The sequence below is a fragment of the Paenibacillus castaneae genome, assembly GCF_002884445.1.
In the GTDB taxonomy this organism is placed as follows: Bacteria; Bacillota; Bacilli; order Paenibacillales; family Paenibacillaceae; genus Pristimantibacillus; species Pristimantibacillus castaneae.
Genome location: NZ_KZ614144.1, coordinates 1 through 57,671, shown reverse-complemented (window position 1 = coordinate 57,671; position 57,671 = coordinate 1). Strand labels below are relative to the sequence as shown.

The following is a 57,671-nucleotide window of genomic DNA, read 5'->3' as shown; positions in this document are numbered from 1 at the left end:
TCTAGAACGCTTTGTACAATTTTGGCCATGATATTATTGCCTCCTTATTCCGACTAATTCAGTTGGTTTTTGACTAACTCCATCTTATCAATGTCTTGCATCCATTGTCAATAGTCTCTTTTTCGCTCGATATCTACAGAAAGCTTTCATTTTACTATGACAGCTTCATATTTATCCAATAGATTATCTTCCACATCTGTCAATGAGCCAGCATGCTCCAGTGCAAGCTGCTTGCGTACGGAATCATGCAGTTTCCTGCCGGTCATACCCGTTGTCGTCTGACGCTCAACGACGCGAATAATGGCATAATTGCCGTCAACTTCTATGGGGCCCGCTGTTTCAGCAACCTGCAGATGGCTTGCCGCATCCAGCATATTGCGGTTATAGAATGGATCATCCGCATCAATTAAGCCTATGTCGCCTCCAGCATCAGCAGTGAAGGCGTCGATGGAATAGGTTTTTGCAAGCATAGCGAAGTCCTCGCCGCTAGCAAGCAGTCCCAGTACCGAGCTTGCTTCCTTCTCCGATTCCGTCACAATCCATTGCAAATGCAGCTGCAGCCTTGCGGTAAACTCATCCGGGTTGTTCGTAATGTATCGATCGACTTCTTCGTCCGACACATGAATGCCGCGTATTGCTATCTTCTCAAGCAGCAGCTTATATCGCAGGTCTTCAAGCACCTGCTCCTTGGTCATCCCAACTTGCTCCAGCATCACATCATAGAAGCGCTTCTCACCATCGTATGCTTCATATGATTTCTCAAGCTCACTCTCCATTTCCTCGGAAGAAACGGTCAGCTTGGATGCCTTCGCTTCCAAATCAATGACTTTGTGTACCATTATTGTCCGTAGGACCGTATCTCCATACTGCTGGTAGAGCTGTTCAATGAGCTCAGCAGCCGAAATGCTCTCTGTTCCAATCCTAGCAACCGCTTGCTCCGCAGCATCTACGAGTGGCGTACTGCCATGCTTGGAGGAATCAGTTGATTCTTCTCCGCTGCCAACATTCGTCTGCGGACGAAGCCTATCGTTCCCCGGCCACACCTTAACGACTACAACTACTGTTAAAACGACCATACATACGGCTTGAAGGATGACAACGGCCCTCAGCACCTCGTATTTCTTCATCGCCCCATTGCCTCCAATTTATTGGATTGGCTTCGGTTTCGCTTGATCAAGCAAAAGCTTAAGCTGTGCCTGCTCAAAAACATACGCTTCGTTGCAAAATTGGCAAACGACTTCCGCTTTTCCGTCTTCTTCAATTATTTGTGTCAGCTCATCTTCACCTAAGCTAAGCAGTGTCTGCTCTACCCGTTCTGCTGAGCAAAAGCACTGGAATTTCAATTCCATTGTATCGTGAATCTGAAGATCGTCGCCAACAATCCGTCGCAGAATTCCCTCTGGCGTTTCTCCTTGATCAAGTAAAGCCGTTACAGGCGGTATGGAGCCAACCGCTTGCTCGAGCTTCGTAATCTCTGCGTCCGTAAGTCCCGGCATAAGCTGAACAATGAAGCCTCCAGCATGCAGCACGGAATTGTCGGTATCCACCAACACTCCTAGTCCTACTGCAGAAGGCGTTTGCTCAGAAATAGCGAAATAATAGGTGAAATCCTCGCCAAGTTCGCCCGAAACAATCGGAACACTGCCGCGATAAGGCTCTTTCATACCAAGATCCTTGCTAATATGAAGATATCCGCTTCGTCCTACCGCACCTGCCACATCGAGCTTGCCCTGCGCATTGCTTGCAAGATGAACCTCGGGATGATCGACATATCCGCGTACTTCGCCGTCAGCATTAGCATCGACAACAATTTGGCCAATCGGGCCATCGCCCTTTACTTGAATCGTAAGCTTCTCTTTCCCTTTAAGCATTGCACCCATAATAGCACCAGCAGTCAACGTGCGTCCAAGTGCAGCCGTTGCCGTTGGATAGGTGCCGTGCCGCTGGCGAAGTTCCTCAACGAGCTGAGTCGTGCGAGCCGCGAACACTCGTATTTTGCCATTCCATGCCGTCCCTCGCACTAGCACGTCCTTCAGCTGATTGTCCATCAAAATCCCTCCTGGTTGCGTTCATATATAATGCGTAAGCCTTCAAGCGTAAGAAGCGGATCAACCTCTTCTATCGTTTCCGATTCTGAAGCGATTAACTCCGCTAAGCCCCCCGTAGCAATGACGCGCGGCGAGACATTAAATTCATTCCGAATACGTTTCACGATTCCGTCTACTTGTCCAGCATAGCCAAAAATAATGCCTGCCTGCATAGAGGTTACCGGATTTCGTCCAATAACGCTCTTCGGCTTCACCAGTTCAATGCGCGGCAATTTAGCCGCCCGCTGATATAGCGCTTCCGTGGATATGCCGATACCAGGCACAATCGCTCCGCCCAGGTAGTTGCCGCCTTCATCTATGTAATCAAATGTAGTGGCTGTACCGAAATCAACGACAATGAGTGGAGAGCCGTATTTCACAATGCCCGCAACAGAATTGACAATGCGATCGGCGCCTACCTCACGCGGATTTTCATAGCGGATGTTGAGGCCCGTTTTCACCCCTGGACCGACAACTAACGGCGTCTTGCGTAAATATTTCAAGCTCAGCTGCTCCAATGTACGCATCAGCGGGGGCACTACCGAAGAAATAATAACGCCATCCATCTGCTCAAGCTTAACACCTGCGTAATGGAAGAGATTGTGTATATTGATACCATATTCATCGACTGTTGCCGAACGATTTGTGCTTAGCCGCCAATGATGCATTAAATCTTTTCCCTTGTATATGCCAAGGACGATATTCGTATTACCGACATCAATAACGAGAATCAAGACGGGCCGCCACCCTTCTTGGCGTTCAGATCCAGGCTGATATCAAGTGCTTGGAAGGAATACGTTAAGCCTCCAACCGAGATAACATCAACGCCGCAGGACGCAATAGCATGAACCGTTTCTAGCGATACGCCGCCAGAAGCTTCCACAATAACATGAGGTGCTCTTGCTTTAATTTGTGCTACTGCTTCCTTCATCATCGAAGCTGTCATGTTATCCAGCATAATAATATCGGCACCGCAAGCGATGGCCTCGTCCACTTGCTGAAGCGATTCGGTTTCCACCTCGATCTTCATCGTGTGTGGAATGATCCGCCGTGATGCTTCAACAGCCGCTGTAATTCCGCCGGCACCCTTAATATGATTGTCTTTGATCATGACTGCATCATATAGTCCGAAGCGGTGATTGGCTCCGCCGCCGACACGTACAGCATACTTTTCCAGCATTCGATGGCCTGGTGTTGTTTTGCGAGTATCTACCAGGCGAACCGGAAGTCCTTCAAGCGCGTCAACAAATGAACGTGTCTTCGTCGCAATGCCTGAAAGCCGCTGCATCAAATTAAGAGCAAGCCGCTCGCCGATTAACAAACTATGCGTGCTGCCTTCTACAACAGCAATAATCGTGCCCTTGTCCACCTTATCACCGTCTTGTACCTTCGCTTCAAACACAAGTGACGGGTCTACTACCTCGAAAACAAGCTTTGCGATAGGGAGACCGGCAATATAACCGCTCTCCTTCACATGTATAACCGCTTTCGAGCGTGATTCCTTCGGTATTGTCGTCTCCGTCGTTACATCGCCGCTGCCTACATCCTCTGCGAGCCAGCCGCGAATCTGTTCGCGTACGGCAACATCATATCCGCCTGTTGTCCATTCATACATCTTCAATTCGCTCCTCCGTCAATCCATATAGACGGTGCAATACCGTATGCTTTCTCCACATCAAATCGTCACGCACCGGGAAGTCCTCTCGATAATGGGCACCGCGGCTTTCCTCCCGCTGCAGAGCCGCTTCTGTCGTCAGCAATGCGCAGGTTAACAGATTAGCAAATTCATATTCTTCCCGCTCCGTCAACATCGATTGGAATATGGGCAGCTGCCGCTTCAATTCCTCAAGGCCCTTCGCAAGGCCCTTCCCGTCTCGGCGAAGACCGACATATCTCACCATAATCTTCTGCAGCTTAAGCCTTCTCTCCACGACAGCTTGCATGGAGGCGCTGCTCCGTTCGATTTCATTATGAATGACCGGAACGGTCTCGCACTCTGACAGCTCATTGATTCGTTTAACGATTCGTCTTCCGAATACGATCGCTTCCGAAAGGGAATTGCTTGCGAGTCGATTAGCGCCATGCACGCCAGTTGAGGAAACTTCGCCGCATGCGAATAAACGCTTAATGTTTGTTTCCCCATTTATGTCCGTTTTCACTCCACCCATCATATAATGCATGGCTGGTGCGACCGGAATCCAGTCGGTCGTTAAATCAAGACCATATTTCAAACAATACTCATATATAGTCGGAAAACGATGCTTCACCATTTCTGCTGATTCATGCGTAATATCAATATAGACAAATGTGGATTTCGTTTCTTCCATTTCACTTACGATTGCCCTTGCCACTACATCTCTTGGCGCCAGCTCCAGCTGCTCATGATAGCGATCCATGAACCGCTCCCCTTTAATATTGCGAAGAACAGCTCCCTCACCACGAACCGCCTCAGAAATAAGAAAACGCGGTGCTCCTGGATAACAAAGCGATGTAGGATGGAATTGTATAAACTCCGCATCTTGAATGAACGCGCCTGCCCGGTATGCCATAGCGATCCCATCGCCTGTGGCTACCTCAGGATTGGTCGTATAGCGATACAGCTGCCCTGCTCCGCCCGAGCTGAGAATAACGGCTTTGCCCTTCACAAACAAGCGCTGTCCGTTCGGCTTCTGTACGATAACGCCGCAGCATTCATTGTCTTGAGTCACCAAATCGATTACGAAATGGTCATCCCACACTTCAATTTTCGGATTGGCTACCGCATTCTCCGACAAAGCGCGAACGATCTCATAACCAGTCGCATCGCCATTTGCATGCAAAATACGACGCTGACTATGGGCTCCCTCTTGCGTAAGCGCGAACTCGCCATTCTCCAAGTCAAACTGTGTACCCATCTTAATCAAGCTGCGTACGCCCTTAGGGCCTTCATGCACCAGCACATCAACAGCCTCATGCGAGCATAGGCCTGCGCCAGCAATAAGAGTATCCTGTCTATGATAAGCAGGTGAATCATCTTCGGAAATAACAGCTGCGATACCGCCTTGAGCATAACGCGTATTGCTGTCGAGCAATGATTTCTTCGTAATCATGAGCACGGAATTGTGTTCACTTGACCGTATAGCGGTAAAAAGACCGGCAATGCCGGCCCCGATTACGATAACGTCCTTTTCAATAACTGGAAGCTCATTTAAATTCACATCGACTAGATATCTAGGAATCATCGCGGCTCCTCCAAGCATAGGAGTAGCGCATGCTACTTCACCAGCAGCATACGCTCTAAGGATAGACGGGCTTGGTCAGCGACATGCGGCGGTACATAAATTTGCGGCTGCATCGTCTCAAGCGCTTTAACGAGCTTCTTCAAATTATTTACCTTCATGTTCGGACAAACCAAATATTTGGATGCAAAGTGGAACGTCTTGCCCGGACTATCTAACCGCAGCTGATATCCTGTACCATCTTCGGTTCCAACGATAAATTCCTGGCTCTTCGAATCCTTGCAATATTGTAAAATCGCAGTTGTACTGCCTACGAAATCGCCAAGCTCCACGACCTCTGGACGGCATTCAGGATGAACAACAAACTCCGCATTCGGATACTTGGCTTTCATCTCCTCAACATCCTTGACTGTAAGCATGTCATGGGTGTTGCAGTAACCTTCCCAAATGATCATTTTCTTGTCGGTGTTCTGCTGTACATAATGACCTAGGTTTTTGTCTGGTACCCAAATGACCTCGTCGCCTTCCACCGAGTTAACAACCTTAACTGCATTCGCTGATGTACAGCAAATGTCGGTTTCTGCTTTAATTTCAGCAGATGAGTTGATATAAGTTACAACTTTGGCATTTGGATGCTGTGCCTTCAGCTTGCGCAAGCCATCCACGCTAACCATGTCGGCCATCGGACAGCCCGCACGTTCATCAGGAATAATGACCGTCTTGTTCGGCGCTAGAATCTTCGCGCTTTCACCCATAAAGTGAACACCGCAAAATACAATAACCTCAGCGTCTGTTTGAGCCGCCTTCTGCGCGAGCAGAAAGGAATCACCACGGAAATCAGCTACCTCTTGAATTTCATCACGCTGATAATAATGCGCGAGTATGATAGCGTTCCGCTCTTTCTTCAACTGTAACAACCGTTCACGCAGCTCACGGTTTTGTTCCGCTTTGCGTTCCAGTGCCAGTGCTTCCACAGTAGATCCTCTCCTCTTATGAGCGATGGGAAAACCCATTTCGTTATAGGCAAGTGTGACTTTGTGAATTGATGCACAAACTTAGAAAGTCGCTCGCCTGTCATATAAACCAAAGGGATAAATTCATTTGATTAAATTTAATTTACACGTGGCAGAAGATGCTGTCAATGTATTAAAGGCCTTTTTAAGGCGCCAATTAGAAAATAATTTTTGTTGAGCGTATTGTTCGGGAATAGCTTGCCCGGTTTAAGCTTGTTCAACTGAGTAGATATATGATTTGGAGCAGGCAATTGCATTCAAAAAAAGACCCCGTCCCAAAAAAAGAACGAGGTCTTGTCTTCCATAAATTAGCGCTTAGCTGGGTCGTAAGGTTGACCAAGCGCAGCGGGTGCATTCGATCGGCCTACTGCTCCTGCAAGTACAACAAGCGTTAGCACATAAGGCAGCATATAGAAAAATTCTGCCGGGATTTGCTTAGCAAAGTCGAATTGCTGGGCAAAGCTGCGAAGTGCTTGAGCAAGTCCGAAGAACATCGCTGCTCCAACAACGCCAAGCGGATTCCATTTGCCGAAAATAAGAGCAGCCAGGGCGATAAAGCCTTGTCCTGAAATCGTGTTATGCGCAAAGCTGCTTGTCGTCGTCAATGTAATGGTAGCACCGCCAAGGCCTCCTAGCGCACCACTGAGCAAAACACCGATATAACGATATTTTGTTACACTGATTCCAACTGTGTCGGCAGAGCTTGGATGCTCCCCTACAGCGCGCAGACGCAAACCGAAAGGTGTACGGAATAGAACGAAATAGCTTATGACCGCTAATATGATAACAATATAAGTGGTCGGATACGCTGTAAATATTCCTTTGCCTAGCAGAGGAATATCCGATAGGTAAGGTATTTTTATTTTGTGAAATACATATTCCAGCTGCGGCGTTTGGCCTGAGCCGTTGAATAGGCTCTTCGTTAAGTACAGAGCCAAGCCGAGCGAGAAAATATTAATAACAACACCTACTACCGTCTGATCGGCGCGGAATGTTATCGTGGAAACGGCATGCAGGAGAGAAATCAGGACACCATAGATGGCTGCCGCTAGAAACCCTATCCAAGGCGCTGAGCTTCCCATTCCAGCTTGTATCGCATATTCGGTTGCAACTGCCGCTGCGAATGCTCCCGATACCATCAAGCCCTCTAATCCAATATTGACGACACCTGAACGCTCTGAATACATTCCGCCAAGCGCAGTAAAGATAAGCGCGGTAGAAAATACAAGTGTCGTATTAATAAGCTGTCCAATAATATCCATTACGTTCATCTTATGCCGCCTCCTTCCGCTTACTCGCACGTTTATTTAGGAAAGGTTTCAGGAACCATCTAACAAGTCCATGCGAAGCAACGAAGAAAATAACGGATCCGATAACGATACGGACTACCTCTGGCGGCACGCCGGCGCCAAAGCTCATACCAGCTGAGCCGTAGCTGAGTCCTCCAAATAAAACAGCACCGAGCACAACACCGATTGGCGTATTGCCGCCAAGCAGCGCTACGGCAATACCGTCGAAGCCATATCCAGGCGATGCAGCCATAACGGTCTGATTGCCGAATACGCCCAAAATTTCGAATACTCCACCTAGACCAGCGAATATTCCGCTTATAAACATGGATTTAACCATCGTTGTTTTTACGTTCATGCCCGCATACAGGGCTGCATCCGGATTATGCCCGACTGCACGCAGCTCATAGCCTTGCTTCGTCCGCCATAACACAATATAAAATATAATGACGCACAAAATCGCCACGATCGTACCCCAGTGCATCCGCGCATTGTCCGTTAATTTAATAAGCCAATCGATCTTCACCATTGCCGATTCGTGAACCGGCATGGACTTCTGTTGACCCTTCTGAACAAGAAACTTTGTCACAATAAAGTTAGACAAGAACAAAGCTATCCAGTTCAGCATAATAGATGAAATAACCTCATTCACACCGCGCTTCGCCTTCAAATATCCGGCAATTGCCGCCCATAAGCCCCCGAATACCGCCCCTGTAATGATAGCTAGCGGAGCATGGATATACCAAGGCAGATCCAGCAGTACGCCAATAATTGTCGCACCTGTCATGCCCATTACAAATTGCCCTTCTACACCGATATTGAACAGCCCGGTACGGAATGCGAATGAAACAGCAAGGCCTGTGAAAATAAGCGGCGTTATTGCGCGAATCGCTTCACCAATATTGTAAGGCGAGCTGAACAGCTTGTTAAGCAGAGAGGAATAAGCAAGTATAGGATCATACCCGCCAGCAACCATCGCAATTGCTCCCACCAATAAACCGAGTATAATTGCCACACAAGGAATAAGGAGGGAAGATTTATTAAATATTTTTTTAAACATTTCCATTTGTTGCTAGCTCCTCTCTGCTGATTTGTTGTTAACCGGTTTATTGCCTGCCATCAACAAGCCAAGCTGCTGATCATCCCTCTGATCAGCGTCTGCTTCGCCTATCAGCTTCCCTTCGTACATGACCGCAATTCGATCTGACAATGCATAAAGCTCGTCCAGTTCAAAGGAAACGAGCAGAATCGCTTTCCCTTCATTCCTAGCTTGAACCAATCGACTATGCACGAACTCTATGGCTCCGATATCAAGCCCGCGTGTTGGTTGTACTGCAATCAACAGATCAGGATCTTTATGCAGCTCACGTGCAATGATCGCTTTCTGCTGATTACCGCCTGACAATGCTCTTGCATGAGTTTCTATACCAGAGGTACGAACATCGAACTCGTCTACAAGCTTCACTGCAAGCTTGTCCATCGCTTTGTAGTCAATCAACCCATAACGACCAAACTCGGGCTCGAAATAGCTGCCCAATATCATATTTTCGCTTAATGAAAAGTCTAGAACTAGGCCATGCTTATGGCGGTCCTCCGGAATATGGCCAACGCCGGCAACTGAAATATGGCGAGGCGTCTTATTCGTCACGTCATTTCCGTTCAGCTTTACACTGCCCCCGTCAACTTTGCGCATACCGGTAATCGCATAAATGAGCTCACTTTGCCCATTGCCGTCAACCCCAGCAATACCAAGGATCTCTCCAGCCCTTACCTCAATGCTCATTCCATCTAGCGCATTCTTGCCCTGATCACCCTTCATTTGCAGGGAATCGACCGACAATATGACTTTGCCCGGAACACTCTTAGACTTGGTAACTTCAAAGGAGACATCTCGACCTACCATCAGCTCAGCAAGCTGCTGTTCATTGGTCTCTTTCGTCGTTACCGTCTTGATGACTTTGCCGCGTCTAATAACGGTTACAGAATCAGCAAGCGCCATAACTTCCTTCAGCTTATGCGTAATAATAATAATCGATTTACCCTCGGCAGCCAGATTGCGAATAATCTCAATCAGCTCTTCGATTTCCTGTACAGTTAGAACAGCGGTCGGCTCATCAAAAATAACGATTTCCGCGCCTCGATACAACGTTTTCAGAATTTCCACCCGTTGCTGCATGCCTACTGTAATATCTTTAATCCGCGCCTGCGGATTTACTTTCAACCCATAGCGTTCAGAGATTGCCCGAACTTTATCATTCGCAAGCTTATAATCAATACTTACTCCTTTAACCGGCTCATTGCCAAGCACAATATTCTCAGCAACAGTAAACGGCTGCACGAGCTTGAAATGCTGATGCACCATCCCAATGCCAAGGTCAATGGCTTTAGAGGCACCTTCAATTACGGTCTGCTTGCCATTAATCCAAATCTCGCCTTCATCAGGCTGGTATAGCCCGAACAATATATTCATCAGCGTTGACTTGCCGGCTCCGTTCTCTCCGAGCAGCGCATGTATTTCTCCCTTTTTCAACTCCAAGTTAATGGAATCATTTGCTACGAATCCAGCAAAACGTTTTGTAATGCCTTTTAAATGTACTGCTGACGTGCTCCGGTCCATTCTTCATCATCTCCCCGGGTTTCAACCTTGATATAAGCACAATCTTCCCTTTATAAAAGGACAAAGACCGGCCGAAGCCGGTCTTGTCCGATACATCGACAAGTGATTCTCAAACAAAGGTTACCTGTTTATGGTCTATATTATTCTGTCGGTACCTTAATTTCGCCGCTAATAATTTTTTCTTTATATTCTTCTACCTTCTTCAGAACGTCAGCAGGTACATTTTTCGAAGACGTTTCAGGCAATCCTACTGCATTGTCCTTCAAGCCAAGAACCTGTGTTGTACCGCCAGCCCAATTGCCGGCAATTAGATCTTTAGAAACCTTTTGAACAGCAGCATCTACGCCCTTAACCATGGACGTCAATGTAATTTCATCACCATATTCGAGTGATTGGTCTTTATCAACACCAATAACCCATACATTCTCGCCTGAATCCTTACGTGTCTTCGCTTCATTGAATACGCCGTTACCCGTTCCGCCAGCAGCGTGGAAAATAATATCAACGCCAGCGTCGTACATTGTGGACGCTGCAAGCTTGCCTAGATCCGGTTTACCGAAATCACCTGCGTACTCAATCGTAATTTTAGCATCCGGATTAACCGCTGCCACTCCAGCTTTAAAGCCCGCTTCGAATCTTGTGATTACTGGAATCTTCATGCCGCCTACAAAACCAATTTTGTTCGTTTTTGTCATCAAGCCTGCAACAACGCCAACAAGGTATGAGCCCTCGTTCTCAGCAAATGTAACAGAAGCAATGTTTGGCGCTTCAATCTCACTGTCAATAACAGCAAGCTTAGCATTTGGGTTCTCAGCAGCCACTTTAGTCATTGCGTCGAAGAATAGGAACCCGATTCCCCAAGTAAGGTCATAGCCTTCTTTAACAAAGCTATTCAGGTTCGGCTCCATATCTGCTTCACCTTTACTTTCCAAAAACTTTGTTTGAGCGCTTGTTTCAGCTGTAACCGTTTGTAGAGCTTCCCATGCGCTTTGGTTAAAGGATTTGTCATGAACGCCGCCCACATCCGTAACCATGCCGATCTTAAAGTCTTTACCTGTGTTATCAGAAACGACCTTATTAGGCTCGTTTCCTGTTGAACCACCCTCATTATTCTTCTTCGCGCCGCATGCAGAAAGCACAAGCGTTAATGCTACAACCAAAACGAGCATCAAACTAAATGTCTTTTTCATTTCTATTCATTCCCCCTGCTAAAATTTTTAAATTCTCTTTGTAAATATGCCGCCTTCTTATTCTTCCTATTGCTGGCTGCTACTCATTCATTATAGTTACAAAAAACTAAACGTCAATCATTTAAAATAGGTATTATTAAACACTTTAAGCGATTCCATTTACATTAATAGACACTGGTGTATTACATTTTACAATTAGAATCCCCCTGTCGATTAATTCTGGTCTACTTCGCTAATGGATTCAATCGTATTATAGGATAAATTCAAATATTAATAAAGAAAAAAGTCGCCTCACTACTTGAATAAAGTAGTAAGACGACTAATTGCAAATTTATCCCTTTAAAAGACCATTAACTCTTATCTGAATCCGGGTCTTCCGGGTTATCGCGCTTCTCAAGAGAAGGAGCTTTAATTTCATCCGGCTCACGAGTCTGGATACGAACCTTAACATCTCCAACCGTTTCTACGATTGGTTCAGTCGTTGATTCAGAACCATTAGTGGTGGCTACAGCTTCCTCAGAAGGGCTTGGAAGCGTGCCAGACTCGATTAAGCTCTTGATTTGCTCAAGCTCGAGTGTTTCTTCACTAAGCAATGTTTGAGCGATCAAGTGCATTTCCTTGCTCTTCTCATTCAATAGCTTCTTGGCACGATCATAGCAGCCTGTAATGATGCTTTGCATCTCTTGGTCAATTTCGTATGCAATCGCATCAGAATAGTTTTGTTCGTGACCGATATCACGTCCAAGGAATACTTGGCCTTGCGAGTTGCCGAACTGCATCGGACCAAGCTTGTCACTCATACCATACTCCATAATCATGCTGCGTACGATGCCAGTAGCTTGTTTAAAGTCACTGTAAGCGCCGGTTCCGATTTCACCGATAAACAACTCTTCCGCCACACGGCCTGCCAGCAAGCCTGTAACTTTATCCAAAAGCTCTTGTTTCGTTACAAGCATACGGTCTTCCTTCGGAAGCATAATGACGTATCCGCCAGCACGGCCACGCGGAATGATCGTAACCTTATGAACCATGTCAGCATGCTCCAAGAAGAAGCCTGCGATTGTATGTCCCGCTTCATGGTAAGCAACAATACGCTTCTCACGGTCACTAACGACACGGCTTTTCTTCTCCGTACCGACAATAATCCGATCAATCGCATCATCAACCTCAACCATTGCGATATCTTTCTTATTACGGCGAGCAGCAAGAAGCGCTGCTTCGTTTAGCAAGTTCTCAAGATCTGCGCCGCTAAAGCCAGTAGTACGTCTAGCAATAACCTCTAGCTTAACGTCTTTATTGAGCGGCTTATTGCGGGCATGTACTTTCAGTACCGCTTCGCGGCCCTTAACATCTGGACGGTCAACCGTAATTTGACGGTCGAAACGGCCCGGGCGAAGAAGCGCCGGATCCAGAATATCTGGACGGTTTGTTGCAGCAATGATAATAATGCCTTCGTTAGCGCCAAAGCCGTCCATTTCAACGAGCAATTGGTTGAGCGTTTGCTCACGCTCGTCATGTCCGCCGCCCAGTCCGGCACCACGCTGACGTCCGACAGCATCAATCTCATCAATAAAAATAATACAAGGAGCGTTTTTCTTCGCATTCTCGAACAAATCACGCACACGTGACGCACCGACACCAACAAACATCTCCACGAAATCCGAACCGGAGATACTAAAGAACGGTACGCCGGCTTCCCCTGCTACCGCACGGGCAAGCAACGTTTTACCTGTACCCGGAGGACCAACAAGCAATACGCCCTTCGGTATGCGAGCACCAACGAGATTGAACTTACGAGGATCCTTCAAGAAATCAACAACCTCGACAAGCTCTTGCTTCTCCTCATCGGCTCCAGCCACGTCTTCAAATGTAATCCGCTTCTTCTCATTGTCGTAAAGGCGCGCTTTGCTCTTGCCAAAGTTCATAACTTTGCCGCCGCCACCCTGTGCTTGATTCATCAAGAAGAAGAACAGGACGAAAATGATGATAAACGGAATAATGGAAGTAAGGAATGTAAGCCAAATGCTCGGCTGGTCCATCTCCTTATTTGCTAGTTCAAATCCAAACTGTTCCTGCCAAGCGAGAATTTTCTCGTCCGCTTTGACGCTGACCCTCGATACAAATTGGTCACTATCTGCGTCTGCAGGCTTCACTTTATATTTACCTGAAACAAAATACGTTTGATTCTCATACTTAACAGTCAGTTCCTTAACATTGCCTGATTCAACTGCAGCGCGAAGCTGGTCGTATCGCAATCCAACCGTTGTGTCATTCTGCTTGCTGATAAAAGTAAAGATCCCAACGGTCACCAAAAATATAATTAAATAAAAACCAGTATTACGGATGATCCGATTCATCCCCAACCTCCTCTCAGACGCTTCAAATATTTTACCATAGCATGACTTTCCATAACAATAGAGGGTACGGAGAAGGGCATGTACGGGTGAATCGCTACTATTTTTCGTAAATCTTCGGTTTTAGAACACCAACAAAAGGAAGATTACGGTACTTCTCAGCATAATCAAGCCCATAGCCTACAACAAACTCGTCCGGCAACGTAAATCCTGTATAGTCAGCTTCAAGCTCGACTGTACGGCGAGCTGGCTTGTCGAACAACGTAACAACCGTAACCGACTTCGAATTACGACGCTCAAGAACGTCGATTAAGTAGCTAAGCGTAAGTCCGCTGTCGATGATATCTTCTACAATAAGAACATCGCGGCCCTCAACAGATACATCGAGGTCTTTAATGATCTTGACGACTCCGGATGATTTCGTTGATTGACCGTAGCTGGATACCGCCATAAAATCAATTTCAAGCGGTACTGTAATTTCTTTAACCAAATCTGCCATAAAGATAAACGCGCCTTTTAGAACGCAAATAACGAGTGGATTGCGTCCGCTAAAATCCTTGCTCAGCGTTGCCCCAAGCTCCTTAACCTTCTCACCAATCTGCTGTGCATCGTGCAATACTTCTTGAATATCGTTCTGCAATGTATAAATCCCCCTACGCCTTAACTATGTTTATGAGTGTACCAGTGCTTCTTATTCGTTGCTGGCGCGAATGAACAACACGTCTTTCGTATGTAGTTCAGTCAACGCATGACTAGATCTACGGATGCCTGGAATCCAGAGCAATCGCCCTGCTGCATCGAACAAGAGCGGATATAAATCTCGCTCTGATGGTGCGATCTTCTCATCAACGAACATATCTTGCACTTTTTTTGAACCATTTAATCCTAAAACCTGAATTCTGTCACCCGGCTGTCGATTTCGAACAACGAGCGGATAAGTGAGCACCGATGCATCGAAGCAAGCTTCATAGCGCGAAGCAGGCTTGCAATTCTCTTCCACTGAGACATGAGAAAGCTCGAACTTCCAACCGCTTGGCTCAACTGCCAAGCTGTCTGTATGCCTTCCAATCACATGCGAATAGTCATACGAATCGTTCACGGAGTGCGGCGATACTCGCAGCCAGCGCATGAAATCATACTCGCGCGCGCAGCGAATGCCTGCACCAGCATCGATTCGCCATGTACCAGGTGCTTGAGCTGAAGCGGCATGCCGCATCGTCTCAATCTGCTCGAAGGATATCTTTTCCGTTTCCTTAGAAAGATAACTTAATATTAGTTTAATCAATCTCCTTTGTAAAGCGACATGGAGCCCGCACAAATCGGTACAGTTCACCGCGCATTCATCTGGGGATAAGGTTACGAGCTGCGCGAATAATGCTTCGGTCTGTGTCTCCATCCACTCATCTTCCGCTCCCGCCACCTCAGCTAACCGCATTAGCGACTGGGATAACTGCGGATTATATTGAGACAAATAAGGCAAAATATCTAACCGAACAATGTTTCGGAAATAATAACGCTCCGTGTTACTGCTGTCCATGCAGTAAGGCACTTGGTGCTCTTCGCAATAACGCAGAAGGTCTGACTTGTTCATACGAAGCAGCGGGCGAATAAGTTCCACGTTTTTTTCGCGTCTTTTGCTAACAATTCCGGCTATGCCTGTTAAGCCCGTTCCGCGAATGAGGCGCATAAGCACGGTTTCCGCTTGATCATCCCCATGATGAGCGAGCGCTATACTCGAAGCTCCATAACGCTGCGCAATCTCGTGGAGGAAAGCATACCGCTTCTCACGTGATGCAGCTTGTCCGTTCATCTTCGTTTCTTTTATATACGCGGGCATGTCGAAAGTCACGGTCTCGCATATGATTCCTAGCTCCTGCGCATAAGCCTGAACCATTGCCAGCTCATGCGCAGATTCCTGTTTCCGAAAGCCATGGTTAACATGGGCCGCTATAATCGAAACCTTGTCTTCCTTCGCCAGCAAAGACAGCATATGCAGCATAGCCATGGAATCGGGGCCTCCAGAAACGGCTGCTATAATGCGGTCTCCCGTCTTCCAAAGCTGGCGCTCCGCTGCTGCTTTCTCAAGCTCATTTCGCAGATTCATATGTATCCTCACCTTCAATTCTGTGCCTGACTCTGATGTCATAACATGTTGCGAACTAACCAGTACACCGATGTTCCCAAGAGAACCGCAGACACGGCCACTAAACCCTTCAGCCAACCAGGTATGCCTGATGTCCTATGCGTATCACTGCGATGCATGAGCAGCCTCCATGCCGCAGACGCATCCCCTGCATCATGAAATTCGCCCCCAAACGCTTTGCGCAGCCAACCGGCAATCGGCCTTAAGCCCTGGCTCGATTCAGCAACCTGCATAAGCTCCTCTACTGATCGATTTTGCGGCAATAGCTCTGTCGTCAGCCCATGAAGACGCTTCGGCTCATGCAGCTGTATGCAAAGCACGCCAAAGGAAAATAAATCATACTTGGCATCAGCAGACCTTGAGCCTCCGTTCCAGTAGCCTCGATCATAAATTTCGGTAAATTGGCGTATCCCTTTGCCTACTGCTGTAACACCGCCATAATCGACAAGCTCGACATGACCGTAATCTGCAACAAGAACATTCTCTACCTTGAGGTCACCGAACACCCAGCCCGCATGATGGAGCTTCGCCAGCTTGCCGAGTAGATTAAGACCGACCAGCGGAAACCATTCCGCTCCCTGTTGCTTCAAATAATCTGCAAGCGTCGTTCCCAGCACATAACGCATAATATAAAATGGATATTCCTTTCCATCCGGTCCGTACAAGTCATCTACGTCAAAGAGAAAGGTCTCCTGGCCCTGCTTCTTCTGCTTGGCTATCGATTGCAGCACGTTGATCTCCGATTGCAGATCAACAGCATCCGAGCCGACCTTCAGAGCAAACCAGTTGCGATCTCTCTGTACTAGATATACTTTACCGTTTGCGCCTTCCCCTAGCAACTTTTCGATCCGGTAGCGCCCTTGCTTCCACTTGCCGGTCACCACCATTCCTCGGCGAAGGTCAATCTTAAACGACGTAGCCACTCATCATCCCATCCGTTTCATCTCTGCTCTGTCTACCATATACGCCCTGCCTGTAAAAATCAATCACATGCATAATCGCAGGCCCGGTAGGCGTTGTTCCGCCCATTTGGAGCTTTGGAAAGATCGCCTGTACGCCGTTCAGATGATCTGTCCAATTCAAATCCATCACACAATCGTCACCATTTCGCGAGCCGGGAAAGTGGAAGACGGAAATTTCGCTTTTTCCTTGTCTGGCCTGGAGACTTAGCATCAAATCCCGGATAGCCTCCTCTACTGCAGCAAGCTTTGGCTTCATACTAGCGCTGGCATCAATAATAAGCGCCACTTGGAGACCAGATGTCTCCCCCAGCTCATCGATAACCCGCACCACCTCGGCGCGTTTATCCGGCGGCAGCGCCTCTATCGACCCATTGCCAAGCACCTGCTTCAGTTCCTTCTGCACCGCGATCTGAATCGTCTGCACGACCGTCTTACGCGTCATCATCTGAACCGTTTGCGATAGCTGCCGCATATTGACCATCCGGCTTAAGCCGCCGCCTGCGCGCGCAATCTCTTCAATCTCCGATGCGCCAAGCTCTCCTACATCCCCATGGTCCAGCACGCCGACCACGTTAACCGAAATACCCTCTGAATTGGCATGCGCCGCCGCAACAATTGGGCTCAGACCCACGTTCGAACAGCCATCGGTGATTAATAATATTTGTTTCATAATTGTTTACCCTCCTCAAGTGTTTGCGAAGCAAACATCGCTTCGAAAGCATATGCTTAATGTTTGTGAAGCAAACTTCGCTTCGAAAGCAAACGCTTAATGTGTGCGAAGCAATAAATGCGATGCAAGCACTAGAAAGACTTAGCGTAAGCCTTCCTACTAGCTTTTCCTTTTTTGAGAGGGATAAACAACTAGACTATTAAAAAATAGATAAACTCACATTGCTTTCGGCTGCAAGGGGTTCTACCTCCCATTTTGCTGCCATTCCAAGTCTGCTGTCATCTGATATTATGCTAACATCAATAAATAAACGGTATATATACCCTGTTTATCGGCATATCGGATATTTGTTTTGAATCGTTTCAAACACAAACAAACGGGGTAAGTACAAGCATCTCTCTATCACATAATTGTTTAGTATCCTATTTTGAAACTAAACCTGAGAATAAGCTGCAACCTTAGTCAAGTAACATCATAGTTTGAAACTAACCAGCTGCTTAGGCCATTAAAACAAAATAAATACCCCATTAATTTCAAATTATGATATTAAAACAGTCTATCCATCCCATCTATAGCATTTAACTTCAAATATTGAAATTAATAAGTTTTCGAAAAAAATGAGCACGCAGCTTTACGCAACGCCCCTGCAAACAGCTCCTATTCCAGCAAAAAGAAGCCCATTTAATGCCGCCGGTTACAACCCAGCCGACATACAAAAGGCTTCTGCATCAGCCATGCGTAATGTTCCATGCCGTATCAGCATTCCTAATCGAATGTATGACCCCCTATCGTTTTTGGTATTTTTCTAAAGCAGGCATTTCTTCACTCCCATCGGTTGATGTTAAATTAGTTTCCACACAAATGCAGAATTAATCCTCCTTTCGAGTTCTCGCAACTATTAACCATTATGGATCAGTCTGTTGACGTGTCCTATTCATCCAGCAGCATCGCCCGTCCTTTCGCTCCTAGTCATCATGGCACCGGCTGTAACAGCTCCTTAGCTCACCGTCCTTGGACGCTCCATACGGGAAACGCCAGGAAAGCGGAAGGAGGCCCACTCGGGCAAATGCTTATCGATACGAGCTACTAGCACGGTCATATCGTCTACAATATCGCCGTCATGATAGCGAACAACCTTCTCCAGCAAAGCATCAGCCATCTCCTGCGGGTCGTCTGTCGCCAGCTCGCTAATCATTCGCTTCATCCAAAGCTCCTTATTCACCGCATGGCCGGGCGCATCATAAATTCCGTCACTCATCATAACGAGCGTATCGCCTGAGTGCATTTGCATAGATATGAAATCAACATCAATATCCTGTAGAATACCGATAGGCAAATTATTAGCTGTCACGGGAATGACCTCATTTCCTCTTTTAATAAAGCTAGGAGTTGAACCGATTTTCATAAATGTCGTTTGCGCCGTGTACAGATCAATGATCGCTAAATCCACGGTAGCAAACATCTCATCAGAGGATCGCAGCAGCAGCACCGAATTAACAGATTTAACCGCAAGCTTCTCATCCATTCCTGACTGCAGAAGCTGCTGCAGTATAGACAGCGCCGTACTGCTCTCCTGCCGCGCCCGCTCGCCATTGCCCATTCCGTCACTAATGGCTACCGCAAATTTTCCGTTTCCGAGCTCAACCATACTAAAGCTGTCGCCTGACAACAGATCGCCGCCTTTTGCGGCTCCTGCAACACCCGTCTCAATCTCATACTGCTTCGCTGAGCCGAATACAACGAGCGTTGGCTCACCGTTTTTTTCTGGAAACGTCTCTGATTTCACAGCAATATGCTCGCCCAAAATATCACTGAGCAGCGGTGCGATAATTTTGCGGCATTCATCATAGCCTTTGCCAAATGAGTGATACACCTCTATATCTACATTTCCCTCCTCTAAGTTCACAATTTCGATCCCTTGAATCGATAAGCCCAGTCCTTCAACCACCTCTCGGATCTGCTCCTCTTGCAAATGAAGCGTCTGTCCTTCTCTCTTAATTTCCTTAGCCAAATCCTCCATTACCTGCGACACACCCTGCAATTGATCAGCAACAAGTTGGCGCGAATCGTATATTTGCTTCTTCCAGTGCATATTATTGTGATATAGCTCGTATTGCTGACTCATGTCAACTAACACCTGCGACGATTTCACGCAATGAGCCGCCCATGAGCGCGGTATCTCCTTGCCCGAGGGAACTCGATTCTCCTCCACTGCGGTCATCATATCAGTCATCATTTTGTACGTATGAAAAAACTTGTCCTCCCAACATGAGTTCTGCCGGTGACAGCTTGCACAGCTCCGCTCGGCAACCGCATTCATAAAGTGGCTGATCTCATCCTCCCGTTTCATTTTGGTTGCACTATTATTCAATTGACCGAAGCTGCGCGACAGCTGGCGGAATACTTCCGAGTACTGCGAGACACGATCGGCGGTCACTTCTCGCACTCGCTTGGCATACTCATGCTGCGATTTTGCATGTTCGTTCGTACCCGGCACATATTTGGAAATGGTGCGTATCATGCTTCGAGGTGTCAGCATAAGCAAGACAGCGGCCGCTACCGATTCCCAGGTTGAGCTCATCACATCAGCCTGGCTGCCTACATATATGGACAAAATAGACGTTCCGAGCAGCATTCCGAATGCAGCAGCCATTTTTCCGCCATCACGCAGCAATCCAGCCAGCAGTCCAGCGAAAGCAAGCAAGCTCATCTGCACAACTGCTCCAAAGTCTGCCAAGCTCAGGATAAGGCCAGCAACGACACCAACCGAAGCGCCTAGCGGAGCACCACCTGCTAAGGCAAACAAAAGCAGCATATATCGCGACATAATATGCTCGGCCGACATGTCGTAGACCGTCCAGCCAACTGCCCCAGTCATGACCGAGGCAAGCAAAATCATGAGGCATATAATTTCTTCGTTCCTCAGTGATGCCGATTTCTTCGTCATCGTCAGCACCGGAATCGCCTGTATGAACACGAGTGTCAGAACAAAGCTTAAAGCCGCCTCTACGACAACGAGCATAAAGTTGTACCAACTCAGCTCGTCCCCAATAAATATGCCGAATAGCTGAACCAGCAGCGTCGATGTGAATACAAGAATAGGTGCTGTGGACAGCTCCGCCTTCTCATACGCCTCAAGACCTTTCAAGAGTAGGAATAATACAGCAATCTCCATTGAAATCCATACCGGCGCGGGATCAGCCGCCATCCAGCTTCCTGCCACCAATGATATGGCCACCCATGAATAAATATCTCTTCGCATGAAATAAATAACAGCAAAGTACGCAATTGCAAATGGCATTAGAGATTCCAGTATGACAGCTCTGCCAAGCAAGAAAGCTACTCCAACTAATAGAAACGTCCACTTTTTTGCCAAAATAACTTGAATGAACCGACGTGCCGACGCCCACTCCCGTCCTTTCTGCATAACTGACTTAGCAAGATTAGTCCGTTTCATACCGGGAAATACAACTGCGTTTTCTTTTTCCACAAGCAGACACCACCATTCCGAATGTAATGTGTTTTTCATTATAGGAGGTTGTCCGTATGAAGTTTGTCAGTTGACGGAATAGACCAAAAATTTTTTTCCGACAAAAATAATTCCCTCTGCACGGATTGTCAGCTTGCCTTTGGATATATATGCCGTATGGGATTGGCCTGCTTCGAGCAATGGCCGAGAACGAGAAGCCGACAACAAAATACGTGTCCAATGTTTTCCAATTTATAGCGAATGAACGTTGTAACCTGTCGGGAATGATGGAGGATCGGAGAAAACTATTTATTTCTCTCGTTTGGAGGACGCGAAAACGACATGGACCGTTATACACGGGAATGTGCTCGCTTATTCGGCAGCAATTGCCTAGGCATAGGGGCCTGCTTCGACAGCCTTCATTATTTCGTTAGATGCAAAAAGAAAGCAAAAAAAGCAGAACCTTATCGGTTCTGCTTCATGTATGAGTGTTATGATGATCCAGCTTATACTCGCTTGGCACCGCGTCCGCCGCGTTTGCCCTCCGTATTCTTCTTCAAAGAGGAGATGCGCTCTTCGCTGTCTTTCAGGAAACGTGACACTTTATCCTCGAATGACGGTTTACCGTATGCCGGTCTGCCAGACGATTGCTTGTTGAAGGGGCGTCCGCCTCCGCCACCACCGCCTCCGCGGTTGAAACGTTCTCCGCCACCACTACTACCAGTGCTTCCACCGCCGCCTCCGCTATGACGCTCGCGTTGCTGTGGCGCTGGTTGGCCTTCCGGCCGGTCGATGGCTTGCTTAATGGAAAGACCGATCTTTCCGTCTTTGTCCACGTTGATCACTTTCACTTTGACGACATCGTCGATCTTCAGGTGATCCTTCACGTCCTTGACGTAATTATCAGCTATTTCCGAAATGTGAACAAGACCCGTGACACCTCCCGACAAGTCGACAAATGCCCCAAAATGCGTAATGCCTGTCACTTTTCCCTCTAACTTAGCGCCCACTTCAATTGCCATAAAATAAAATGTTCCTCCCTAAAAGTTATGCGAAGCAAAACCGAATTCATAAGCATATGCTAAAAGTTTTGCGAAAACGCTATTAACGTGATTATAACCGAACCGTTCAAGTAAGGTCAACAGACGTTCACCCGAATTGGAGCCCTATTTATCACTGAAAATTTGTTGTTCGCCTTCCTTGACCATTCCTTGCTCCTTGGTTGCAAGCTGTTCAATATATTCTTGATCGTTTAATCGTTCAATTTGCCGTTTGAGCGCGTTGCTTTCTTTCGTCGCTGCGGCAATTTGATCTTGTATGGTTGCTAGCCGGATACTGGTTGCCTCTTGCCTCTGCATCTGGCCAAAGAACGTATACGCCGCCCAGCCCATAAACAACACAATAAACATCATCCATAGTTTAAAACGGCGTTTTGTGCCAGCGTTTCCAGACGTCTTATTTACAGCAGCAGTTCTCATGAGCGGTGTTACCTCCTTAACCATTTGCTCCACAATTGGGCAAAAAATAATCCTAGCTTGTTTAATTTCTCGATTACATGCCATTTGGTTATGTAAGGCGACAGCCAACGACCCATTGGACGAAGTACCGGCCGAACCATCCAAATGAGCAGTTTCCAAAATGGACGAACCAATTGTATCACAATCTTCAAAAGGAAAATAGTGAGCGCAGACCCAAATCCTAAAATAACCAAAACTAGTTTATAAAGCAGCAAAAGCGGTTTCACTATAAGGATATTGAGGCATTTGAGCACAAAATTAATAAGAGCTCGAACGGCACTTATGACCCATTTTACGATGATGATCACGATTTTGCTGAACAATAAATAATAGAGGATAACACCGATAGCTAGTCCGATAAAAACGTACGCACGCACCTCGCCATTGTTGCTTGCATACAGCACCCGAAAAACGATCAGTGCCGCCGCCATCCAATAGACGACGTCCAGCACTGGCAGCCACCACTTGGGAAATTTCAGTTCATTCGACACAACGCGATAGCCGTCGAACACAATTCCCATTCCAAGGCCGGATAACAGCATGGCTGCCATTGTCACCCATTGCATGCTTAGCGTCACTTAAATAGCTTTCCGAGCAAACCTTTAGATTTCGAAGAGGCATTGTTTCCATCCAAATAGGCGAGCGAATGGACGAGCCCTTCAATTGATACCATTCCCTGCTCGAGGCTAAGATGCTTCATATGCAAATTTTGGCCCTTCACTTCCAGGTAGCCAAGCTCCGTCTCGAGAAGAAACTCCTCACTGTCGAAGCTCTCCACATTAACAACACCGGTCAGCTCCAGCAGCTTGCGATTTATCAATTTCACTTCCTGGTACTTCTGCCCTTTTCCTTGGTCGACCATAGACTCGTCCCCCGCTTCGTTAACATGACTACCAATAGCCTATGGCGGGTGGACGAGGTTTAGAACCTAATTCCATATGCATGAATACAGATGCTAAAAATAATAAAAAAGACGGCAAAGATGACCTACTGAACGAGTAAACAAAAATAATGCTTTTGAAACCGATGTTTATAAAAAAAGCTGCCTGCAAGTTTGTTGCTTGCGGGCAGCCATGTTGTTATTGCTTTTGTTCCCAATCGAGACTGTTTTCTCGCGGGCGTTGTTCTTCTTTCACCAAGGTATACAGCTCTCCGGCTTCATCCTTACGGGTCGTCTCCGCAATGCGCTCAACACGCACGGTGACGATTTTCTGACCGTATTGGATTTGGAGCTCATCTCCGGCTTTTACGGCACTGCTCGCTTTCGCTTCGCGGCCGTTGATCCATACGCGCCCTTGCTCGGATACATCCTTCGCAACAGTACGGCGCTTGATCAGCCTAGATACCTTAAGAAATTTGTCTAATCGCATCAGACTACTGGATAGCTTCTTTCAGTTTGTTGCCCGCTTTGAAAGCAGGAACTTTTGCTTCTGAAATTTCGATTGGAGCGCCTGTTTGCGGGTTGCGACCAGTGCGTCCAGCGCGTTTGCGAGTTTCAAAAGTACCGAAGCCGATCAATTGTACTTTATCTCCACCAGCAAGTGCATCTGTTACTTCGCCCAGAAATCCGTTAAGTACTGCTTCTACATCACGTTTAGTCAAACCGCTTTTTTCTGCAATGTTGTTGATCAAGTCTGTTTTGTTCATTATAAAATCCTCCTAATTTGAGTACCATTATTTGTGGTCAGCGTATATAACGCTGCCTTCGGATAAAAATTTTTACTCGCACGAAGAATACATATTCTGCTTACAAGTAAATAAATCCTGCCGGTAATTGAAATTTTTTTGCGAATAGTGCTGAATAAAGACGATTCGTGGCAGATTACCACCTAGGAATGACGTTTTGCCTCTTCCCACCAACGATCCATTTCTGTTAAATCAGTCTGGTCAAATTGTTTGCCGCTTATACGAAGCTGCTCCTCGATATACGCGAATCGGCTGCGAAACTTTTTGTTCGTGCGCGTGAGCGCCTCCTCGGGATCAGCATGGATGAACCTGGAAGCATTGACGACTGCAAACAACAGATCACCAAGCTCTCCAGCCTGCTCCTCCTCGGATTGCGAGGCAATCGCTTGGCGCAGCTCTGCAAGCTCTTCTTCGATTTTGTCCAGCACCGGTCCAAGCTCGTCCCAGTCAAAACCAACCTTAGCAGCTTTTTTCTGCAGCTTATATGCCTTCATAAGCGCAGGCAGATCAGGTGGAATGCCATCTAGCACCGATTTGCGGTTCGCATCGGTCCCTTTGATTCGCTTCTCTTCGGCTTTCATTTGCTCCCAGTTGCCAAGCGCCTCTTCGGAGTTGCTTGCTTCCTGGTTGCCAAACACATGCGGATGGCGGAATATTAGCTTCTCGTTAAGCGATTGAATGACATCGTATACCGAGAAAGCTCCAGTTTCCTCCTCCATTTGGCTGTGAAGCATGACCTGCAGAATTACATCGCCAAACTCCTCCTGCATACCGTCGGGATCATCGTTATCGATCGCTTCAAGCGCTTCGTAAAGCTCTTCGATAAAGTTTTTGCGAATGGATTGATGCGTCTGCTCGCGGTCCCACGGACAGCCCTCGGGACTGCGAAGAATCGAAACAATCTCATGCAGCCGCTCAAAGGATCGATTGCAAAGCGTCGCATCCTCTGTACGCGGTACCCATATAAGTGATAGGTTACCATATCCTGGCGTACGGTCAAGCTCATAAAGGGGAACTTTAACAATTTCCTGCTTTCCCGCAACGCCGAGTGCATGGCCAATCACAACCTCATAGTCATCGGGATAACGCTCCATGAGAGCCAGCTTCACATCAGATGCCGTATAAGCGTCATATACCTGACCAATGAGCGTATGAAGCTGCGGCTGAAGCAGTGAAGGATTCAGCTCCGCGGCATCAAGCAGGGCGAAGCCTTCAATGGGATCGATACCAAGGCTTACGAATGCTTGATCGAGGAAGCTCTCGCCGCCGATAATATCCAGATTTATTCCTGCCTCCGCACACTGCTCGCGCAGCAGCTGGACGGTCCGCTCTGCCACCATAGGGTGCCCCGGGACGGCATAGATCAGCTGACCAGCAGTGTCGGCAGCACCTAAGCTGAGGGCTTCTGTTATTAAAGCTCCCACGATAGCTTCGTACACATCCGGAAACGAAGCATGCTCCTCGTATAGAGAATCAAAGGATGTATAGGCAATGCTATTCTCCTGCAATAAGGACATAGCCGGATGCTGCTCAGTGCGGACGAATACACGATCTGCGGCCTGCAGCCTGCGCCATACTCCCAGCGTTAGCTGATCCGGATCACCGGAGCCAAGCCCAACGATAGTTATGTTCGGGATTGCCATGAAAGGTAAGCCTCCTTGGGGGTGAAATGCATGTATGGATAGTTCTGGTCGAGTGAATGGGCTGAAGCGAGCGTGAGCTTGCATACACCTGCAATTGCATTTTACCGCAAAAAATAATAATGGACCAAATCTTCAAAAACATCAATAAGATAACGAAAAGTTAACGAAATTTAACAAAGTCAACTGACGAAATCAAAGCTATTCCAAGCCATATTAAGTTAAAGGTTACCAAAGTTTGGGCTTTAGTGCTAATTTCTAGCTCTATTTCTTCAAAAGCAACTTACGTTTGAGGAATAGAGCTAGTTTCTAGCTCTATTCGGTTCAAGGCTGGGCGTATGGGCTCATTTCAGCCACTCTTCGTTATAATAGCGCTAATTTCTAGCTCTATTTCTCAAAAGCAACCAAAGTCCGGGAATTAGAGCTAGTTTCTAGCTCTATTCTGGTTTAAGGCTTGTGGCGTATGAGCTCCATTCTGCGAATAATGCGAATTAGCTCTTATCCTCCGCCGGCGGAATAAGCCGCCAGCGCCGCAGACGGGCGGCCAATAAGCCGCCGCCCGGCAGCGCGCGCCATTCGCGCGCGCTAATGGCACCGCCGCGCAATGCAGCGGCACCGAAGGCGCAAGCGCCGACGGCTACGCACGTCAGCGCAAGCGCAGCCGCCGCCGCCCGCGGCGGCAGACCGCCGAGCGCTGCGCTAAGCGCTCGCTCGGCTGCTACAATCGCCGCGGCCATTACCGCGAGCGCGAAGCAAGTGCCTGCTGCTGCCCGGCCTAGAGCGGGCCCGCGCCCATTCTTCTCCGCATCCACTCCCGCACTTCCGCTCATCCGCTTCCGCACCATGTCCCAGCCGCCAAACCCTGCACCCATGGCTGAGGCGGTATAATGCACCGCTAGCGTACCGAGCAGAGCGGCTGTGCTAAGCGCTATAATGCCTGCTACGGCAGCCCCCTCGACTCCATAGGCGGGTACAAGCAGGGCATTAAGCGCTGCCTTCAGCAGCGCTGCGATGAGCAGCAGCACAGCAGGGATGCGTACCGCGCCAAGGCCCTGAAGCACCGGCGCAGTAACTGCGTTAACGCTGCCCGCGAGCGCAGTGCAGCCGATTAGAGCAAAGGCGACGGTTCCCTTCGCATCAGCATACAGCATTACATTGAGCGGCTTCGCAAGCAGTACTAAGCCAATGCTTGCTGCCGCCCCGATGGCCCATGCCGCGCGTTCCGTAATCGTCAGGTGAATACGGAGCTGACCATATGCTCCGCGCATTCGAGCTAGCGCAATTCCAGGCACGAGCGCTGCCGCTGCTGCGCCTGCTACTAGAACGACCAATTGCACAAGCGGCTGAGCGCGGCTATAAATGCCGAACATGGTCATCGCATTAGCCTCCGATAGCCCCCCGACCTGCAGCAGCCGCGGCACCGTGAAAGAATCCACAACGCCGAGCGCTGGAACAACAATTGCTCCCAATGCGACGGGCAATGCGATAGCGGCAAGCTTCTTCATCTCTGCGCGAATCATGCCGGGCATATGTATTAATCGCTCTCGCCGCCGCTTTCGCCATGCATAAACAGCTAGTACAAGCAGCGATGCAGCAGCGCCCGCAGCCGATCCGCTCATAACGCCCGCAGCAACCGATGCATCCGCCCAGCCGGCGGACCAGCTCATTGCAAGCACAATCAGCATGACCGCAACACGTACCATCTGCTCCACCACTTGTGAAGCACCAGATAAGTCCATCCGTCCCAATCCCTGCATATACCCTCGCAGCGCTGCAACAAACGGCGAGAGCAGCAGCGCAGCCGACACCGCTCGTATCGCGTTCATCGTTTCCGTATCACCGATCCAGCGCGACACTTCACTTGCCCCCGCCCACATCCAGCCAAAAGCAAAAATACCAGTCATACCAAGGAGCAGCAAGGCTGCATACAGCGTTCGCCTAACTCCCGCTGGGTCTTCCCCTTTTCTAAGCCGCTCTGCAATTAATAGCGATACAGCCGTAGGCAGCCCAGCAGTCGCAAGCACTGCCACCATCTGGTACAAAGGATACACGGCGTTGTATATGCCGAAAACGCGGTCTCCCGCTAAATTTTGCAAAGGTATTTTTTGGAAAACGCCAATGAGCTTGGAAAGAAGGGCCGCCCCCGCCATAATGACAACGCCATTCATCAAAAAACGCTTCGGGCGCCCGGGGCCGTCAGCTCGTCCTTTGAGGCCCGCTGCTCGTCCTCTCCCCTGCTCTTCCCGCTCCTTGGCTCTAACTACTCGCCCATCCACCTTCGCTTCTCGTTCGCTGCCGACGAGCTCCTGCGGCGTCCCCTGCCGATCCATCTCCGGCTTGCGGTTCATCCTGCCACACTCCTGCCTATCCATTGATTTATATTGGTATTTATTATACCTCACAATCATGAACGTTGAAAAAGCCTCTTTAATCAAGATTTCTCTTAATTAAAGAAGCTGTTATGTGTTGTATTCATTCTTGCATAACCGTCTATTGCTCCATCTGCTTAGCCAAGAAGCCCGCTGCTGTTTCGGCCATTTTTGTTTCCATATTCGCCATTTTCACCGACTCATCCTTGCTAAGCAGCACAACAGTACCGATCGGATCTCCACCCGAAATGATAGGTGCAACGACAAAGGAGCTGTATGTTTCCTGTGTATCCTTAATAATTTCGAACGCTCCGCCGTTTGTCTCCGCATGCGTCTTCCGATTTTCCATCGCATTTTCGAGAACGGTCCCTACCTGCTTATCGAGCAGTTCCTTCTTAGATGCACCAGCTACTGCTATTATGTTGTCCCGATCTGTGATCAGGGTAACATGATTCGTCCCTTCAAATAAGGATTCTGCATATTCCTTAGCAAAATCACCAAGCTCGCCGATAGGAGAATATTTTTTCAAAATAACTTCGCCATCACGATCTACAAATATTTCTAGAGGGTCTCCCTCGCGAATACGCAGCGTACGGCGGATCTCCTTCGGAATGACGACACGCCCGAGATCATCGATGCGACGTACAATTCCAGTTGCTTTCATTTCATGTTGCCCCGCTTTCCTAGAGGATTTTGAATCGACTGGTTTTTATGCAGCTTTTTTTATAACGAAGAGGAAAGATCCTTCAAGAAGATTTTGAATCTGACCATAGTATTCATCCGCTCCCAGATTCTTATTCACGAGTTAAGGTGTGAGCGCAGCAGCTTTTTTGTGATCATTCGAAAAGATAACAGCTGCCGCTGGTCACAGCTCCTTGTTTCCCTCTCCGCTTATCCTTCTCCAGCATTCCCCGATTCTCCCTTTTACTTGCATCCTACTTCTATACAGCAGCCGTATCTGTTTTGCTGTTCTCATTTCCCGTCTTTATCCGTCGCGCCAACGTGAATAACCCAATTGCTTATCCCAGCAGGAATTTGCCAATCGTCTCGTACATCGGTGAAGCATGCATATGAGTGCGCATGAGTACGAAGCTGTCGACTTCCCATTGCATACCGCTTAGAACATCTGTATGAATACTTGAGAGAAGATCGCCATCGCAATCACTCTTATCCACTCTGCTTCGCATGGAGTCATCACTGCCGCCTGCATATCCTCGCGCTAATGTAATATGCGGAGCATAAGGCCGATCCTCCTTCTCGAAGCCAAGTAAGCTTGTTGCTCCCGTTACCGCCGACTGGAGCGCATTCAATTGCGCAAGCTCACCCGATACGGCAGCCCAAAGAACCCGCGGAGTTTTCGGCGGACCGAAGGTACCTATCCCATTCAGCATCAAGGCGAGTGGCTTGGATTGAACCGTATGCAAGCCTGCTGCCAGAGCATCGACCTTCTGAGCCGGTACATCGCCTAGAAACTGCAAGGTGATGTGGTAATCGCGGGGGTCGGTCCATTTCCGAAAAGTAAGCTTAGGTTTATATTCGTTTGTCCAGCTCTCCAGCTTATCTGCAATAGGCTTCGGCATAGGAATTGCTGTGAATAAACGCATAGAAGAACTGTGTTTTGATGTTGACATTATTGTTTATGCCTCCCTTTCATTTCACCTTCATTATGCAGTTTTAACTTTCCGTTCATACGGAAACAGCCGAGCAGGTATTATGCCTGCTCGACTCTCTTATCCTATATCAAAAAAAGGGACTCTCCCTCAAGTAGAATATCTACTTATGGGAAAGCCCCTTTATGGCTTGTCCTATAGCTTATTTGGCTGCAGGAGCATCTGTAGCCGGTGCTTCATCCTTAGCGGGCGCATCGCTCGCAGGATTGTCGCTTGCTGGCGCATCACTAGCAGGCGTTTTTTCTTCCGCTTTCGGAAGCTTAATAACAACATCCAGCTTAGGCATCTCATCCGTCATGAACTTGTTCATATGGGCATAAGCGACTGCGCTTTTCAGTTGTTCTTTTTCTGTATCGGTTAAGTTTTCAAACGTCATCTTCTCACGCTTCTCAACTAGAATAACATGATAACCGTATTGCGTTTCAACTGGATCGCCAATCACGCCGACTTCTTGCTTGTAAGCGGCTTGCTTGAATTCTTCAACCCAATCGCCGTTTTTCTTATCGGCATACAATCCGCCATTTGCGCTTGAGCCTGGATCATCCGAATATTCCTTCGCGATTACAGCCCAGTCGCCTCCGGCAACCAGCTTCGCTTTCGCTTCCTTCGCTCTAGCAAGCGCTTCTTCATCCGTACGAAGCTCTTTCTGCTCCTGCGTCGCAGGGTCAGTAGTAGAAGTGGATACGAGTATATGACGAACGCTTACCCGTGTATAATCGATCGGATTTGCCTCGATCTCAGCCTTCATTTCATCATCCGTTACTTGCGAATTCATATGAGCAACAACGGTTGTGCCTAATTTCAAATAATTTTCCATATCTTTGTCTTTCACTTTTTTGGCATCAACGGCAGCTTTCAAATCCGCATTGCTTTTCAAGGCAGCTTTATATTGTTTCATTTGCTCTTTAATATCTTTGTCTGCTGCTTTTTTGGTTTCTTCTGAAGCTTGACTGCTTAAAATTTTGTAAGAAATGTACTGCTGAAGCAATTGTTCTTTGAATTGTGGTATTTCAATAATTTGTTCATAGGTTGGCTGCATAATAGTGAATACGGCCAAATACTTGTTGAACTCCTTATCTGTTACATTGCCGCCCTTGTAGGTAGCAACCTCTGTTTCTTTCGCGCCGCATGCCGCCATTGTCATAACAAGCATCGCTGCTACGATTAGCAGCGCGCCTGTGCGCCATGCTGATTTGCGTGAACCGTGTAACATGTTGAATCCCCTTTCATCTTATGAACTTGAGTTTATTGTATCAGAAAAGGGACGCTGAAAGCGAATCTTGTCTATGGTGTCACATTTTGCAATTCATCCTTATATCTAAGGACATCCTTATAGGCTTGCAAGAATTGTTCGATCATATAAATCTTCTGTTCCATATTCAATCCCTTGCCTCTAAGCAGCACGCTAGGGTTTGGTTCCCCCTCACTGCCCTGCTTAAATCGGTTCTCATGCTTCAAGCATAACTGATCGACCTTTTTCCGGTCAATTCGTCTTTTCTCAGAGGCTGCGAACCGCAGCAGCAAATCATCGTTTTTACCGCTAATTTGCTCTATGCCGTACAATGTGCCGTATACCTTAAGCCTTGCCACAGCAAGTAAATTACTAACGGCCTGCGGCAGATCACCGAAGCGGTCAACGAGTTCATCGATGACATCATCCGCCTCTTCGAACGTGCGAATGGCAGCGACCTTTTTGTATATTTCAATTTTTTGAATACTGTCATAAATATAATCCGTGGGCAGGTATGCATCGATACTCACATCGATAAGCGTGCTGACAGGCTTCTCTTCCTTCACCTCTTCGCCGCTCATCTCAGCTTTCCGCTTGGCGATCTCATCGGCAAGCATTTGTGAATACATATCAAAGCCGACAGATGCAATAAAACCATGCTGCTCTGCGCCCAGCAAGTTCCCAGCGCCGCGAATGGATAAGTCACGCATTGCAATTTTGAAGCCGGAACCAAGCTCCGTAAATTCTTTAATGGACTGCAGCCGCTTCTCAGCTACTTCAGTAAGCACTTTATCTCTTTGATACGTGAAATAGGCATATGCTATTCGATTAGAGCGCCCTACCCGGCCGCGCAGCTGATAGAGCTGAGAGAGTCCCATTTTGTCCGCATCATGTACGATTAGCGTATTCACATTCGGAATATCTACGCCTGTCTCGATAATACTTGTGCTTACGAGTACATCCGACTCGCCGTCAAGGAAATCGAGTATCGTCTTCTCCAGCTCCTGCTCCGACATCTGCCCATGGCCAACTGCGACTCTAGCATCCGGCACAAGCGCATTGATTTGCTCGGCCATTTGATAGATGCCCTGTACGCGATTGTACAAGTAATAGACCTGACCACCGCGCGCAAGCTCCCGCTCAATAGACTCCCGTACAAGAGAAGGGCTGTATTCAACAACATAAGTCTGGACAGGGAAACGATTCTCTGGCGGCGTTTCGATAACTGATAAATCACGAACACCGAGCATAGACATATGCAGCGTACGCGGAATAGGTGTTGCAGTCAGCGTAAGCACATCAACATTCGTCTTCAGCTTCTTGAGCTTCTCCTTATGCGATACGCCGAATCGCTGCTCCTCATCCACAATTAGCAGACCCAGCGATTTGAATATAATATCTTGAGACAACAGTCGGTGCGTGCCGATTACGACATCGACTGTACCAGCCTTCAAGCCTTTCATCGTTTCGTTCTGCTCCTTGCGTGAGCGGAAACGGCTAAGCACCTGCACATTAATTGGATATCCGGCAAACCGCTCCCTAAATGTCTCATAATGCTGCTGAGCGAGTATGGTAGTCGGAACGAGTACGGCAACCTGCTTGCTGTCCATCGCCGATTTGAAGGCAGCACGAATAGCGACCTCGGTTTTGCCATAACCAACGTCTCCGCATAACAAACGATCCATAGGCTGGCTTTTTTCCATGTCCTTCTTAATTTCTTCAATCGCTCTCAGCTGATCGCGCGTCTCATCATAAGGAAACATTGCTTCGAATTCATTCTGATAAGAAGTGTCTTGTCCAAAAGAATAGCCTGCAGCCGTCTGGCGCTCTGCATACAGCTTGATCAAATCATCGGCAATATCCTGAACAGATGCCTTCACTTTGCTCTTCGCTCTTGTCCATTCACTGCCACCGAGCTTATTGACTTTCGGCTCTTTTTCCTCATTGCCGACGTACTTCTGAATCATATCGACCTGTTCAATCGGTACAGACAGCTTATCGCCGCCAGCGTATAGAATGTGTAAATAATCCTTGTGAATACCAGCAATTTCTAACGTTCCGATACCTACATATTTACCAATGCCGTGATTATGGTGAACGACGTAATCGCCGACTTTAAGCTCCGTATAGCTCTTGATCCGCTCTGCATTATCAACCTTCTTGTCGACTCTTCGCGCTTTACGCTGCTTCTGCGAGAACATCTCGCCTTCCGTAATAATAACGAGATGGGAGGATGGAAGCTCAAAGCCTGACTGCAAATTGCCTTCTATAAGTATAGGTGTCTCAATGCTATAGTCATCAAGCACTCGGCGCATTCTCTCCAGCCGCTCAGCATTTCCTGCCAGCATCATAACTTTGGCGCCCGTCTTGTGCCAACGCTCCATTTCAGCCTTCAGCACATTCATTTGGCCATGGAAATTTTGCATGGAACGACTCGTCATATTCAAAATATTTTGCGGCTGCGAATGCGGAATCTGCCGCAAGAACAAGGATAAGAACAAGGTCGGAAACGGGCGATGATGCAAAATCTCTTCTGTATCACGTGCCAGCGAGAGACCAGGCAGTGATTTGCCGTTCTGCAGCAAATGCATGGACCATTCGGCCTCATCCCGCTCCAGCTGCTTAGCGGTCTCTATTAAACGTGTAGGCTCATCTAGTATGAGCAGTGTATCGCTCGGCATATAATCAACAATCGTTTGACGCTCTGGATATAATAACGAAATATATTTATAAATCTCTGGGAAATAAACATGCTCGCGCAATCGCTCAATCTCAGAGCCCATTTCACTGCGAAGCCGTTCCTTCGCTGTTCGATCAGTCATTTTATCCAACTGCTTCTCCAGCAGCTGCTGTGCATGGCTCGCAGCAATCTCCATGCGTTGTCCATCGGCCAGCATTTCTTGGCATGGCAAAATAATTAATGATTCAAATCGATCCGAAGAACGCTGGTCAGCGGGATCGAAGCCACGAATGGAATCAATATCATCGCCAAACCATTCAATTCGGTAAGCCTGAGAAGCGGTTATCGGATAGAAATCGACTATCCCGCCGCGAACGCTCATCTCTCCGCGAAGCTCCACGCGATCTGCACGCGTATACCCGAGAGCTGTCATTTGGCGAAGGAAAGAATCAATCGGCAAGGCATCGCCTACCTTAAGCGAAATATTTGCTTCTGACATTACGCTGCTTATAGGCAAATAGCGTCGAACCCCAGAAAAAGGCACGACAACAATCCCGCGATAGCCCTGGGACAGCTTGATCAGCGCATCCATGCGCTGTGCGAGTATCTCTGGACTTGAGATCGCTGCTTCAGCAGCAACCAGCTCATTTGCGGGATATAACAATACTTCTTCCGGTGATAGACATTCCTGCAGATCCTCTGCTATTTTCTGAGCAGAAAACATATTATGCGTTACGACGAGCATGGGACGCTCGATGTCCTCCTGCAATGCTGCAATGAGCACCTGTCTGGAGGAGCCGGCAAGCCCTGATATCATTTGCTCTCGCATACCTTTTCGAATACCAGATATAACGGACTGAACGTCCGAATCCGCGGCAAAAGCTTTAATTAAGGCTTTCAACGTTTGCGACACCCCGTTTCTATACACAATCAGGGAGTGATAAGTTCACTCCCTATACATTGAAAAGAAGCCTCAGCTTCCCGCTAAGGCTCTAACTATTGACTTCCATCATTGAAGCGGATTTGCTACCAAGTGAAGCTCGGGATTTGCATCAATCGCTTCTCGGCAATAATCGCAAACCACTTTCACCGTCACATCTCCATTTAGGTCATACGCTATTATATCGCTGCGCTCTTCGGGGGTCAAGAAATGGAAACCAAGCTGATGCTCGGTTAGATTCGATCCGCTTAAGGACCCAATTGATGTTCTGCAGTGCCGACAAATATAGTTTACAGCCATTTGTATGCCTCCTGAAGAGTTGTTATACCCTTCAGTATGCCCGGAATATGAACAATCTAACAGATTACCGGTTAAACTTTGCCATTGTCTCCTCAAAAGGCGCTTTAAGCCTGAATTCAATGGCATCGCAAGCCCCTTCTATCATAGCAGCAAGCTGCTCACGCTCGCTCTTCGGAAAGGAAGAGAGCACATAGTCAGCAATATTCATACCTGGCTGAGGACGAGATATGCCCATTCGGACACGATCAAATGTCTGCGTGCCTAGATGCTGAATAAGTGATTTGATCCCATTATGTCCACCCGCGCTGCCTTGATAACGCAGTCGCAGCTTTCCGATTTCTGTATCCAAATCGTCATACACGATTACGCCGTCCTCGACATCCGCTTTGAAATAATCGAGAAACGAGCGCACTGACTCTCCTGACAAGTTCATATATGTCATCGGCTTAATAAGAACAACCTTCGTGCCTTGTACGTTGCCTTCTCCGATTAATGCCTTACATTTGCTTTGCGTTACGCTAATGCCCCAGCGTTTAGCCAACTCATCAATAACCATAAAGCCGACGTTATGCCGGGTTCCTTGATAAGCTGTGCCGGGATTTCCTAGTCCTGCAATCCACCTCATTACTTTTCTCCACTCCTTTACGGACAAATGTAACATAATCTATTGCAGGCGTAAACGGTTAACGACTGACGGTGCACCTCGGCTGCCAAAGCATATTTCAGCACAGCAGAGAAACACAGCAAAACAACGCCGTCCTGCACGGACGGCGCTGCATGAATCAGCTTTGTTAAGCTGCTCGATGTTTAAGACAGGCTATAAACTCTTAACGCCTTCAAGCTTGGCTTCTTTAGAACGTGCTTCCGCTTCTGCAAGCTCAACAGCAGCATCTTCACTTTCTTCCTCAGAAAGCTCCTTCTGTGGCGCAAGAATAGTTAATACAACCTGCTCAGGCTCAGCGACTCGCTCTACGCCCTCCGGCAGCTTCAAATCTCCAATAAGCAGGCTCTCGCCTACTCCTAAAGAAGTTATATTTACAGTGACTGCATCAGGGATATTATTAGGCAAGCATAGAACCTCAAGCTCATGCAATACTACTTGAAGAACGCCGCCTTCTCTTATGCCCTCCGAGTCACCTTCTACATTTATACGAACATTGGCACGAACATTCTCATTCATATTGATTTGATGGAAATCAACATGAAGCACCTTATGATTCAGTGAATCACGCTGAACCTCAGACACCATAACCGATTGCTTGCCCAGTGAAGGAATATTTATTTCAAGCACAGCATTCGGGTGTGAACGAAGCAGCGCCTGCAGTTCCTTGCCATCTACTGTTACTGGTGCCGCCTCATTTAATTTTTTTCCGTAAATGACACCGGGGATTTTTCCTTGAAGCCGCAACTGACGCAGTTCACCTTTCGTCGACATAGATCGTTGGTCCGCTTTCATTGCAATAGCCATACTGGAAACCTCCTAAAAGTTTAGAGAAGCCGATTCGCTTCTAAATTAATTTCTTTATAACTTACCCTTTCTCGCCAAAAGCTAAACAGGAAATATAAGGATACCGAAATCATCTGCTTCGCCGAGAACAAAAAATGCAGCAGCAGTTCCCTATTCGGAATCTGCTGCTGCATATTTAAATCCATCTATTGCTGTTTCTTATCCTTCTTCGCTTTAGCACGCCCGCGTATTTTTTCTGCGTAACCAGGCTTATTGACCTGACGTTCACGTGCAATGGCCATATCCCCTGCTGGCACATCCTTCGTAACGGTGGAGCCGGCAACCACGTAAGCACCGTCTCCGATTTTTACTGGAGCGATTAAATTGACGTTGCTTCCGACAAATGCATTGTCGCCGATCTCCGTCATAAATTTATTATGGCCGTCATAATTGACCGTAATAGCGCCGCAGCCGATATTAACATCCTTGCCTACCTTCGCATCACCGACGTAGCTTAGATGGGATACCTTGCTTCCATCATCCAATGATGCATTTTTCAATTCTACGAAATCTCCGATCTTGCAGCCAATTCCAAGCTTCGAGCCTGGACGCAAGTTGGCATAAGGACCTACCGTACTCGTATCTCCAACAATAGAATCTGCAACGGTAGAATATTTAATGGCAACGCCATTGCCGATAGTGCTGTCAGCGATGTCTGCTTGTGGTCCAATAACACAATCTTCTCCGATTACGGTTGTTCCGCGCAGCACGGTTCCCGGATAAATGACGGTATCAGATCCAATTTGCACATCTGCTTCTATATAAGTTGACGACGAATCAATTAAAGTTACTCCGCCAAGCAGATGGGCCCGGTTAATCCGCGCACGCATGAAGCCTTCTGCTTCTGCCAATGCAACTCGGTCGTTAACGCCAATCGCTTCCGCCACATCATTCGTACAGTACCCCTGAACAGCTTCGCCCGCTTCACGGAATATACCGATAACGTCGGTCAGGTAAAATTCACCCTGTGCGTTATTGCTCGTCACGTTAGCAAGAGCTGCGAACAGCTTCTTATTATCGAAACAATAGGTTCCGGTATTAATTTCCTTCACCGCTGCCTCTTCCGAGGAACAGTCCTTCTGCTCCACAATACGCTTTACCGTACCATCTTCTCCGCGAATAACACGGCCATAGCCAGTTGGATCCTCGAATGAGGCCGTGAGCACCGTCGCAGCCGCTCCACTAGTACCGTGAAGCTCCAGCATAGCATGAATGGTAGATGCCTTTACAAGCGGTGTATCGCCGCAAATGACAATCGTTGTGCCTTCCTCTTCACCAAGCAGCGCTTCCGCCTGACGTACCGCATGACCCGTACCGAGCTGCTGCTCTTGCAGCACGTATTCTGCCCGATCGCCCAAATAAGCTTTCACCTTATCTGCTCCGTGACCTACAATAACAACCGCACGCTCTGCCGATGCCTCTTTAACCACATCCAGCACATGACCTACCATCGGCTTACCGCAAACCGGATGCAGCACTTTATATAGTTTGGATTTCATACGCTTGCCTTGTCCAGCTGCAAGCACAATCGCCATAATTTTCAACAAAAAAACCTCCTACTAAACTATGAATAATTACTTTATGGTTTCATTCCCATGACTACGAAGTGGCAAACTCTTTTAAATATAACAATCATTATATTCTATTATACGAATCTGCGCTTACATTTCAAAAAAAAGAAAAGAGAGCCGCAGCTCTCTTTTCCATCATTCCCAAAAATCATGAAATGCTCTTGTTAAGCTCCTTCTTCAATCGCTACTTCTTCTGCTGCACGCTCGTATTCAGCTAGAACAGCAGCCTGGATTTTCTCCCGGGTCGTTGAAGAGATCGGATGAGCGATATCCCGAAATTCTCCATCCGGAGTACGTTTGCTTGGCATTGCAACGAACATACCATTGTTTCCGTCGATAACACGAATATCGTGAACAACGAATTCATTATCAATAGTAATGGATGCGATTGCCTTCATACGCCCTTCGGAATTTACACGGCGGAGTCTGACATCAGTAATTTGCACTTGTGTTCACCACCTTTGTCTACAGAGACTTGGTGTATACTTCCACATTTTAGTGCCAATTCCTTCTACATTTTTGGTAAAATCATGCTCTATTTAAAATATTTTTTTTATTATGAAGCTTTTTCGTTTTCATTCGACAATTGTCGATGCAATGACCTCTATTTCGACAAGAACATCCTTTGGCAGCCTTGCAACCTCAACAGCAGAACGTGCCGGTTTATGCTCTCCGAAATAAGAAGAATAGATGGAATTAACCACTGCGAAATCGTTCATGTCTTTCATAAATACAGTTGCTTTCACAACATCAGAAAAAACAGCACCCGCAGCAGCAAGTACCGCCTCCAAATTACGGAATACCTGATGGGCTTGCTCCTCAATACCGCCTTCAACAAGCTGCCCCGCTGCATCAAGAGGAATTTGTCCGGATGTGAACACTAATCCTCCAAGCTTAATGGCTTGCGAATAAGGGCCAATTGCTGCAGGAGCTCCGTCCGTTGCAATGACTTCTAATTGTTGTTTTGATGTCATAATGGTCACAACCTCTCCAATATACGAATGAAACCTAATAACCCCTATATTTTAATCCTTAAAATAATTTCCCGGCACGACCGTCGTCTGCTTCGTCTTCATGTCAACAGCAGTCAGCTTAGCGAGGGAAATATAATCCTCAAGCAATCGCTCCTCTAAATCAACCTCGCCTGATTCGACGAACACACCTACACCGGCAACGATTGCTTTAAATTCGAATAGCAGATCCATCATTCCTTGGATCGTCCCGCCCGCTTTCATGAAGTCATCAATAATAAGCACGCGCGATTGCTCCTTAAGCGCACGGCGCGCCAAGGACATCGTCTGAATACGCTTTGTTGAGCCCGAAACATAATTAATGCTGACCGCAGAGCCTTCAGTAACCTTATTATCTCGCCTTACGATAATAACGGGAATATTAAGGCATGCAGCCGTTGCATAAGCCAGAGGTATCCCTTTGGTCTCAACTGTCATAATGACATCAATCTTGCGATCAGCAAATGCGGTCGCAAACATTCTGCCGACATCCGCCAGCAGTTCTGGTTGGCCCAGCATATCGGTTATATACAAATAGCCGCCTGGAAGAACCCTTTCAGGCTGTTCCAGCTCGCGGCATATGCTTGTCATAATCGTCAGAGCTGTTTCTTCTTGCATCTTAGGTGTGTACCTTACTCCGCCAGCAGCTCCGGCAAGTGTATGAAGCTCACCAATGCCTTCTTCTTCAAATACTTCTTTAATAATCGCTAAGTCTTCGCTGATGGAAGATTTCGCTGATTGATATCGATCAGCAAATGCTGTCAATGAAATTAACGTGTGGGGTCGACTTAACAGGTATTGGGTCATTTCTACCAGCCGCGAGCTCCGTTTCAATTTCTTCAAACACATCTCCCCCCACTAAATCCGAATAATATAAAGCCAATATAACATTTTTATACGGATTTAATCAAGAAGAACGTCAGTCCTATGTAAGCATTCTTACCACATATACCTCTTTGCAGAAACCGCGCAGACCATTATAAATACGAGGCAGCTTGGCCTCCTTCGAAACAAGGCCAAATACGGTAGGACCGCTGCCTGACATTAATACTCCGTCTGCTCCAAGGCGAATCATACTTTCCTTCAGCTGCATAACTTCAGGGTATAGATCCAACGTGACCTTCTCCAATACATTCCCAAGCCCATCGCATATATCAGAGAAGGAGCCTCGTTCAAGCGCACCTACCATATTGGAGATGGAGGGATGCTCTTTCAATGCGTTAGCACGGAAGCGTCCATATACGTCAGCTGTGGAAACGTTAATTGGCGGTTTTGCAAGGACAACCCAGCATTGCGGTGGTTTAGCAATATGCTCAAGCTTCTCACCGCGTCCACGCGCAATTGCGGTACCGCCGGTTACACAGAAAGGCACATCCGATCCAAGCTCCGACCCAAGCCGGCATAGCTCGTCCTCCGGTATTTGCAGCTTCCATAGACGATTAAGCCCACGCAGCGCAGCAGCCGCATCGCTGCTGCCGCCAGCAAGTCCTGCGGCGACGGGGATTTTTTTGTCCAGATGAATATACACGCCTTGCTTCACATCATAGCGGTCTTTAATAAGCCTGGCCGCTTGAAATGCAAGGTTCTTCTCATCGAGTGGTATGTAGCCAACCTGGCTTGAAATAATGATCGTATCTCTAGGCAATTCTTCCATTGTCAAACGGTCAGCTAGATCAACCATCGTCATAATCATCTCGACTTCATGGTAACCATCATCGCGTTTCCGCAGCACATCAAGCAGTAAATTAATTTTGGCAGGAGCTTTTTCATAAATTTTCATCTGATAAGTTCACCCGTTCGTTCATAAGCTTAAGCATCATTATAACAAACCAACGCAATAAAAGCTAAGCCTCTGACATTAAACCGATTTTCGGCCTGTCAGCGGCTTAGCTTTTACCTTTATAACGTTATAGCTCGCTTAAGGCTGATTGGATTTGGCTGCTGCCTGCTCAGCCAGCTGTATTGCCCGTTTAACCATGTTCCCGGCGTCCTTGGCACGTATGCCGCCCCAGCCTTCCTGTTGAACAGTATCATAAAAACCAAGATCCTTCGCCAGCTCATACTTTAATTGCTCTGACATTATTCCTCGTTTTCTTCGGCTCATTCACTTTTCCCTCCAAATCCAAATAGCGTACACCTAGCATGAGAAACAATGATCTGTGCACAGGTAGTATGCTACAAAACGATTTGGCCAATACGTGAAAAAGAGAAGCCTTCAATTGACCACTCATTAAGCCCCAGTGGACAATGCTTATTTGGACAAAAAAAAAGCGCAGAAGCAATCTGCGCTAACTTGCCTCACTAGGCGATATATATTCTATTGTTGCAAATGGGCGATACGGACTTGACCTTCATCATTGCATACGGTCACTTCCACAGATTCTGTCAGTATATCCGCATAACTGTAAGAGACACGCTTAAACGCATGTTGCTCCTCATCCAGTTTAACAATGAAAACAGAAGGGTAGGTTTCTTCCAACGTGCCGGTGCGTTCGATGGTCTTTCGTCTGCCACCGTTCGCTCGAAGACGGATTTTGGAGCCAACATGAGCTTCCAAACTGCGTTTAATATCCAATAGCGCATTTTTTGCCATTGTACACTACCACCTCTTTCCTTATTCATTATACCTAAAACGAGGAGGCTTGTCAAACAAAGAGAAATATTATATCAGTCCGATTATTTACTTGTCAACGGTGATTTCACCCATTTTTTTAAAAAATGCGCATAATTCAGCAAAAAAAATACATATTAAGAAGTTGCTATATAAATCATAAAACTCCTTCCCCTTTTTTGGGAGGATTTCTTGATGAATGGAAATAAAAAAGAGCCAGCTGATTAGCTAGCTCATACTTTCAATGCAGAAGAAGTTGACGTAACCCGCGGCTTAGGCATGCCAACACGGAAGCGCCCCATTGTCTCAATGCCTCCCATGCCATCTATACCGCTGATCGTGCCATGTATGACATCGGCTAAATTGATCGTATCCTTAATCGATGTATAGCTTGCCTTAATCGCAATATAAACAGGATCAAGCGCATGAATCAATATACGGCCAGGCGAGCTGGCGAAGTTGGAACCCACCTGAAGCAGCGCCTCGAAATGGGATTGGCATGCCCCTGCAATCACAATTAATCCGTCACGGTTTCTCTCATACTCGCGTGCCACTCTAACTGCATTAACGAAATGCTGAGAGTTTTTATAGCTGCTTAGACTGTATAGGTCCGCTCGATTTTTGAGTACACCGTCATGACCGGTAATGACAATAATATCTGGCTCCAGCTCCGGCAGCAGGCGGTACAGTACATCAGCCATCTGCGATTCATGCAGATGAAGTCCATAAGAAGGAACATGCATCGTATTGTATAGCTGCATGCTCTTCTTCAAATAGTTGCTGTCACCGTCGAGATGCAGCACCTTCCCCGGTACTTCAAAGAAAGGCTGACTCTGCTGCATCGCATGCCGAATAACATCCTCATTATCAATCTGACGCTCTCTCTCGGAGTGCATACGCCTTATGGAGTCGTTCACTTTAATTCGAACTTGCTGCACCGCTTTGGTTGATTCAGGGTCTCGTACGACAGACAGATCAGGAATAGGAGCGTCCGCTAGTAGGCGATAATCCGTGCCCTTTAGAATGGCATTATCTAAACGGACTGCCTCAACTCGGAATAACACGTCCCCGCCATACGATTTGCGGACGACCAGGTCGCCTTGCTTCATAGGTAAATCACCTCTTCGTCTATCCTATGGGCAGACAAGGCGAATGGTGAGTATTTTATGCATCTACTGTTTTGTACCCCAGCCCGCATCCAGCATACTCCGGCTAATGCGTGCGAATTCCTCCAGGGACAACGTCTCTCCGCGGCGAATAGGGTCAATTTGGTTCTGGACAAGCATTTCTGTCAGCGCCTCGCGCCGATCCTTGCCTACAAACGCAGTCAGATTGTTCGCCAGTGTCTTCCGCCGCTGTGCGAAGCTGGCTTGTACCACACGGAAGAAGTGATCCTCATCAGGCACATCTACCGCCGGCTTATCGCGTACTGTTAACTTAATAACAGCGGAATCAACATTCGGCTGCGGAATAAATACCGTATGCGGCACCATGCATACCACTTCCGGCACACAATAATATTGAACAGCCACACTCAGGCTGCCATATTCCTTGCCCCCTGGCTTCGCAGCCATGCGCTCGGCTACTTCTTTCTGAATCATAACCACAATATGCTCGAGCGGGAGCTTCTCCTCGAGCAGCTTCATGAGGATCGGAGTAGTCACGTAGTAAGGCAGGTTTGCAACAACACTCACACCCGTTACTCCTGTGAATTGCTCAGCAAATAACTGCTTTAGATCAAGCTTCAGGACATCCCCGTGAATAACGGTTGTATGAGAGTCATTCGACAATACATCGCGCAAGATGGGGATAAGCCGATTATCTATTTCTACCGCTGTTACCTTCCCTGCCTCTGCTGCGAGCCTTTGGGTCAATGCGCCAATACCAGGACCGATCTCAAGCGCACCCTTTGTTTTATCAAGACCAGCGGCCGCTACAATTTTGTTCAATATATTTTGGTCAATCAGAAAGTTTTGGCCCAAACTTTTCTTGAATGAAAATCCGTATTTCGCAATAATTTCTTTTGTCCGCTTTGGCGTCGCTACCTCTATTGTTGGTGCTGACACGCCTGCTGCTGCTTGCGGCCCTTCATGCTCTTCCGTGCCCATTCTGCTATTCCTCCCGTTCCTGTTCCATCTGACGAAGTGCTGCCTTGAATTCCTCTTTCGATATGCAGAAGCTTGTACAGCGCTTATAGAACTGTTTTCCGTTTGCATATCCAATACCGAGCAGCTTGCCCATCTGCAGACGTCTATTAGAGGCGTCTGGATGTACAATAAGGCCCGCTTCCATTAAGTCATCCCAGCTAATCTCTCCCGTTTGGTCTGCTGACTCTGTACGCAGCTCCGAGAGCGCCGCGCGAATAGACTCTGGGCTTGCATTTTCAATACCGATATCACCCTTATATAAGGTTTTTTCCTGCGGCAAAAAGGCATGCTTGCAGCCCGGCGCATGACGAGCAACTATTTTACGAATTCTCTCACCTGCATGGTCCGGGTCCGTAAATATAATAATGCCCCGTCTTTCATTAGCAAGTGCAATGCGCCGCAGCACGTCCTCGCCAATAGCCGACCCATTTGTCTCAATCGTATCCGCCTCAACCGCTCGTTTAATCGCAACGGTATCATCCTTGCCTTCAACGACAATGATCTCCTTGATCACCAAGATCATTCCCTTCTGTTTCAATTCCACTTTTATACAAGCAAATATACAAAAAGAAGAGGCATTGCCTCTCCTTATGATGGCATATTTAATTGAAAATTACGATAAGATGATGGTAACCGTATTTATTAGCTTGCAGTTGGTTTATTCGGACCTAGAACGTACACGGTATAACCTTTCTTTCGCCCGAACTTATCTGCCGTTTTATTGCTGTCGAAATAAACATCGATGATGTTGCCTTTAATGGCGCTGCCTGTGTCCTCAGCCCGGCGGAAGCCGATACCCTCAATATAAACCCACCAACCGATAGGTATTACTTTCGGGTCTACAGCAATCGTCCGTCCTTCATGCACACGAGCTCCAGATGCCGTTATTCCGTATAACGGATGCTCTTCATCTTTGCCAGTCGACTCCACACCTGCAGAATAAGCGGTAAGCGTGAAGTTATTAAGCACCTTCTTCGCTTTGAAGGATACCCCGTTCTTTGTCATCGTTGTTACGCTCGGTGATTTGTTCGACAGAACCTGTACTTTAGGTTCAGCCTTCTTCGTACCTACGGCAATAACCTGGTCGACAGCAGCAGTCTCAATGACTTTGTTGACCAGCTTCTTCGAGATAAGCACCCCGTCCTCGTACTGCTTCTCGATATGTTCAACAACAAGACCCTCCCTACCGGTTTGCACGAGCTTCTCTTTGCCCGCTTCCAGAGTAGGATCCGTTTTCTTCACAATGGAGAAAGGCATCGCACGTTCAGACTCCGCTACCTTCGTGTCGACGCGCACAACCGTAACCGTTAACTCCGCATCTACAACCGTATCCAGTGGAGGCATTACTTTATCTTGATTTCGAATCGGAATATTTAATTCCCCGATCGCCGCCTGCACTGTTCTCTCTGTTGTGTACACCGTCGATGTCTTGCCATCAGCTTTCACAATTACTGGTATCGCATGAGTTACCTCAATACGATCCCCGTTCTTTATTGCCGCATTTAGCGGCACGGACACCTCATCATGTGGTCCAATTGCGATAGCTTGTTCATCCAGTAGGCGTTGCAGGACCCATTGTTTCGTTTCAACAACGGTTTCTTGTCCGTTCACTACTACGGAGACGCTTTTGACAGCCGTTCCGTACAACAACACCAAAAACATGAAAGTCATAGCGATTGAGATAGCAGCACTCAAAAGAATCAAACGCAAGTTTTCACGCTTCCATCGCAATGCGAAAGACATGCTGGATGATCGTTTCCCATGGGTGTCCTTTACTTGGAATAATCCCACTTCATCGGTCCTCCTTCATAGCCCCGCCGCCAAGTGTTACGCATGATACAACTGACGCGACTATAGTATATTGGCGTGCAAGCACGCAATCCAGAATTACTATCGATTCCGCACACCTCCATCTTTAATCCCTATGTCGACCATTTCCTGATTATTCGAAAATAAAAAGAAGCCGTCGACAGTGGATCTGTTTCGTGGCTTCCCGGGTAATGGATACACTGGGATACAGAAAATGTGGATGCACGAGATTGATCACTCTCTATGTACGCTTACGAGGTTAGCTGACGGGTTCGGGCAAGAGAGCTGCCCTAATCGAAACACAATGCTCATGGCAAAGGCTCCGAAATTCACCCCTGAAGGATATCGAAATGCGGCTCGTTTTAACCGCACCTGGTTCCCCCGCTCTCCAACTTGGAGACTAAGCGCGAACTGGAAATCCAATACAAAATTTTATAGCTCTGTGTTGAATCATAACCTCATCCGAGGTGAATTGTAAAGATACAATAAAAGACGATTTAAGCGAAAAAGGTGAATAAACTCGGAAAAATTAAGCGATTATCGGTACAAAAATTAGTTTTTACGCGATAAAGGTCTCGATTACTCCTCATTTCTCTCATTTTTACACAATACCAAAACATTTTTTACCGTTTTCGGTCGTTATTGCACCTATTTCTTCAACTGTTTTGCCCAATATTTCAGCTGCCGTCTCGGCAACTAGAGATACGAAAGCGGACTCATTTCGCTTCCCTCGAAGGGGGTGCGGAGCTAAATATGGGGCATCTGTTTCAATCAAAATTCGGTCGAGCGGAACCTGCCTCAGAACCTCTTTTGGCACCCTTGCATTTTTGAAAGTAAGAGGCCCTCCAAACGAAATATAAAAGTTCATATCCAGACATTGTTTGGCCGTCTCCCAGCTTCCAGAGAAGCAGTGCATGACGCCTCCTACCTTGGACGCATTTTCCTCCCGAAGAATACGAATAATGTCCTCATGCGCATCACGATTATGAATAACAATTGGCTTATTGACTTTGTGCGCAAGACGGATTTGTTCCCGGAAAACTCGCTGCTGCACATCTTTAGGTGAGGTGTCCCAGTGATAGTCCAGCCCTATTTCTCCAATGGCAACAACCTTCTTATGCGCGCAAAGCTGCTCGATCCAGTCCAAATCCTCCGGAAGCATGTCGATGCTGTCTACAGGATGCCAACCCACTGCTGCATAAATAAATTCATACCGCTCGGCTAACGCCATCGTCGTCGGAATGGTCTCACGGTTAAAACCAATATTGACAAGTTTATGTACTCCTGCAGCCAGAGCGCGCTCAATAACTTCTTCACGGTCTTCGGCAAACTTATCGGAATCTAAGTGTGTATGGGTATCAAATAATAATGTCATGTCAGTGTAAGGCTCCTTCAGTCGATTCTAAATCGTTTTTTTAGAGATTCTGGTATCAAATGGCTATTTTTTTTGAGCGGCTCCATCGGATAATACAGGTGGTATTCGCCTTGATGCAAGCCTGTAATGGAACGAACAATGTCGGATTTAGCAGATATTTCACTGATTTCATCCTGCTCATCCAACAACAAAATCGGCGCTTTTTCTTTCTTTTCGCCTTCTTTTTTATCAGGTCGATATACGTCATAAGGCAGGTCGAATGGGAAATCAATTTCCATATGATAATCAGGATTCATTCCTATAGAAGAAAAGCAATCACTGATCTCATTTAGAAGAGTTTCATCTGGGTTATCAATGGTTATATATTGATATAATCTGCGGTTCAGAAAACGATCACATAGATCGCTTAGCAGCGGATCTTTTTCCTCTGCCCATTGTGCGAATACGGTCTGTATAAGCGCTTCATCGAGCTTTAAATAATCATGGACAGTCATGTTATTTTGAATAAGGTATTGAAGGGAATTAGGCATCCATTCGAAGGAATAGCCTTCCACATACAGCTCTTGGGCTCTGCGGAAAATTTGCCGTAATATTATCTCAGAACTTCTTGTAACTGGATGGAAGTAAATCTGCCAATACATTTGATAACGAGACATGAGATAATGCTCTACTGCGTGCATTCCGCTTTCTTTTACTACAATTTGCCCTTTATGGGGCCGGAGTACACGAAGTATTCGTTCCAAATCAAATGTACCGTAATTTACACCCGTAAAATAGGCATCTCTGAGCAAATAATCCATACGATCGGCATCCATTTGGCTTGAAATAAGACTGACAACGATGGGCTGCGGATACGTTCTTCGAATGACGGCTGCCACCTTCTCAGGGAAATCATCCGACACAGCCTTCAGCACACGATTGATTTCAGTATCTTCAAGTATAATTTTGCATGACCATTCTTCATGATCCGTATTGAATACTTCCTCTAAGGAGTGCGAGAACGGACCATGTCCGACATCATGCAAAAGAGCGGCACAAAGAGATACTAATCGTTCCTCTGCAGGCCAATCCGGATATCCATGACGTTCGAACTGCGAAATAATTTTACGTGTTATTTCATATACGCCAAGTGAATGTGAGAACCGGCTATGTTCCGCTCCGTGAAAGGTCAAGTAGGAGGTTCCTAATTGCCGTATTCTGCGCAATCGTTGAAACTCTTTTGTATTAATTAAATTCCATATGGTTTGGTCTTGTACATAAATATAATTATGTACGGGATCTTTAAAAACTTTTTCTTCCGTTAATTGATTTTTCATTTTCTCTCATCTCCTTTGTTCATATTTTCGACACAAAAAGGAAGTCAAATGTCGAATAGTGTCGTAAAATAGTTTCCAAAATGTCGAAGCTGTTGTATTCTATTACAGAGTAGTATGAGCCTTATAACTAGTCAAATGTTAATGCTATAGGGTCTTTTAAGCAATAATTTAGGTTGACTATTTTGGTAAGAGTTGGTATTATAGTAATCACAAAAGCAAAAACTATGTCGAACGATGGCGAAACACATTTTGAGAGGGGCATTTATATATTATGATGAAATCTACAGGTATTGTTCGTAAAGTCGATGAATTAGGACGGGTTGTTATCCCGATCGAATTGCGCCGTACACTCGGTATTGGCGAAAAAGACGCTCTTGAGATTTATGTTGATGGCGAGCGCATCATGTTGAAGAAATACGAGCCTGCATGTATCTTCTGTGGTAATGCAGAGAACGTATCTTACTTCAAAGGAAAAATTGTTTGCCACGTTTGTTTGTCAGAAATGCCAACACCTGTGACAAAATAAAAAAAATAAGTTATACTATATTTATTCACTTGTTAATTCTAACCTTTTTATACTCCTTACGCCTTCCTGTGCTAAAACCCGGCCAGGAAGGTCTTTTTTTGTCCGCAATATTTTTGTTTTATCCGTAGTCTAACGATTTACTTCATTATATACATCCCGCTTTGACAACCCTCGATCTGTGGCTGCCTTCTTAATAGCTTCCTTCCGATCATATTGCTGCTCATAGTGCGCAACATGGGCTGCCATATCAAGCTCCACCCACCAAGCTTCCTCCTGCGCCTGCCCATTAGAGGATAGACCATCGTTCCCATCCAGAACGATACAAAATTCGCCCAACGGCGGATGCTCTGCAAACCATTCGATACATTCGGACACATAGCCTCGAACGGCCTCCTCATGTTTCTTCGTGAGCTCTCTTACACACGCAATAGCTCGGTCACCTATTACTTCTAATAAGGCATCCAATGTTTTCGTCATCCGATGCGGAGATTCATAGAACAAGAGCGTTCCTTTCTGCGTTTTTAACTCCTCCAGCCATTTGATTAAAGATTTGCGTTCGCGTGGCGGAAAACCTGCAAATAGAAATCGATCGGTCGGGAGACCTGACATAATAAGAGCTGATAAAGCAGCATTAGCTCCAGGTATGGGAATGACGGGAATATGCTGCTCGATTGCTTCTTTCACAAGATCGGCGCCAGGATCTGATATGGCAGGCAATCCGGCATCGCTGACAAGTGCAATGGATTGGCCTTCAAGCAATAAACGAATAAGCTCTGGTCCGCTTGCTCGCTTATTATGCTCATGATAGCTGACCGTACGCGTATTAATTTCGAAATGGGTGAGCAGCTTGCGAGTTTGTCTAGTGTCCTCAGCCGCAATTAGCTGCACTTCCTTCAGCGTTCGTATCGCACGAAAGGTCATATCTTCAAGATTGCCTATCGGTGTTGCAACTAAGTATAAGCTGCCTATCGTTCCATTAGCAGCATCTGAGAAGCTTTTCTGTATATTCAAACGATTTGCACTCCATTCTCATAAACCATGATCGGCGGCAGCAGCTTAATATCAGGCTTTCCATCCCGCATTGCTTCTATTAATACCATGTTGGCCTCTGCATTTGCATGGGGATGAACGAATTGAATTCGCTTCGGCTCGAGCCGCCATTTGCGCATAGTCTCCACAATATCGAGCAGACGTGATGGCCGATGCACCATGGAAACCTTCCCGCCAGGGCGAACAAGCCGTGAACAAGCTTCAGCAACATCCTCAAGCGTACAATGTATTTCGTGTCTTGCAATCGCATAATGCTCATTTTCATTTTGTTCGCCTGCTGTAATCGGCATATACGGAGGATTTACCGTAACCGCATCGTAGACCCCATTTCCAGCTGATTTCGGATACAGCCTTAAATCCTGTTCTATAATCGAAATTTGTTCGGTTAACTGATTAAGCTTTACACTTCTTCTCGCCATATCCGCTAACCTCGGTTGAATTTCCACTGCATCGATTTGCGCATTTGTTCGGGTTGAGAGAAGGATCGGTATGACACCATTTCCTGTACACAGATCCACTATTCGTCCATGCTTTGGCACACTGGCAAATCGGGACAGTAAAACAGCGTCGAGCGAGAAGCTGAATACTTCACGGCTTTGTATAATTTTCAATCCTGATTCTGTCATTAAATCATCTAGGCGCTCATTTTCCATTACATCCATTATTTCTGTCACGTTTTAAGCCTCTCCTTTTATTTAAACGGTATTCATTTGAGTGAATCTTTCTGTTAATTAATAGAAAAATGCCGCCCTTTGCGGCAAGGACGGCATGTCGATACGGATTCCATTATTTATTTAGAAAGGAAAGACAGAATAAACAATCTCCCTCCGTCCGCAAATGCCCGTAATACACGTTGCATATGTGGAATCCTTCATGATACAAACGTGTTAAATTATCATGGCCTTCTCCAATGGCAATGCTCGCTTCTGCAAGATCATCGCCAGTTATGGGCTTGGTCTCATGTCTAACCGTTTGTGTCCCTAGAGCCGGTGTAAGAACAGTCTCACGCTCCAGCTCTGCTTCTCGCTTAAACAGCTGTCGCAGCTGGTTGTTCTCTTCACTTAGGCGCTTATTATCTTCAAGCAGCTCTTTAACCTTCTGCTTCATCGCGCTAAGCTCTTTGTGGAACACACCAACCTGCTTATCCAGTTCGTCCATTTTCAAGAATATATCTTTTTTCTCCAAGTTCCCACCCCAGAGCTTCATGCGTGAGCGTTAACTCACCCGTGAGAATCGCAATCTGCCGTTTATTTAATGACGACATCGTCCATCGATAGTTCTTTCGGTTTACCTGGTATATCAAATAACTGAACATACACACTCTTCGTCGATGTATTAATGCCGGTAACCTTACCCTCTCCTAAAGAGGTGACAACAAATTTGCCAATTGCCGGAAGTTCTTCGCGAATGCTTTCGTAATTGTCATGCTCATATTTCAAGCAGCACATGAGACGTCCGCATAATCCAGATATCTTGGTAGGATTAAGTGATAAGTTCTGATCCTTTGCCATCTTAATGGAGACCGGCTCGAAATCACCAAGCCAAGAGGAACAGCATAGAACTCGTCCGCATGGCCCAATTCCGCCTAGCATCTTCGCTTCGTCACGAACTCCGATTTGGCGAAGTTCAATTCTAGTACGAAATACACTGGCTAAGTCTTTAACTAGCTCACGGAAGTCGACTCTGCCTTCTGCTGTAAAGTAAAAAATAATCTTGTTGCGGTCAAACGTAAATTCTACATCAACAAGCTTCATACGAAGCTGATGACCTTTAATCTTTTCAAGACAAGTGACGAACGCATTCTTAGCCGCTGTGCGGTTCTCTTCGACGATGTTTGCGTCGACTTCGCTAGCAATGCGAATCACTTTCTTAAGAGGAAGTACAACATCCGATTCACCGACTTGCTTCTGTCCCACCACCACTTTACCGTATTCGATTCCCCGTGCCGTTTCAACAATAACATATTGCTCCTTGTCCACGGGGTGATCGACTGGATCAAAGTAATAGATCTTGCCCGCTTTCTTGAAGCGGACACCGATGACATTGTACAAGGATTAGCCCTCCTGTAATCTTACCAATAGTTGCTCAAAAGCGAGTTGAGGCGTGACATTCGCACGCATACGCTTGCTCGCTTCCAGCGTATGCTCTATGCAGGACACCCAGCCTGCTAACGATCTATCAAAGGCGTGTTTGCTTAACCAATCTAACTGATCTATAAAAACGATGTTGTCCTGCCTTCCGGCCTGGAACTGTATCAAATCTTTAAACCATATAACTAATAGTGACAACAGCAGCTCCATATGCTCTACTAAATCTGTTTTAAAAAGCTGTTGCCCAGCAGTGATCATCGCCGCGGTGAATCGGGTCAAACTCTCCTTACCTAATTGTATCACTAGGTTTCTTATTTCTGCAAACTGATTCTGCTGGAGAAATTGTCTTGCCCCTTCTAAACCCGAGGTTAATTGAACAACTGTGCGCGCTAAGGTTGGAGGGGATCCTTCTGCAACGAGCGTTTGGAGCATAGCCTCAGGCGACATGGGCAGGAACGGAACCCATTGCGTCCGTGAGCGGATTGTCGGAAGTACCGCTTGTCCGTTATCTGTAAGCAGAATGGCTACAACAGGAGATAACGGCTCTTCTAGAAATTTAAGCAAGCTGTTGGCAGCTTGCAGCGTCATTTTGTCTGCTTGCTCAATCATATATATTTTACGTTTAGTTCCACTATTACGATAGGAAAAATCGCGCTGCAGCTCACGAATTTGATCTATTTTGATGGATTGGCCTTCCGGAGAAATGGTCGTTAAATCCGTTTGATTTCCATGCTCGAATTTTCGGCATTCCAAGCACTCGCCACATGCATCAACGCCATCTTCTGTACAGAACAGCGCTTTGGCGAATTCACGAGCCATAGCCATTCTGCCTGTTCCCGAAGGGCCGTTAAATAAATATGCGTGTGAAATTTTCCCAGTCTGCAAGGCGTGTGTCAAAATCCGCTGTGCCTTCCATTGTCCGGCAATTTGTTCAAGACTCATAACCGTTCCTTACCTTCCTTGCTCACATTTCATTAAAATAACAAATTAATAAGCAATCCACGAATTTCACCAATTTTGTTCAGTAAATCTATTCTTCCCTGCTCGCTATCCAATAACTCCTCTGCCATAGAAACAAGCGTCTCATCGATTTCATCCAGCAGTTTATAGCGTTTAATCCGGCCCCTGCGATCAAAGCCTCTGACTTCCTTGAGTACGATGCCACGTCTAATCGTATCATCTAGAAACTGCTTTAGCATCTGACGATAAATTTTGAGCTCGCGTACCGTCATCACTTTAGAGAGCCGATCACCCTGCTTGTTAATATCCTGAAGCTTCTGCTGCAGCTGCTCTTGCGTACGGGTCGCATCCTGCTGAACCATGACATCGGCGAAATTTCTATTCAAAGCCGGTTTTGTACCTGTATCGTTATTTGATCTGTTTTGCCCTAAGGGCCGAAAGCCTTGATCAATTTTCATTGGTGGTCACGCCCATTCAGAAATGTTCAAACCGTTCAACTGGAATAACGAATACAGCTGCTCCTCCAACCTGCACTTCAACTGGGAATGGGATATAAGAGTCTGTTGACCCTCCCATTGGCGATACTGGTGTAACGAGTTGATCGCGCACTTTGCAGTTTGAATTAATGACTTGGAGCACCTCATGTACTCTCTCATCCTCAATACCAATCATAAAAGTCGTATTTCCCGCCCTCAAAAATCCACCTGTACTTGCCAGTTTTGTTGCTCTAAAGCCCTCGCGCACTAGTGCGTTTGATAACCGGTTGCTGTCCTTATCTTGAATAACCGCGATTACTAATTTCATCTTCATTCCCCCTTGACTACTATTAGAATAGGTTATTGAACGGTTGCTGCTTGCTTGGTAACCCTGTTAAGACGATATATCTTATACCTAATGGAGTAGCTCTTTCCCAGTGCATTAGTCCATCTCTTAATATTTGACATCGGTTGCATAAAATCCTGCAAAACGTTGATCAATAGCCAATAAAACGTCAGCAAACACCAATTCAGGACTTTGTTCTCCATTTACAAGCACAATTCGATCAGGAAACTGCTGCAAGAGTTTCATATAGCCTTCTCTTACCTTCTCATGAAAAGATAGCTTCTCTAAATCAAGACGATTTATTTCCCTTACTTCTGCCTTATTAATTCGCGCTAATCCCTCTTCGGGTGATACATCAATATAGATGGTCAGGTCAGGCATAATATCTTGAATTGCAAACTGATTGATCGACCATACATCCTCCATACCGATTCCACGCGCATAGCCCTGATAAGCCAGACTGCTATCGACGAACCGATCACATAGGACAAACTCTCCATGCTCCAGCGCTGGGACAACCTTCTCCATCAGATGCTGCCTGCGAGCTGCCGCATACAACAGCGCTTCCGTTCTCGCATCCATCTTCGTATTGCCCGTGTCCAGTATAACATTACGAATCTGCTCTGCGATCGGAATGCCGCCAGGCTCTCTTGTAACCATTATAGAACTTCCTCTTTGAAGCATCGTATTCGAGAGCTTCTCAATAAGTGTCGATTTGCCGGCACCATCGCCGCCTTCTATGGTAATGAATACACCTTTTCTCAATCTAAGGCTTCCCCTAACGTAAAATAAATTAGTATATACTCTACTCTATATTAACAAAGCGTTACCCCTTGTACAATGAACATTTGGTACGAACGTTATACAATGTTTATTTTCATTCATATACAGCTATTGTATTCATGGTCTGGTCATTTGCCCCTTGAAATTTGGCTCCAGTTCGAGCTAAATATTGAATCTGCTCAATCCCTTCAGCTGTTATAATTTCACCTGGATATAGAATAGAAATACCCGGCGGGTAAGGTGTTACCATTTCGGCAGCCATTCTATGCTCAGCTTGCGCTAGCTGGATTCGTTCCATCCGTCTGCGACTAAATAGTGAACGGGCAAACGATACCGGCTTGGAGATCGTTGGGGCTGTGCCTGCATGTCCTGCATCATATACAAGTGGATTCAACTTTAGTTTCGCGGGTGAATTTATTTCATTTAAATCTCTATTTGTTGTAATTATTGCATTCTCCAACTTCATGATATCCTCTAAAGAGGTTCCGATACCGAATACAAGTACAACATAACGCGGGTCAGCCATCTCCACATATATATTAAATTTCTCTAACCGCTGCTGCAGCTCGAAACCGGTAAATATGCCGCTTTTATCATATAAGACAACTCTTAGAGGATCAGCAAAAGCAATGATTTGATTATCCTTCTCTAATGATAATTCGAGCGACTTAATATGAGTTGACTGTTCCGCCAGCCAGCGCCGGAATGATGCAGCAGACGACAAGCTTTGCTTAAACAGCTCCTCCCCTAATGCATCAATCATTGCGCGGGAAATATCCAAGGAAGCAAGTATCGGAAAGGACGGGCTTGAGCTTTGAATCATCGCTAACGACTGACGAAGCAACTGTCTATCCATTCGATCCCCCTGCACATGAAGCATTGCTCCCATAGTTAAGGCGGGAAGCGTCTTATGCGCCGATTGCACGACAGCATCTGCTCCTTCAGCTAGCGCGGATAGCGGCAATTGTGAGTGAAAGCCAAAATGTGCTCCATGCGCTTCATCAACCAGCAAAGGCTTGCCATACTTATGAATAAGTTCGGAGTAAGGTGTTAGCTTGACCCCCATTCCATAGTAATTTGGGTTGGATAGAAATACAGCCTTGGCTTCCGGATATAATTGAAGAGCTTCCTCGACCTGCTCTAACGATGGAACGACAGCTAGGCTTGAGCTCAGCTCTATTTGTGGTGATAGAAATACAGCCTTAGCTCCTGCCAGCCTTAAACCATTCAAGATAGACTTGTGCACGTTGCGTTGAACAATGATGATATCGTCTTGATCGCATAGAGCAAGCAGCAATGCAATATTTCCCGACGTGCTTCCACCTACAAGAAAAAAAGTTTCATCCGCTCCGAAAGTATGTGCAGCTAACAGCTGCGCTTCCTTAATTGATCTTTCAGGATGATGCAGATCATCTGTAGAGGAAAGCTCCGTTACATCCAGCATCATAATCTCTGAAAACCACTTGGATGGATGATACTCCGGCATGGCGTTCTGGAGCTCATATGCAAGGGCTTGTCCATAGTGATGGCCTGGTACATGGAACCCGGCTGGTGAATCATTTATATGATCAATAAGAGCTTCTAGGAGCGGTGCGTAAAATTGCTTCATTATATAAGGACATTCCTTTCAAAATAAAAAGGCTTTATGATATTCCTATTGTACATGAAAAACGACAAAAAAAGAGCAGCCTCTGTTGCCAGAAACCACTCAAGCATTTTCACCTAAAAATATTTGCTTCATCTGATGAATGAAAAAAGGATATTTCGCATCCTTGACGTCTGTCCGCACCATTTCCTCTTCACATGTCTCGCAAATAAAACCGCTGACAATTCGAATACCTTGGCCGTCCGACTTCTGTTGATTGCAAATGATACAGTGATGCTCGCGATTGTCGTCCATTACAATCCCCGCTTTCTCTTACATTGCCTATATAGCTATTATTATGCCACAAACTCTATTTATTTATACTTGTTTCATAGCCCATTTCAAATATTTATATATCTTATGCGCCATAAGGGCTATTGGTTACTGGATTTCTGCATTTGTTTGTTTAAAACTATGGACAGATGACTAATAAATACCGATATAGTTAACGAGAGTTGCTGTCATTTCGAGTAGGAAGGAACTAAAACATGCACAAGCCATTATCTGATCAAAAAAACGCGACTATTTACCAATATCAGCTTGTAAGGAGGAAAAACATACGTCCCGAGCTTGTTCAAAGCCATATGCTAATTGCAGCTATATTTCTTGCCTTTCAGATGCTTATGTTTCAAATAGATGGTCTTTTCTCCTGGTTGTTTGGCTTTGCAGTCATTCAGATCATACATATTATCATTATATTTCTCACCTTTATTCGAGTCGATGAAGCTGCTGACCGCAAATGGGTTTGGCGAATTACTCCGCCTTGGATTGGTTTCAAACCAGCCAATGATATTAAATTAAGTCTGTTTCGACGCGTACATCGCCATCTATTCTGGATCGGCTTATGCGCAGCAGCACTTTTGTACCCTTGGATTAAGGAATCCTTATTGCTCAGTATTATAAGCTGGCATCTATGGCTGCTGATTCCACGGTTAATGTTATCCTTCACCTTCCGTAAAGAGCAGAAGGATGGCATACTTAGACTTGAATCTAGAGGAGCATCATATTACCGAAGATAATTAGAAAGCCTTAGAAGCTCGTTCAGAGCTGCTAAGGCTTATTAAACAAACAAAAAACCTATCGCATAACATGCGATAGGTCTCTCGTGCTTGGCGACGTCCTACTCTCCCAAGACCCTGCGGTCTAAGTACCATCGGCGCTGGAGGGCTTAACGGTCGTGTTCGGTATGGGAACGCGTGGTTCCCCTCCGCCATCGCCACCAAACGGTGTTGCTCGATGCAGATTAGCCAGTCTAAATACATTCAGATGACCAAATCAAAGGGTGCGCAAGGCTTACGCCCTGAAAACTGGACACGAAAGGTAGGTTTGCTGAAACCTTACTGCTGTTGTCTGCCGGATGTATGGGTCCAAACAAACTGTTTTAGGATAAGCCCTCGACCGATT

General features: G+C 46.6%; 58 protein-coding genes, 1 rRNA gene and 1 riboswitch (1 of these 60 running past the window's edge). Of the genes, 2 read left to right on the top strand and 57 right to left on the bottom strand.

Translation table 11 applies throughout. The features are described 5' to 3' along the window. The 46 genes from cysK to CEF13_RS00070 form a co-directional block, all read right to left on the bottom strand. On the bottom strand, positions 1-29 hold the beginning of the coding sequence (gene cysK, locus CEF13_RS00290; protein ID WP_102708897.1) for a cysteine synthase A. It extends 910 nt beyond the left edge of the window; only the first 29 of its 939 coding nucleotides appear in the window; its start codon is at positions 27-29; the stop codon falls past the left edge of the window. Positions 30-146: 117 nt separating this feature from the next. Further along, positions 147-1,127, bottom strand: coding sequence for a peptidylprolyl isomerase (locus CEF13_RS00285; RefSeq protein WP_102708896.1), 981 nt, complete (start codon positions 1,125-1,127; stop codon positions 147-149). Positions 1,128-1,145: 18 nt separating this feature from the next. Further along, a complete protein-coding gene (hslO, locus tag CEF13_RS00280; RefSeq protein ID WP_102708895.1) occupies positions 1,146-2,048 on the bottom strand; it encodes an Hsp33 family molecular chaperone HslO in 903 nt (300 codons plus the stop codon). Further along, entirely contained in the window at positions 2,048-2,821 is a 774-nt protein-coding gene (locus CEF13_RS00275; RefSeq protein ID WP_102708894.1) for a type III pantothenate kinase, read from the bottom strand. The genes hslO and CEF13_RS00275 overlap by 1 nt, the downstream gene beginning before the upstream one ends. Continuing rightward, positions 2,818-3,702: a carboxylating nicotinate-nucleotide diphosphorylase gene (gene nadC, locus CEF13_RS00270; RefSeq protein WP_102708893.1), complete on the bottom strand. Its 885-nt coding sequence runs from the start codon at positions 3,700-3,702 to the stop codon at positions 2,818-2,820. The genes CEF13_RS00275 and nadC overlap by 4 nt, the downstream gene beginning before the upstream one ends. Then, positions 3,695-5,308, bottom strand: coding sequence for an L-aspartate oxidase (gene nadB, locus CEF13_RS00265; RefSeq protein ID WP_102708892.1), 1,614 nt, complete (start codon positions 5,306-5,308; stop codon positions 3,695-3,697). Before nadB ends, nadC begins: the two co-directional genes overlap by 8 nt. 32 nt (positions 5,309-5,340) lie before the next feature. Beyond that, the gene (gene nadA / locus CEF13_RS00260) at positions 5,341-6,279 is read right to left on the bottom strand and encodes a quinolinate synthase NadA (RefSeq protein ID WP_102708891.1); all 939 of its coding nucleotides are present in this window, start codon (positions 6,277-6,279) and stop codon (positions 5,341-5,343) included. Between the two features lie 347 nt (positions 6,280-6,626). Beyond that, positions 6,627-7,589 (bottom strand): ABC transporter permease, encoded by a 963-nt coding sequence (locus CEF13_RS00255; RefSeq protein ID WP_102708890.1) that lies wholly within the window; start codon positions 7,587-7,589, stop codon positions 6,627-6,629. 1 nt (position 7,590) lies between these two features. After that, on the bottom strand, positions 7,591-8,673 hold the full coding sequence (locus tag CEF13_RS00250; protein WP_102708889.1) for an ABC transporter permease: 1,083 nt from the start codon (positions 8,671-8,673) through the stop codon (positions 7,591-7,593). 6 nt (positions 8,674-8,679) lie between these two features. Further along, entirely contained in the window at positions 8,680-10,224 is a 1,545-nt protein-coding gene (locus CEF13_RS00245; protein ID WP_102708888.1) for an ABC transporter ATP-binding protein, read from the bottom strand. A gap of 140 nt (positions 10,225-10,364) precedes the next feature. Then, positions 10,365-11,414: a BMP family lipoprotein gene (locus tag CEF13_RS00240; RefSeq protein ID WP_102708887.1), complete on the bottom strand. Its 1,050-nt coding sequence runs from the start codon at positions 11,412-11,414 to the stop codon at positions 10,365-10,367. Between the two features lie 350 nt (positions 11,415-11,764). Continuing rightward, the gene (gene ftsH / locus CEF13_RS00235) at positions 11,765-13,771 is read right to left on the bottom strand and encodes an ATP-dependent zinc metalloprotease FtsH (RefSeq protein WP_102708886.1); all 2,007 of its coding nucleotides are present in this window, start codon (positions 13,769-13,771) and stop codon (positions 11,765-11,767) included. Positions 13,772-13,868: 97 nt separating this feature from the next. Continuing rightward, positions 13,869-14,408, bottom strand: coding sequence for a hypoxanthine phosphoribosyltransferase (hpt, locus tag CEF13_RS00230; RefSeq protein WP_102708885.1), 540 nt, complete (start codon positions 14,406-14,408; stop codon positions 13,869-13,871). Between the two features lie 51 nt (positions 14,409-14,459). Next, positions 14,460-15,872 carry a tRNA lysidine(34) synthetase TilS gene (gene tilS, locus CEF13_RS00225; RefSeq protein ID WP_102708884.1) on the bottom strand — a complete coding sequence of 471 codons (1,413 nt, stop codon included), beginning with the start codon at positions 15,870-15,872 and terminating at the stop codon, positions 14,460-14,462. A gap of 38 nt (positions 15,873-15,910) precedes the next feature. Continuing rightward, a complete protein-coding gene (locus CEF13_RS00220; RefSeq protein ID WP_102708883.1) occupies positions 15,911-16,834 on the bottom strand; it encodes a protein kinase domain-containing protein in 924 nt (307 codons plus the stop codon). Further along, entirely contained in the window at positions 16,818-17,543 is a 726-nt protein-coding gene (locus tag CEF13_RS00215; RefSeq protein WP_102708882.1) for a vWA domain-containing protein, read from the bottom strand. Before CEF13_RS00215 ends, CEF13_RS00220 begins: the two co-directional genes overlap by 17 nt. Positions 17,544-18,540: 997 nt before the next feature. Further along, positions 18,541-21,033 carry a stage II sporulation protein E gene (gene spoIIE, locus CEF13_RS00210; protein ID WP_425320550.1) on the bottom strand — a complete coding sequence of 831 codons (2,493 nt, stop codon included), beginning with the start codon at positions 21,031-21,033 and terminating at the stop codon, positions 18,541-18,543. A gap of 485 nt (positions 21,034-21,518) precedes the next feature. Next, entirely contained in the window at positions 21,519-22,034 is a 516-nt protein-coding gene (locus CEF13_RS00205) for a S1 domain-containing RNA-binding protein (RefSeq protein ID WP_102708881.1), read from the bottom strand. Positions 22,035-22,178: 144 nt separating this feature from the next. Beyond that, positions 22,179-22,490: an FtsB family cell division protein gene (locus CEF13_RS00200; RefSeq protein WP_166742977.1), complete on the bottom strand. Its 312-nt coding sequence runs from the start codon at positions 22,488-22,490 to the stop codon at positions 22,179-22,181. An 8-nt stretch (positions 22,491-22,498) separates the two neighbouring features. Next, positions 22,499-23,095: a spore cortex biosynthesis protein YabQ gene (gene yabQ / locus CEF13_RS00195; RefSeq protein ID WP_102716121.1), complete on the bottom strand. Its 597-nt coding sequence runs from the start codon at positions 23,093-23,095 to the stop codon at positions 22,499-22,501. 8 nt (positions 23,096-23,103) lie between these two features. Further along, positions 23,104-23,391: a sporulation protein YabP gene (yabP, locus tag CEF13_RS00190; protein ID WP_102708879.1), complete on the bottom strand. Its 288-nt coding sequence runs from the start codon at positions 23,389-23,391 to the stop codon at positions 23,104-23,106. Between the two features lie 217 nt (positions 23,392-23,608). Continuing rightward, positions 23,609-23,899, bottom strand: coding sequence for an RNA-binding S4 domain-containing protein (locus tag CEF13_RS00185; protein WP_102708878.1), 291 nt, complete (start codon positions 23,897-23,899; stop codon positions 23,609-23,611). A gap of 4 nt (positions 23,900-23,903) precedes the next feature. Further along, on the bottom strand, positions 23,904-24,176 hold the full coding sequence (locus CEF13_RS00180) for an HU family DNA-binding protein (protein WP_053373361.1): 273 nt from the start codon (positions 24,174-24,176) through the stop codon (positions 23,904-23,906). Positions 24,177-24,358: 182 nt separating this feature from the next. After that, the gene (gene yabN, locus CEF13_RS00175) at positions 24,359-25,858 is read right to left on the bottom strand and encodes a bifunctional methyltransferase/pyrophosphohydrolase YabN (RefSeq protein WP_102708877.1); all 1,500 of its coding nucleotides are present in this window, start codon (positions 25,856-25,858) and stop codon (positions 24,359-24,361) included. A gap of 488 nt (positions 25,859-26,346) precedes the next feature. Then, complete coding sequence (locus CEF13_RS00170) at positions 26,347-28,203, bottom strand: polysaccharide biosynthesis protein (protein WP_166742976.1); 1,857 nt, start codon at positions 28,201-28,203, stop codon at positions 26,347-26,349. Between the two features lie 142 nt (positions 28,204-28,345). Continuing rightward, positions 28,346-28,888 (bottom strand): stage V sporulation protein T, encoded by a 543-nt coding sequence (gene spoVT, locus CEF13_RS00165; protein ID WP_102708875.1) that lies wholly within the window; start codon positions 28,886-28,888, stop codon positions 28,346-28,348. Between the two features lie 355 nt (positions 28,889-29,243). Beyond that, positions 29,244-29,855: an RNA 2',3'-cyclic phosphodiesterase gene (gene thpR / locus CEF13_RS00160; protein WP_102708874.1), complete on the bottom strand. Its 612-nt coding sequence runs from the start codon at positions 29,853-29,855 to the stop codon at positions 29,244-29,246. Positions 29,856-30,036: 181 nt separating this feature from the next. Continuing rightward, positions 30,037-31,107 carry a peptidylprolyl isomerase gene (locus tag CEF13_RS00155; protein WP_102708873.1) on the bottom strand — a complete coding sequence of 357 codons (1,071 nt, stop codon included), beginning with the start codon at positions 31,105-31,107 and terminating at the stop codon, positions 30,037-30,039. A 71-nt stretch (positions 31,108-31,178) separates the two neighbouring features. After that, a complete protein-coding gene (gene mfd, locus CEF13_RS00150) occupies positions 31,179-34,706 on the bottom strand; it encodes a transcription-repair coupling factor (protein WP_102708872.1) in 3,528 nt (1,175 codons plus the stop codon). Positions 34,707-34,814: 108 nt separating this feature from the next. Beyond that, a complete protein-coding gene (gene fin, locus CEF13_RS00145; protein WP_102708871.1) occupies positions 34,815-35,045 on the bottom strand; it encodes an anti-sigma-F factor Fin in 231 nt (76 codons plus the stop codon). A 64-nt stretch (positions 35,046-35,109) separates the two neighbouring features. Further along, complete coding sequence (gene pth, locus CEF13_RS00140) at positions 35,110-35,670, bottom strand: aminoacyl-tRNA hydrolase (protein ID WP_102708870.1); 561 nt, start codon at positions 35,668-35,670, stop codon at positions 35,110-35,112. A gap of 192 nt (positions 35,671-35,862) precedes the next feature. Further along, positions 35,863-36,513, bottom strand: a complete 651-nt coding sequence (locus CEF13_RS00135) for a 50S ribosomal protein L25 (RefSeq protein WP_102708869.1) — start codon at positions 36,511-36,513, stop codon at positions 35,863-35,865. Positions 36,514-36,533: 20 nt separating this feature from the next. Continuing rightward, positions 36,534-36,686, bottom strand: a complete 153-nt coding sequence (locus tag CEF13_RS28640) for a hypothetical protein (RefSeq protein WP_166742975.1) — start codon at positions 36,684-36,686, stop codon at positions 36,534-36,536. A 12-nt stretch (positions 36,687-36,698) separates the two neighbouring features. Further along, positions 36,699-38,096 (bottom strand): bifunctional UDP-N-acetylglucosamine diphosphorylase/glucosamine-1-phosphate N-acetyltransferase GlmU, encoded by a 1,398-nt coding sequence (gene glmU, locus CEF13_RS00130; protein WP_102708868.1) that lies wholly within the window; start codon positions 38,094-38,096, stop codon positions 36,699-36,701. A 191-nt stretch (positions 38,097-38,287) separates the two neighbouring features. Continuing rightward, on the bottom strand, positions 38,288-38,569 hold the full coding sequence (gene spoVG / locus CEF13_RS00125; RefSeq protein WP_028609566.1) for a septation regulator SpoVG: 282 nt from the start codon (positions 38,567-38,569) through the stop codon (positions 38,288-38,290). A 129-nt stretch (positions 38,570-38,698) separates the two neighbouring features. Next, complete coding sequence (locus CEF13_RS00120; RefSeq protein ID WP_102708867.1) at positions 38,699-39,097, bottom strand: RidA family protein; 399 nt, start codon at positions 39,095-39,097, stop codon at positions 38,699-38,701. Positions 39,098-39,148: 51 nt separating this feature from the next. Next, positions 39,149-39,976 carry a pur operon repressor gene (gene purR, locus CEF13_RS00115; RefSeq protein WP_102708866.1) on the bottom strand — a complete coding sequence of 276 codons (828 nt, stop codon included), beginning with the start codon at positions 39,974-39,976 and terminating at the stop codon, positions 39,149-39,151. Positions 39,977-40,058: 82 nt separating this feature from the next. Beyond that, the gene (ispE, locus tag CEF13_RS00110) at positions 40,059-40,913 is read right to left on the bottom strand and encodes a 4-(cytidine 5'-diphospho)-2-C-methyl-D-erythritol kinase (RefSeq protein ID WP_102708865.1); all 855 of its coding nucleotides are present in this window, start codon (positions 40,911-40,913) and stop codon (positions 40,059-40,061) included. A gap of 138 nt (positions 40,914-41,051) precedes the next feature. Next, complete coding sequence (locus CEF13_RS00105) at positions 41,052-41,237, bottom strand: small, acid-soluble spore protein, alpha/beta type (RefSeq protein WP_102708864.1); 186 nt, start codon at positions 41,235-41,237, stop codon at positions 41,052-41,054. Positions 41,238-41,450: 213 nt separating this feature from the next. Next, positions 41,451-41,726, bottom strand: coding sequence for a biofilm formation stimulator Veg (veg, locus tag CEF13_RS00100; protein ID WP_053373389.1), 276 nt, complete (start codon positions 41,724-41,726; stop codon positions 41,451-41,453). Positions 41,727-41,977: 251 nt separating this feature from the next. Beyond that, positions 41,978-42,853: a sporulation peptidase YabG gene (gene yabG / locus CEF13_RS00095; RefSeq protein WP_102708863.1), complete on the bottom strand. Its 876-nt coding sequence runs from the start codon at positions 42,851-42,853 to the stop codon at positions 41,978-41,980. Positions 42,854-42,916: 63 nt separating this feature from the next. Next, a complete protein-coding gene (gene rsmA, locus CEF13_RS00090) occupies positions 42,917-43,852 on the bottom strand; it encodes a 16S rRNA (adenine(1518)-N(6)/adenine(1519)-N(6))-dimethyltransferase RsmA (RefSeq protein ID WP_102708862.1) in 936 nt (311 codons plus the stop codon). 4 nt (positions 43,853-43,856) lie between these two features. Further along, the gene (gene rnmV, locus CEF13_RS00085; protein ID WP_102716120.1) at positions 43,857-44,405 is read right to left on the bottom strand and encodes a ribonuclease M5; all 549 of its coding nucleotides are present in this window, start codon (positions 44,403-44,405) and stop codon (positions 43,857-43,859) included. Positions 44,406-44,533: 128 nt separating this feature from the next. Beyond that, positions 44,534-45,682, bottom strand: coding sequence for a resuscitation-promoting factor (locus tag CEF13_RS00080; protein ID WP_211297033.1), 1,149 nt, complete (start codon positions 45,680-45,682; stop codon positions 44,534-44,536). 250 nt (positions 45,683-45,932) lie between these two features. Beyond that, positions 45,933-46,117: riboswitch (cyclic di-AMP (ydaO/yuaA leader) on the bottom strand. A gap of 184 nt (positions 46,118-46,301) precedes the next feature. Then, positions 46,302-47,075, bottom strand: coding sequence for a TatD family hydrolase (locus CEF13_RS00075; RefSeq protein WP_102708861.1), 774 nt, complete (start codon positions 47,073-47,075; stop codon positions 46,302-46,304). Between the two features lie 17 nt (positions 47,076-47,092). After that, a complete protein-coding gene (locus CEF13_RS00070) occupies positions 47,093-48,391 on the bottom strand; it encodes an HD domain-containing protein (RefSeq protein WP_102708860.1) in 1,299 nt (432 codons plus the stop codon). 271 nt (positions 48,392-48,662) lie between these two features. Between CEF13_RS00070 and CEF13_RS00065 the strand changes: the two genes are divergently transcribed. Then, positions 48,663-48,917 (top strand): AbrB/MazE/SpoVT family DNA-binding domain-containing protein, encoded by a 255-nt coding sequence (locus CEF13_RS00065; protein WP_054025791.1) that lies wholly within the window; start codon positions 48,663-48,665, stop codon positions 48,915-48,917. 129 nt (positions 48,918-49,046) lie between these two features. Here CEF13_RS00065 and rsmI read toward each other — a convergent pair whose 3' ends face one another. The 10 genes from rsmI to CEF13_RS00015 form a co-directional block, all read right to left on the bottom strand. Further along, positions 49,047-49,928, bottom strand: a complete 882-nt coding sequence (rsmI, locus tag CEF13_RS00060) for a 16S rRNA (cytidine(1402)-2'-O)-methyltransferase (RefSeq protein WP_102708859.1) — start codon at positions 49,926-49,928, stop codon at positions 49,047-49,049. After that, on the bottom strand, positions 49,925-50,629 hold the full coding sequence (locus CEF13_RS00055; protein WP_102716118.1) for a tRNA1(Val) (adenine(37)-N6)-methyltransferase: 705 nt from the start codon (positions 50,627-50,629) through the stop codon (positions 49,925-49,927). Before CEF13_RS00055 ends, rsmI begins: the two co-directional genes overlap by 4 nt. Positions 50,630-50,753: 124 nt before the next feature. Beyond that, on the bottom strand, positions 50,754-51,152 hold the full coding sequence (locus CEF13_RS00050; RefSeq protein ID WP_102716117.1) for an initiation-control protein YabA: 399 nt from the start codon (positions 51,150-51,152) through the stop codon (positions 50,754-50,756). A gap of 62 nt (positions 51,153-51,214) precedes the next feature. Beyond that, positions 51,215-52,018 carry a PSP1 domain-containing protein gene (locus tag CEF13_RS00045; protein WP_102708858.1) on the bottom strand — a complete coding sequence of 268 codons (804 nt, stop codon included), beginning with the start codon at positions 52,016-52,018 and terminating at the stop codon, positions 51,215-51,217. A gap of 3 nt (positions 52,019-52,021) precedes the next feature. Next, positions 52,022-52,999: a DNA polymerase III subunit delta' gene (gene holB, locus CEF13_RS00040; protein WP_102708857.1), complete on the bottom strand. Its 978-nt coding sequence runs from the start codon at positions 52,997-52,999 to the stop codon at positions 52,022-52,024. 32 nt (positions 53,000-53,031) lie between these two features. Continuing rightward, on the bottom strand, positions 53,032-53,475 hold the full coding sequence (locus CEF13_RS00035; RefSeq protein ID WP_102708856.1) for a YaaR family protein: 444 nt from the start codon (positions 53,473-53,475) through the stop codon (positions 53,032-53,034). Positions 53,476-53,491: 16 nt separating this feature from the next. Then, on the bottom strand, positions 53,492-53,821 hold the full coding sequence (locus tag CEF13_RS00030) for a cyclic-di-AMP receptor (protein ID WP_102708855.1): 330 nt from the start codon (positions 53,819-53,821) through the stop codon (positions 53,492-53,494). 126 nt (positions 53,822-53,947) lie between these two features. After that, on the bottom strand, positions 53,948-54,604 hold the full coding sequence (tmk, locus tag CEF13_RS00025; protein ID WP_102708854.1) for a dTMP kinase: 657 nt from the start codon (positions 54,602-54,604) through the stop codon (positions 53,948-53,950). A gap of 112 nt (positions 54,605-54,716) precedes the next feature. Then, the gene (locus tag CEF13_RS00020; protein ID WP_102708853.1) at positions 54,717-56,231 is read right to left on the bottom strand and encodes an aminotransferase class I/II-fold pyridoxal phosphate-dependent enzyme; all 1,515 of its coding nucleotides are present in this window, start codon (positions 56,229-56,231) and stop codon (positions 54,717-54,719) included. Between the two features lie 99 nt (positions 56,232-56,330). Continuing rightward, positions 56,331-56,522: a sigma factor G inhibitor Gin gene (locus CEF13_RS00015; protein ID WP_102708852.1), complete on the bottom strand. Its 192-nt coding sequence runs from the start codon at positions 56,520-56,522 to the stop codon at positions 56,331-56,333. Positions 56,523-56,755: 233 nt separating this feature from the next. Between CEF13_RS00015 and CEF13_RS00010 the strand changes: the two genes are divergently transcribed. Beyond that, positions 56,756-57,286, top strand: coding sequence for a transposase (locus tag CEF13_RS00010; RefSeq protein WP_102708851.1), 531 nt, complete (start codon positions 56,756-56,758; stop codon positions 57,284-57,286). 88 nt (positions 57,287-57,374) lie between these two features. Here the strand turns inward: CEF13_RS00010 and rrf are convergent. Continuing rightward, a 5S ribosomal RNA gene (rrf, locus tag CEF13_RS00005) occupies positions 57,375-57,491 on the bottom strand. Positions 57,492-57,671: the final 180 nt, after the last annotated feature.

Coding starts and splice junctions, on each gene's coding strand:
- nadB (WP_102708892.1), bottom strand. CDS start 5,308: ATGATTCCTAGATATCTAGTCGATGTGAATTTAAATGAGCTTCCAGTT.
- yabQ (WP_102716121.1), bottom strand. CDS start 23,095: ATGCAATGGGTGACAATGGCAGCCATGCTGTTATCCGGCCTTGGAATG.
- ftsH (WP_102708886.1), bottom strand. CDS start 13,771: ATGAATCGGATCATCCGTAATACTGGTTTTTATTTAATTATATTTTTG.
- veg (WP_053373389.1), bottom strand. CDS start 41,726: ATGGCAAAAAATGCGCTATTGGATATTAAACGCAGTTTGGAAGCTCAT.
- yabN (WP_102708877.1), bottom strand. CDS start 25,858: ATGGCAATCCCGAACATAACTATCGTTGGGCTTGGCTCCGGTGATCCG.
- CEF13_RS00010 (WP_102708851.1), top strand. CDS start 56,756: ATGCACAAGCCATTATCTGATCAAAAAAACGCGACTATTTACCAATAT.
- CEF13_RS00030 (WP_102708855.1), bottom strand. CDS start 53,821: ATGAAATTAGTAATCGCGGTTATTCAAGATAAGGACAGCAACCGGTTA.
- CEF13_RS00205 (WP_102708881.1), bottom strand. CDS start 22,034: ATGGCAATTGAAGTGGGCGCTAAGTTAGAGGGAAAAGTGACAGGCATT.
- CEF13_RS00255 (WP_102708890.1), bottom strand. CDS start 7,589: ATGAACGTAATGGATATTATTGGACAGCTTATTAATACGACACTTGTA.
- CEF13_RS28640 (WP_166742975.1), bottom strand. CDS start 36,686: ATGCAGCAGCAGATTCCGAATAGGGAACTGCTGCTGCATTTTTTGTTC.
- CEF13_RS00245 (WP_102708888.1), bottom strand. CDS start 10,224: ATGGACCGGAGCACGTCAGCAGTACATTTAAAAGGCATTACAAAACGT.
- spoVT (WP_102708875.1), bottom strand. CDS start 28,888: ATGAAAGCAACTGGAATTGTACGTCGCATCGATGATCTCGGGCGTGTC.
- rsmA (WP_102708862.1), bottom strand. CDS start 43,852: ATGGGCACGGAAGAGCATGAAGGGCCGCAAGCAGCAGCAGGCGTGTCA.
- CEF13_RS00055 (WP_102716118.1), bottom strand. CDS start 50,629: ATGGATGTAATGGAAAATGAGCGCCTAGATGATTTAATGACAGAATCA.
- CEF13_RS00155 (WP_102708873.1), bottom strand. CDS start 31,107: ATGTTACACGGTTCACGCAAATCAGCATGGCGCACAGGCGCGCTGCTA.
- ispE (WP_102708865.1), bottom strand. CDS start 40,913: ATGAAAATTTATGAAAAAGCTCCTGCCAAAATTAATTTACTGCTTGAT.
- fin (WP_102708871.1), bottom strand. CDS start 35,045: ATGGCTGTAAACTATATTTGTCGGCACTGCAGAACATCAATTGGGTCC.
- CEF13_RS00285 (WP_102708896.1), bottom strand. CDS start 1,127: ATGAAGAAATACGAGGTGCTGAGGGCCGTTGTCATCCTTCAAGCCGTA.
- pth (WP_102708870.1), bottom strand. CDS start 35,670: ATGAGGTGGATTGCAGGACTAGGAAATCCCGGCACAGCTTATCAAGGA.
- CEF13_RS00120 (WP_102708867.1), bottom strand. CDS start 39,097: ATGACATCAAAACAACAATTAGAAGTCATTGCAACGGACGGAGCTCCT.
- tilS (WP_102708884.1), bottom strand. CDS start 15,872: ATGAATCTGCGAAATGAGCTTGAGAAAGCAGCAGCGGAGCGCCAGCTT.
- CEF13_RS00170 (WP_166742976.1), bottom strand. CDS start 28,203: ATGAACCGCAAGCCGGAGATGGATCGGCAGGGGACGCCGCAGGAGCTC.
- CEF13_RS00180 (WP_053373361.1), bottom strand. CDS start 24,176: ATGAACAAAACAGACTTGATCAACAACATTGCAGAAAAAAGCGGTTTG.
- CEF13_RS00215 (WP_102708882.1), bottom strand. CDS start 17,543: ATGAAACAAATATTATTAATCACCGATGGCTGTTCGAACGTGGGTCTG.
- CEF13_RS00065 (WP_054025791.1), top strand. CDS start 48,663: ATGATGAAATCTACAGGTATTGTTCGTAAAGTCGATGAATTAGGACGG.
- nadC (WP_102708893.1), bottom strand. CDS start 3,702: ATGTATGAATGGACAACAGGCGGATATGATGTTGCCGTACGCGAACAG.
- CEF13_RS00105 (WP_102708864.1), bottom strand. CDS start 41,237: ATGAGCCGAAGAAAACGAGGAATAATGTCAGAGCAATTAAAGTATGAG.
- yabP (WP_102708879.1), bottom strand. CDS start 23,391: ATGGTCGACCAAGGAAAAGGGCAGAAGTACCAGGAAGTGAAATTGATA.
- hslO (WP_102708895.1), bottom strand. CDS start 2,048: ATGGACAATCAGCTGAAGGACGTGCTAGTGCGAGGGACGGCATGGAAT.
- CEF13_RS00015 (WP_102708852.1), bottom strand. CDS start 56,522: ATGGACGACAATCGCGAGCATCACTGTATCATTTGCAATCAACAGAAG.
- CEF13_RS00185 (WP_102708878.1), bottom strand. CDS start 23,899: ATGCGATTAGACAAATTTCTTAAGGTATCTAGGCTGATCAAGCGCCGT.
- holB (WP_102708857.1), bottom strand. CDS start 52,999: ATGAGTCTTGAACAAATTGCCGGACAATGGAAGGCACAGCGGATTTTG.
- CEF13_RS00075 (WP_102708861.1), bottom strand. CDS start 47,075: ATGACATTATTATTTGATACCCATACACACTTAGATTCCGATAAGTTT.
- CEF13_RS00035 (WP_102708856.1), bottom strand. CDS start 53,475: ATGAAAATTGATCAAGGCTTTCGGCCCTTAGGGCAAAACAGATCAAAT.
- yabG (WP_102708863.1), bottom strand. CDS start 42,853: ATGAAGCAAGGCGACCTGGTCGTCCGCAAATCGTATGGCGGGGACGTG.
- thpR (WP_102708874.1), bottom strand. CDS start 29,855: ATGTCAACATCAAAACACAGTTCTTCTATGCGTTTATTCACAGCAATT.
- CEF13_RS00135 (WP_102708869.1), bottom strand. CDS start 36,513: ATGGCTATTGCAATGAAAGCGGACCAACGATCTATGTCGACGAAAGGT.
- CEF13_RS00070 (WP_102708860.1), bottom strand. CDS start 48,391: ATGAAAAATCAATTAACGGAAGAAAAAGTTTTTAAAGATCCCGTACAT.
- CEF13_RS00020 (WP_102708853.1), bottom strand. CDS start 56,231: ATGAAGCAATTTTACGCACCGCTCCTAGAAGCTCTTATTGATCATATA.
- CEF13_RS00200 (WP_166742977.1), bottom strand. CDS start 22,490: ATGAGAACTGCTGCTGTAAATAAGACGTCTGGAAACGCTGGCACAAAA.
- CEF13_RS00250 (WP_102708889.1), bottom strand. CDS start 8,673: ATGGAAATGTTTAAAAAAATATTTAATAAATCTTCCCTCCTTATTCCT.
- CEF13_RS00240 (WP_102708887.1), bottom strand. CDS start 11,414: ATGAAAAAGACATTTAGTTTGATGCTCGTTTTGGTTGTAGCATTAACG.